Raw genomic sequence first — 43,204 nt, forward strand, 5'->3', positions numbered from 1 at the left:
CCGCCGACCGGTTCGTGCACCTGTCCGTCGTGCCCTTTCCCGTCCGGTACGCCTGCCGCCAGGCCGCAGCGTGCTCGCACACCTCGCACACCTCGCAGCCCTCGACCGGCGCGGGTTCGAGTGACGGGTCCCGCATCGGGAGATCCCCTGCTGCGGGACATGCTCAGCCGATACGACACGACGCACACCCGGGAACGCGCCCTGTACCTGTCGTGGCCGGCCGTCGCTCTGGCCGACGCGAACGAACCCGAAGAGGCGGCCGCGACAGCGGAACGGGTCATCGCGCTGAGCGAGGCCGTGACCGGCGACCGCACGGCCGAACGGGTTCGGTCGTGCTGGGGCGGCTGGAGGGCTACCGGGACGTTCCGGAAGTCCGGGCGGTACTCGTCGGCGCCGCGTGAATGCCGTGCGGGCGGAGCACGGGCCGTCCGCCGCCTGAGCCGGCAACCGGAACCGGAACCATCTGTTCTCGAAACCGTCACCCCGACACCTGTCGCCCGCCACCGCGCTCCACTACCGTCCCGCTCGCAGCAGCCGATGGGCTGTAGGGGAACCATGGCCCGACCGTGGGCAGACGACTGGGAGGTCGAGCGTGGCATCCGAGGTATCTCGCAGACGGGTCATGGGACTTGGCGCGGCAGCGGCGGGTGCGGCCGCCGCCGCGTCCCTGCTGCCGCCGTCCCTTCAGCAGGCGCTGGCCGCCGGGCCGGCCGCCGCCGAGCGTGGGCACGGGCACGGCAGGGGTGACCTCGGAGACATCAGGCATGTCGTCGTGCTGATGCAGGAAAATCGTTCCTTCGACCACTACTTCGGGATGCTGCGCGGCGTACGCGGCTACGGCGACCGCAACGCCGTGCGGCTGCCCGGCGGTGACCGGAGCGTCTTCGAGCAGCCGGGTGCGCTTGGCGTCGGCACCGTCCTGCCCTTCTCCGTCCGCGAGGCCGCGGCGGCCCAGAAGAAGGACCTCCAGTACATCGGGGCGCTCAACCACGAGTGGGCCGGCGGCGCCAAGGCCTGGCACGACGGCTGGATGGACCGCTGGGTCACCGCGAAGACGGCTGCCACCATGGCCCACTACGACCGCCAGGACGTACCCCTGCACTACGAACTCGCCGACACCTTCACCGTCTGCGACGCCTACCACTCCTCGATCCACTCCTCCACCAGCCCCAACCGCAACCACCTGGTCAGCGGCTGGACCGGCTTCGAGCCGGGCTCCGGCAAGCGCGCGGTGGGCAACGACGCGTACGCGGAGGACACCCACACCGGCTACACCTGGCCCACGTACGCCGAGCGCCTGGAGCGGGCCGGGCGCAGTTGGCGCGTCTACCAGGAGTGGGACAACTTCACCGACAACAACCTGGAGTTCTACGCCACCTTCAAGGCGGTCATGAAGAAGGCGCTGGCCAAGGTGGACGGCGTACGGAACATGACCGCCTTCTACGGCAAGGTCGCGGCGGCCGGTGAGGCCGAGCGCAAGCGGTTGCAGGGGCTGCTGGACGCGGGGGTACGGGAGCTGGGCGCGGCCGACCGCAGCCTCTTCGAGCGCGCGCTGCGCCGCGGCGAACCGGACTCCACGGCCACCGCCTTCGCCGCCGACGTCGCCGCGGGGAAGCTGCCCGAGGTGTGCTACATCGTCCCCTCCGCCGCGGACTCCGAGCACCCCGGCTCCTCCTCGCCGGTCGCCAGCGCCACCATCGTCTACAAGGTGCTCGACGCCCTCGGGAAGAACCCGGACGTGTGGCGGCACACCGCGCTGTTCCTGACCTACGACGAGAACGACGGATTTTTCGACCATGTGCCGCCACCGGTGCCGCCGCCCGGCACGGAGGGCGAGTTCTGGGACGGCAGGCCGACCGGGCTCGGAATGCGCGTGCCGATGCTGGTGATCTCACCGTGGTCGGTGGGCGGCCACGCCTGCTCGCAGGTCTTCGACCACACCTCGATCGTCCGCTTCCTGGAGCGCTGGACGGGCGTGCGGGAGCCCAACATCAGCGCCTGGCGGCGCACCGTCTGCGGCGATCTGACCACCGCCTTCGACTTCTCGCGCGGGCGCGCGCGGCCCGCCGTCGAGCGGCCCGGTGCGATCCCGCCGTTCAGCGGGCGCTGGTCGCCACATCCGCCGCGCGAGCAGCGGTTGCCGCGCCAGGAGCCGGGCACCCGGCCCGCCCGTCCGCTGCCGTACCAGCCCGACGCGGACGGCGCCTACGACGCGCGGGCGGGGCGCTTCCGGCTCGCGGTGCGCAACGACGGCCGGGCGAGCGCGCACTTCGCGCTGTACCCGTACGCGGGGGAGTACGGCACGCCGCAGCACCGCGACGTGCTGGGCCGGGCCGACTGGGAGGTGCCCGTCAAGGACGGCGCGTACCGATTCACCCTCACGGGCCCCAACGGGTTCCGGCGCGAACACGCGGGCACGGCCGCCGGCGCGGCCGCCGCGCTCCGGATCGGCACCCGCCTGGACGCGCACCGGCGTGAGCTGCACCTCACACTTGTCAACAAGGGGCCCGCCGCCCTCACCTGCACGCTCAAGCCGCTGGCGTACGGCGACGCCGCGCCCCGCGAGATCACGGTGCGGGCCGGCAGCACCCGTACCGTCGCGCACTCCGCGGCGGCGGCACACGGCTGGTACGACCTGGACCTGTCCGTCGCGCAGGACACGTCCTTCCACCGTCGCTTCATGGGCCACATCGAGAACGGAAAGGAATCGATCACCGGCTGACCGGAGACGGGCGGAACCGGCTGCCGTCCGGTCGCCGCCCGCGTTCCGCTTCCGGGTCCCTTTGTGGGGAAGTCCACAAAGGCGTCAAAGGATCTTTTCCTGCTGTCACTCTGCAAGTGGTACGGGCCCGCCGCCCCTTCGTCGGCAGGCGGCGGTCCCGTGCTTCCCCCTCCATTACGCGTTCGGCACCACGGGTACATCCCGGGAGACATCGGCGCCTGACCCGGGAAGCAGACGAAGAGCTTGATGACCGCACTGACCCGGTGGTGCCTGCGGCGCCGCATCGTCGTGATCGTGCTCTGGCTCGCCGCCTTCGCGGGAGCCGCCGCCGCGGCCGGAGCCGCCGGCTCCGCCTACTCCGACCACTACGACGTCCCCGGTACGGAATCGGGGCAGGCCGGAGCCCTGCTGGAGCGGGCCTTCCCGGACCGGTCCGGGGACCGCGACACGATCGTGTGGCACACGGACTCCGGCACCGTACACGCGGGCGCCGTGCGGAAGGACCTCCAACAGGCTCTCGACACGATCGCCGCGCTGCCCGGCGTCGCGTCCGTACAGAGCCCGTACGGGCCGCAGGGCGCCGGACAGATCAGCCAGGACGGGCACACCGCCTACGCCGGCCTCGCCTTCGACGTCGCCACCGAGGACCTGGACAAGGCCCGGGTCCAACGCGTCGTGGACACCGCCAGGGCCGCCGCGGGTGAGGGGCTCCAGGTGGAGCTGGGCGGCGCCGGCATCGCGGTCACCGAGTCCGCGGGGACCCACCTCGCCGAACTGATCGGACTCGGCGCCGCCGCCGTCGTCCTCTTCCTCGCCTTCGGATCCCTCGCCGCCACCCTCCTGCCGCTCGTCACGGCGGTGGTGAGCGTGGGCACCGCCGCCGCGGGCATCACCCTGCTCGGCCACGTGATGACGGTGGCCGACTTCGCCCCGATGCTGGGGATGCTCATCGGCCTCGGCGTCGGCATCGACTACGCGCTTTTCATCGTGACCCGGCACCGCAGAGGGCTGAGATCCGGCCTCACCGTCCAGGAGGCCGCCGAACGCGCGGTCAGCGTGTCGGGACGCGCGGTGGTCTTCGCCGGGGCCACCGTCTGCATCGCCCTGCTCGGCATGCTCGTCCTGCGGCTGGACTTCCTCAACGGCGTCGCCATCGCCGCCTCGCTCACCGTCGTCCTGACCGTCGCCGCCTCCGTCACCCTGCTCCCGGCCCTGCTCGGCGTCATCGGGCGGCGGGCCCTGAGCCGGCGCGAACGGCGGCTGCTGGCCGTCGAAGGACCCTGCCCGGAGCCGCCCGCCGGCTTCGCGGCGTGGTGGTCCGGATTCGTGGAGCGGCACCCCAAGCTGCTGGGGGCGGCCGCCGCCGTCGTCATGCTGATCCTCGCGCTGCCCACGCTCGCCCTGCACCTGGGCACCTCCGACCAGGGCAACAACCCCGCGACGAGCTCCACCCGGCAGGCGTACGACCTGCTCGGCGAGGGCTTCGGAGCGGGCTCCAACGGGCCGCTGACCCTGGTAGGCGATCTCGACGGGGCCAAGGACCGGCTCGCCTTCGACCGGCTGCCGGACGAGCTGCGGAGCACTCCGGGCGTGGCGCGGGTCCAGGGGCCGGAGTTCGACGGCAGCGGCAGCACCGGTGTGATCACAGTCGTACCGGACGGCTCCCCGCAGTCCCGGCAGACCTCCGACCTGGTGCAACGGCTGCGTGAGGTGGTGCTGCCGCAGGCCGGCGAGGGCACCGGCATGAAGGTCCACGTGGGCGGGGTGACCGCGAGCTACGACGACTTCGCCTCCGTCATCGTCGGCAAGCTGCCGCTCTTCGTCGGCGTCGTCATCGGCCTGGGCTGCGTCCTGCTGCTCCTCGCCTTCCGCAGCATCGGCATACCGCTGAAGGCCGCCGCGATGAACATCGCGGCCGTCGCCTCCTCCTTCGGGATCGTGGTCGCGATCTTCCAGTGGGGGTGGGGGAGTGAGCTGCTCGGGCTCGGCAGCGCGGGGCCTATCGAGCCCTTCCTCCCCGTGATCATGGTGTCGGTTCTCTTCGGGCTGTCCATGGACTACCAGGTCTTCCTGGTCAGCCGGATGTACGAGGAATGGCGGCTGACCCGGGACAACCGCCGCGCGGTCCGCGTCGGACTCGCCGAGACCGGCCGGGTGATCAATTCGGCGGCCGTCATCATGATCGCGGTGTTCGCGGCGTTCGTGCTCAGCGGCGACCGCATCATCGCGATGTTCGGCATCGGCCTGGCCGCCGCCGTCGCGCTGGACGCCTTCGTGCTGCGCACCCTGCTCGTACCCGCCCTGATGCACCTGCTCGGCGGCGCGAACTGGTGGCTGCCGGGGTGGCTGGAGCGGCGGCTGCCGCGCATCGGCATCGAGCCGCCGGCGGAGCGGGAGCCGGTCCCGGCGGCACGGGGCGCGGGCGGCGCGCCGGCGGTTCCGGTTGCGGTTCCGCTTGCTGTTCCGGAGCCGCGGCGGGGTGACGAGGGACTGGTACGGAAGTAGCGCGCGGGCGCTTCCGCGGCGGGGCAGGGCGAGGTGCGGGCCCGGCGTCCCGCGCGGCTCCTGCGCCCGCCGCGGTGGCCGGTTTCCCACCCGTCCCGGTGATTCTCATACGTCTCTCAGACGCGGCACCTACGGTCGCGCCCATGGACACCACCAAGACCGATGAGCGCACCGACGACACGAAGCCCGACGAGGCCAAGGCGGCCACCGGGACGACGGAGGCCGACGGGGCGTCCGAGGCCGCCGAGACGGAAGGGAAGACGCCGTCCGGCGCCGCGCCCGACGCGGACGCCCCGCGTGGCGCGGACACCGACGAGCAGGACGAGGCGGACGAGGAGGAGACCGCGGACGCCGACGCGACGCCCGCCGCCACGGCCGCGACCGGCTCGGTGGCGTCCGGCGCCGGCGCCGTCGTCGCCGCGGGTCTCGGCCTCGCCTCGCTCACCGGCACCTGGGTCGGCACGGTGCTCGCCGAGCGCCAGACGCTGCTCGGCCAGATCAAGCTGCAGACCGGCAAGGCCACCGACCAGATCGGCACCGTCTACGGCGCCCCCTGGCACACCCACGCCCTCGTCAACGCGATCTTCGCGCTGCTCGCCGTCGTCGTCGCGGGCCTGGTCCTCACCCGGCCCCGCCCGACCTGGGTACGGGCCGTGGCCTGGGGCGGACTCGCCCTCGGCATCCTGGGGATCATCGTCTCCGCCGGCATGTACTTCGACCTCTTCGCGAGCCTGCCCACGCTGCCCAAGGCCGGCGCCGGAACCCCCGGCTCCTGAGGCCCCTGAGAGGCAGTCGGCCGCGGATCCCGCGAACCGGCCCCGGATCCGGGCAGTACCTGAGGCCGTACGCGGCCGCCCGAGGGCCTGCCGGTCCGGGGCCCGCCCCGGCCCGAGGTCCCCGCTGGGCGTCTCCGGCGGCGAGGCGGGTGCGCCGTCCCATCGGCTGCACCTGTTCGCCCCGGCGGAGCAAGGGGTGGGGGGCGGCGCAGGCGGGGGAGGCCTCAGCCGGAAGCCGGAAGCCGGAAGCCGGAAGCCGGGCCGAGGGCCCGCTCCCGGCCGTCCGCCGTCAGGTGTGCCGTGGCGCCTGCTCCGGGAGGCGGATGGTGACCTTGCCCGAGGTCAGGTCTATCGGCCCCTTGCCCGGATCGCTGTCACCCGGGTCGGTGACCACCAGGGTCAGCCGGCGCTGTTCCTCATCGGTGTGCTTGCGCCCCGGGGCGAACAGCTCTTCCGCCAGATTGAACATCCTGCCCCCTGTCGTCGCGGACGCCTCACGGCGAGTGTAGGCACCATCGAGGCGGAACGGGCGGCCCCGGCCATATCCGTTCCGTCCCGCCCCGTCCCATCCCGCCCCGTCAGCTCACCGACAGGCGCAGGATCCGGTCGTCGCCCTTCTTCGGCTCACCGCGCCCGTCGGTGTTGCTGGTGACCAGCCACAGCCCGCCGTCGTCGGCCGCCACGACCGAGCGCAGCCGCCCGTACTCGCCCTGGAGGAACGCCTGCGGCGGCGCCGACGCCTGCCGTCCGTCGAGCGGGATCCGCCACAGCCGCTCGCCGCGCAGCCCCGCCATCCAGATCGAACCCTTGGCGTACGCGATGCCGCTCGGCGAGGCGTCCGCCGTCTTCCACTGTGCCACCGGGTCCACGAACCGGGCGTCGCCCCGGCCCTTGCCCTCGACCTCGGGCCAGCCGTAGTTCTTGCCCGGCTCGACCAGGTTCAGCTCGTCCCAGGTGTTCTGCCCGAACTCCGCGGCCCACAGCCGCCCCTCGGCGTCCCAGGCCAGGCCCTGCACGTTGCGGTGCCCGTACGTGTACACCACCGAGCCGGCGTCGGGGTTGCCGTGCGCCGGCTCGCCCTCCGGCGTCATGCGCAGGATCTTGCCGCCCAGCGACGTGCGGTCCTGGGCGAGCCCGGTGTCGCCGGTCTCGCCGGTGCCCGCGTAGAGCATCTTGTCCGGGCCGAACGCGATCCGGCCGCCGTTGTGGATCTGCCCCTTCGGGATGCCTTTCAGCACCGTGTCGGGGGCGCCCAGTTGGCGGCCCGGCTGCTTCGCGGCGTCGTGGGTCATCCGGGCGATACGGTTGTCGGACTCGGTGGTGAAGTACGCGTACACCTGGTGGTCCCGGCCGAACGACGGCGCCACCGCGATCCCCAGCAGCCCGCCCTCGCCGCCCGGCGCGACCCCCGGCACCGTCCCCAGCTCGGTCTTCGCGCCGCCGTCCGCCGCCACCCGGAAGATCTTCCCGGTGTCGCGCGAGGACACCAGCAGGTCACCTCCCGGCAGCGCGGCCACTCCCCAGGGTGAGGTGAGATCGGTGGTCAGGGTGCTGACGACCTTCGCCGACCCCGTGGCGGGCGGCACCGAGGCGGAGGCGGAGGCCGGTGCGCCGCCCGGGGACGAAGCGGCGGACGACGCGGCGGGGGAGCCGTTCGGGTCCGGGGACCGCCCGGAGGAGCACCCCACCACCAGCAGCAGCGAGGCAGCGGCCAACACGGAGGTCACGGAGCGTCGTTGCACGGCGAAGTCCTCTCGTCGACGGAACCCGCCTTACGACACCACACCGCACCCCGCAAGTCAGGCCCCCACTCCGGCGCCGCGCGTCCCGGCCCGTCGCGACCGTCCCGCCGGGCGCACGCGATGCTCAGCGCGTTCTCCGGGAGGCGAGGCCCCTTCCGTCCTCTCCCGCCCTCGCCTCGCGGAGAACGAACTCAGTCCCACGACCCCCGCGCAGGCGGCAGCGCGGTGATCTCCGCCAGGTCCCGGCGGTCCAGGGTCAGCCGGGCCGCCGCCGCGTTCTCGGCCGCCCAGCGTTGCTTCTTCGTCCCCGGTACGGGCACGACGTGCGGCCCCTGCGCCAGTACCCACGCCAGCGCCACCTGCCCCGGCGTGGCCCCGTACCGCGCGGCCACCCGGCGCAGCCCGGCCACCACCGGCTGGTTGGCCGCCATCATCTCGGCCGTGAAGCGCGGATGCCGGGCCCGTATGTCCTCCGGCTCGAAGCCCTGGCCGGGGGTCAGCGTGCCGGTGAGGAAGCCGTTGCCCAGCGGCATGGCGGCGAGGAACCCCACGCCGCGCGTGACGCACCACGGCAACAGCGCGTCCAGCGCCTCCTTCGACCACACCGACAGCTCGGCCTGCACGCTGCTCACCGGGAACACCTGCTGGATGCGTTCCAGTTGCCGCAGCGTCCCGTCGTACAGCCGGGCGCCCCGGCGGCGGCCGGCGCGCGCGCCCACCGCGCACAGCCCCAGCGACCGCACCTTCCCGGCCGCCACCAGCTCCGCCATGGCGCCCCAGGTCTCCTCGATCGGCACCTCGGGGTCGGTCCGGTGCAACTGGTACAGGTCGATGCGGTCGGTCTGCAGGCGGCGCAGTGAGGCGTCGCACGCCCGCTTCACGTAGCCGGGCCGCCCGTTGGCGACGATGTGCTGCTCGCCCACCAGCAGGCCGACCTTGGTCGACACGAAGGCCTCCGCGCGGCGCTCCTTCAGTGCCCGCCCGACCAGCAGTTCGTTGGTGAACGGCCCGTACATGTCGGCGGTGTCGAGCAGGGTGCAGCCGTGGTCGAGCGCGGTGTGCACGGTGCGCAGGGAGTTCTCGCCGTTGCGCTGTGACTCGGTGTACCCCCAGCTCATCGGCATGCAGCCGAGTCCGATTGCACCCACTTCGAGCGCTGTAGCCCCGATTGTCCTGCGCTCCACGTGGTCGTGCCTCCATCCCCTCGCCCCCGATCAAGGGCCTGACCAAACTAACGTCTGAGCACGGAGGGCATCGCATAGCCTCGGGCCATGGCATCTGCAGACCCGCGCACCGCCGCGAACGACGTATGGCTCCCGATCCCTCCCGACGGGGTCGGCGGACTGCCGGACGACTTCGACTACGTCCATTGGGACGCCGGGCCCGAGTTCCCCGCCGACCCCGCACGCTGCGTCTTCTACGTGGTCCCGTACATGAAGAGTCCGCAGGCGTGCATACGCCCCCTGACGGAGATGACGGCGCTGCGCGCCGTGCAGACCTTGACCGCCGGGGTCGAGCACATGCTGCCCGCGCTGTCCCGGCTGCCCCCCGGGACCCAGTTGTGCAACGCGCGCGGCCTGCACGACGCCAGTACGGCCGAGCTGGCGCTCACCCTGACGCTCGCCTCGCTGCGCGGCATACCGGACTTCGTCCGCAGCCAGGAAGCGGAACGCTGGCTCGCCGGATTCCAGCCGGCCCTCGCCGACAAGACGGTGCTCATTGTGGGGTACGGCTCGATCGGCAGTGCGATCGAGGACCGGCTCACACCCTTCGAGTGTGCGCGGGTGACGCGCATTGCGCGCACCGCACGTGAGACCGTGCGCGGGCCCGTGCTTCCGCTCACCGAACTGCCCGCCGTGCTGCCCGAGGCGGACGTCGTGATCATCGCCACGCCGCTCACCGACGCCACCCGCGGCCTGGTCGGGAGTGACTTCCTGGCCCGCATGAAGGACGGGGCGCTGCTGGTGAACGTCGCGCGCGGCGCCGTCGTCAACACCGAGGCGCTTCTCGCGGAACTGGAATCCGGACGGCTGCGGGCGGCCCTGGACGTCACCGATCCGGAACCGCTGCCCGCGGGGCACCCCCTGTGGCACGCTCCCGGCGTGCTCATCACTCCGCACGTCGGAGGCCCCAGCTCTGCCTTCCTGCCCCGCGCGAAGCGCCTCATGAGGGATCAGCTCGCGCGTTTCGCCTCCGGTGATCCCTTGCGCAACGTCGTGGCTACGGCCGGGTGAAACCTTCCCGGACCCCTTGCGAGTAGCTCTACGGGGCCGTACGACTGCACTGGGTATCCGCATCCCACTGACAGTCACGCTGCGTAGAGAAGCTATGTCCCTGTGTGACGAACCTGGTGTATCGTCCGAGCGGGGGCCGTGCCGAGCAGTGATCGGCGCAGCGCGAAAGACCGGAACCGAGGGGGGCGACGGGCGATGTACGGCCGATGGACGATGCGCGAGACAGGCTTTCCGCGATCACCCGGGGGGACACCTCCGGGCCCTTGGGCGCGCCGGACGCCGGGCGCGCACCGACCACGACGATGCCGCGCTGTGGGCGGGAGGAGAGAGCGGTGAGCGCCACGGGCGCGGTCCTTGCCCGGCCGCCGGTGCAGGCCGGCGGCGCCCCGGGTGTGGTGCCGCAGGTCGTGCTCGCGGTCGTCTGCGGCGGCTACGCGGTGGGCGCCGCACTGGGCTGGGGCTCTCCCGAACTGGCGCTCTTCATGGGCGACTTCGGTCTCAGTGTGGCCGCCTTCGCCGCGGCCGTCTCCTGCTTCCTGTACGCCCGCAGGCACCACGGCCGGTTTCGACCCGCCTGGCTGCTGTTCGCCGCCTCCTCCACGATGGCGGGGATCGGCAACGGCGTCTGGGGCTGGTACGAGGTCGTCCTGCGCGAACCGGTGCCGAGCCCGTCGCTCGCCGACTTCTGCTTCCTGCTCTTCGCGCCACCGGCCATCGTCGGCCTGCTCGTGCTCGCCAAGAGGCCCGTGACCAAGGCCGGCTGGGTGTGCCTGGGGCTGGACGCCTGGCTGATCGGCGGCTCGCTGCTGACGCTCTCCTGGAGCCTGGCGCTCGCGCACACCGCGCACTTCCAGGGCCAGAGCGTGCCGCAGGGCGCGCTCGCGCTGGCGTATCCGCTGCTGGACATCGTGCTGGTGAGCATGGTGCTGGCACTGCACTTCAAGCGCTCCTCGGCGCACCGCTCGGCCGTCAACACCGCCATCGCGGCGCTGGCCCTGACGGTGCTGTGCGACGCGCTGTTCAGCTCGCCGCTGCTGCGCGAGCACTACCGCTCCGGGCAGATCCTGGACGCCGGCTGGTTCGCCGGTTCGATGCTGCTCACGTACGCGCCCTGGGTCGCCCGGCGGCTGTCCGGCGGTGACACCGGGGCCGCCGCTCCCGAGCGGGCCGCCCCGCCCACCCCGCCGGCCACGGGCACCTCCGCGGCCACTGCCGCGGCCACCCGGCCCATCGCCGGTTCGCTCGCCGCGCTCACGCCGTACCTGGCCGCGGCCGTCTGCACCCTGGGCATCCTGTACAACGTCCTGGACGGCCGCCGCATCGACCGGGTGGTGCTCTTCACCGGCTGCACGGTCGTCCTCGCCCTGGTCGTGCGGCAGGGCATCATGCTGCTCGACAACATCACCCTCACCCAGGAACTGGCCCAGAAGGAGAACCACTTCCGGTCACTGGTGCAGGGCTCCAGCGACGTCATCATGATCGCCGCGCCGACCGGGATACTGCGCTACGTCAGCCCCGCCGCCGCGGGGGTCTACGGCCGGGACGCGGAGGAACTGGTCGGCTCCGAGCTGGCCTCCCTCATCCACCCCGAGGACCTGGGGCGCGTGGTGCACGAGGTGCGCAGATTCCTCGCCGCCCGGCCCGAGGACGAGCCGACCACCCGCATCGAGTGCCGCTTCCGCGCGGGCGAGCACCGCGCGGGCGGCGAGAAGTGGCTCAACGTCGAGTCCACGGTCAACCGCCACCACGGCGGTCTCATCTTCAACTCCCGCGACGTCACCGAACGCGTCCGCCTCCAGGCCCAGCTCCAGCACAACGCCTCGCACGACGCGCTCACCGACCTGCCCAACCGGGCCCTGTTCACCGAACGGGTCAGCCAGGCGCTGACCGGCCGCCGCGCCACCGACCCGGGCACCGCCGTGCTCTACATCGACCTGGACGGCTTCAAGCAGGTGAACGACACCATCGGCCACCAGGCGGGTGACGAACTGCTGATCCAGGCCGCCCGCAGACTGGCCGAATCCGTACGGGCCGGGGACACCGCCGCGCGACTGGGCGGCGACGAGTTCGCCGCGCTGATCATGGGCGACGGCTCCCGCGACCACGCGGCCCGCGAGCACCGCATCCTGGAGGTCGCCGACCGGCTGCGCATCCGGCTCTCCGACCCGTACAAGATCGACGGCCGGGATGTACGGGTCGCCGCCAGCATCGGCGTCGCCTTCGCCGAGCCGGGCATCACCCCCGGCCCCCTGATGCGCAACGCCGACCTGGCGATGTACCGCGCCAAGCAGGCCGGCAAGGGCTGCGTCAAGCTGTACGCACCGCAGATGCAGGCCGACGTGGTGCGCCGCGCCGAGCTGGCCACCAAGCTGCGCACCGCCCTGCACGACGGTGAGTTCGCCCTGCTGCACCAGCCCGTGGTGGAGCTGGCCGGTGGCCGGATCACGGCGGTCGCCGCCCTGGCCCGCTGGCGCTCGGCCCAGGGCATACTCTTCACTCCCGCGGAGTTCCTGCGGGTCGGCGACCGCGGCCGGCTCAAGGAGGACGGCGACCGCACCGCCGAGCTGGGCCGCTGGCAGTTGGAGGAGGCGGTGCAGCAGGCCGCCGGCCGGCACCGGGCGGGCCATCCGGTCCCGGTGGCCGTCCGGATCTCCGCGCACCGGCTGCTCGACCGGGCGCTGCCGCCCAAGAGCATCGAGGCCCTGCTGTCCCGGCACGGCCTGCCGTCCGGTTCGCTGGTCCTGGAGCTGTCGGACACCGATCCGCGGATACCTCTGGAGGAGCTGGAGCGACGCCTGGTCGCCCTGCGCCGTCTGGGGGTACGCATCGCCCTGGACGGCTTCGGCAGCGGCGCGGCCGCCATCGGCGCGCTGCGGCGGCTGCCCGTCGACGTCCTGCGGCTCGACCGCGACCTGGTCGACGGCGTGGTGGACTCCGCCCGGCTGCACAAGATCACATCGGGGCTGCTGCGGATCGCCTCCGACCTCGGCATGCAGTCCGTCGCCGACGGCGTCGACCTGCCCGAGCAGATCGTCGCGCTGCGCTCGATGGGCTGCACCCACGGCCAGGGCATGGCCTTCTCCGGGCCACTGGACGAGCACCGGCTGCGCCACGCGCTGACGCAGGGCGGCTATCCGGTGCCGGGCCCGGGGAGCGAGGGCCGGGCGGTGGCGCTCGCGGGTACGGGCCTGCCCGTACGCCACGTCAAGAAGGGCCGCGAACCGATGTCACCCGGACGGGTGCTGGGCGAACTGCCCAGGCGCTTCGCACCGGGTGACGGCCTGGACGGTGCGGAGGCCGCGATGGCGCGCCCTCCGCTGCGCCCAAATAGTGAGACCTCTGTCCCACCCACTTGACACTCCCCAGGCGGCAGGGGGAGGGTCAGTTCCATGCGCACCCGAATTCTCGTACTTGGACAGCGCGTCGGCTGAAGCTGGGTCACCACAGGAAACCCAGCGCTCCGCACCGGCGCGCTCCCCTCGCTTGCCTCACGGCACGGGGGGTTTTTTGTTGCACAACCACCCCCAAACCCCACCAAAAACCCTCAGCTTCGAGAAGAGACGCAGATGACCGAGCAGGCCACCGGGGCCCACCATCCGCAGCCGCGGGCCCGTCACTCCGGCGGAGCGCCCGCGACCGCCGTGGAGCACGTCACGGGCGCGCAGTCCCTCATCCGTTCGCTCGAAGAGGTCGGGGCCGACACCGTGTTCGGCATTCCGGGGGGCGCCATCCTCCCCGCGTACGACCCGATGATGGACTCCTCGAAGGTCCGCCACGTCCTGGTCCGCCACGAGCAGGGTGCGGGCCACGCCGCCACCGGCTACGCGCAGGCCACCGGCCGGGTCGGCGTCTGCATGGCCACCTCGGGACCCGGTGCCACCAACCTCGTCACCCCGATCGCCGACGCCCACATGGACTCCGTCCCGATGGTCGCGATCACCGGCCAGGTCGCCTCCAAGGCGATCGGCACCGACGCCTTCCAGGAGGCGGACATCTGCGGCATCACGATGCCGATCACCAAGCACAACTTCCTGGTCACCGACGCGGCCGAGATCCCCCGCACCATCGCCGAGGCGTTCCACATCGCCTCCACCGGCCGCCCCGGACCGGTCCTGGTGGACATCGCCAAGGACGCCCTCCAGGCCCAGACCGTCTTCTCCTGGCCGCCGCACACCGACCTGCCCGGCTACCGCCCGGTGACCAAGCCGCACGCCAAGCAGATCCGCGAGGCCGCGCGGCTGATCACCGAGGCCCGGCGCCCGGTCCTGTACGTCGGCGGCGGCGTCATGAAGTCCGGCGCCACCGCCGAACTGAAGGTGCTGGCCGAACTGACCGGCGCGCCCGTCACCACCACCCTGATGGCCCTGGGCTCCTTCCCCGACACCCACCCGCAGCACGTGGGCATGCCGGGGATGCACGGCGCGGTGGCCGCCGTCACGGCCCTGCAGAAGTCCGACCTGATCGTTGCGCTCGGCGCCCGCTTCGACGACCGCGTCACCGGCAAGCTGGACTCCTTCGCCCCGTTCGCCAAGGTCGTGCACGCCGACATCGACCCGGCCGAGATCGGCAAGAACCGCACGGCCGACGTGCCGATCGTCGGTGATGCCCGCGAGGTCATCGCCGACCTGGTCGTGGCCCTCCAGGCCGAGCACGCGGCGGGCCGCGCCGGCGACTACACCGCCTGGTGGAAGGACCTCAACCGCTGGCGCGAGACCTACCCGCTGGGCTACGACCACCCCGACGACGGCAGCCTGGCCCCGCAGCAGGTCATCCAGCGCCTGGGCGAGCTGGCCCCGGAGGGCACGATCTACGCGGCGGGCGTCGGCCAGCACCAGATGTGGGCCGCGCACTTCATCGACTACGACACGCCGTCCACCTGGCTCAACTCCGGCGGTGCCGGGACGATGGGCTACGCCGTCCCGGCCGCCATGGGCGCCAAGGCCGGGCAGCCCGACCGTACGGTCTGGGCGATCGACGGCGACGGCTGCTTCCAGATGACCAACCAGGAACTGGTCACCTGCGCGCTGAACAACATCCCGATCAAGGTCGCGGTCATCAACAACGGCGCCCTCGGCATGGTCCGCCAGTGGCAGGCCCTGTTCTACAACCAGCGCTATTCGAACACCGTCCTGCACAGCGGCCCCGAGGACTGCCTCGCCACGGCGGAGGTGGCCGGCGGCGGCACCCGCGTCCCGGACTTCGTGAAGCTGGCGGAGGCGATGGGCTGCGTGGCGATGCGCTGCGAGGACCCGGCCGAGCTGGACGCGGTGATCGCCAAGGCGAACGCGGTCAACGACCGGCCGGTCGTGGTGGACTTCATCGTCCACGAGGACGCCCAGGTCTGGCCGATGGTCGCGGCCGGCACCTCCAACGACGAGGTCATGGCGGCCCGCGGTGTCCGTCCCGACTTCGGCGACACCGCAGACGACTGAGACGCCGGGACGCGCGAGACTCGCGGATAGAAGAGAGAAGACCGACCATGTCCAAGCACACGCTCTCCGTCCTGGTGGAGAACACCCCCGGCATCCTGGCCCGGATCGCCGCCCTGTTCTCCCGCCGCGGATTCAACATCGACTCGCTCGCCGTGGGCGTCACCGAGCACCCCGACATCTCCCGTATCACCATCGTCGTGAGCGTCGAGTCGCTCCCGCTGGAGCAGGTCACCAAGCAGCTCAACAAGCTCGTCAACGTCCTGAAGATCGTCGAGCTGGAGCCCGGCTCCGCGGTCCAGCGGGAACTGGTGCTGGCCAAGGTGCGCGCCGACAACGAGACCCGCTCGCAGATCGTGGAGATCGTCCAGCTCTTCCGCGCCAAGACGGTCGACGTCTCCCCGGACGCGGTGACCATCGAGGCGACCGGCAGCAGCGACAAGCTCGAAGCGATGCTCAAGATGCTGGAGCCGTTCGGCATCAAGGAGTTGGTGCAGTCCGGCACCATCGCCATAGGGCGCGGTGCCCGCTCCATCACGGACCGTTCGCTGCGGGCGCTGGACCGCTCCGCCTGAGCCGTCCGCCTCCGCCCGGACCGTATCGCGAGACCCCCGAACCTTTCCTCCCGAGCCCGACGTAATGTGTCGGCAACCAGCTAGATCCAAGGAGATACCCGAAGTGGCCGAGCTGTTCTACGACGACAACGCCGACCTGTCCATCATCCAGGGCCGCAAGGTCGCGGTTCTCGGCTACGGCAGCCAGGGCCACGCCCACGCCCTCTCCCTGCGGGACTCGGGCGTCGACGTCCGCGTGGGTCTGCACGAGGGCTCGAAGTCGAAGTCCAAGGCCGAGGAGCAGGGGCTGCGTGTGGTCGGCCCCGCCGAGGCGGCCGAAGAGGCCGACGTCATCATGATCCTGGTGCCGGACCCGATCCAGGCGAAGGTCTACGAGGAGTCCGTCAAGGACCACCTCAAGGATGGCGACGCGCTGTTCTTCGGCCACGGTCTGAACATCCGCTACGGCTTCATCAAGCCGCCGGAGAACGTCGACGTGTGCATGGTCGCCCCCAAGGGTCCGGGCCACCTGGTGCGCCGCCAGTACGAGGAGGGCCGCGGCGTGCCGTGCATCGCGGCCGTCGAGCAGGACGCCTCCGGCAACGCCTTCGCGCTGGCCCTGTCGTACGCCAAGGCCATCGGCGGCACCCGCGCCGGCGTCATCAGGACCACCTTCACCGAGGAGACCGAGACCGACCTCTTCGGTGAGCAGGCGGTGCTCTGCGGTGGTGCCTCGGCGTTGGTCAAGGCGGGCTTCGAGACGCTGGTCGAGGCCGGCTACCAGCCGGAGATCGCCTACTTCGAGTGCCTGCACGAGCTGAAGCTGATCGTGGACCTCATGTACGAGGGTGGCCTGGAGAAGATGCGCTGGTCGGTCTCCGAGACCGCCGAGTGGGGCGACTACGTCACCGGCCCGCGGATCGTCAACGACGCCACCAAGGCCGAGATGAAGAAGGTGCTCGCCGAGATCCAGGACGGCACCTTCGCCAACAACTGGATGGCGGAGTACAACGCCGGCCTGCCGAAGTACAACGAGTACAAGAAGGCCGACGAGGACCACCTGCTGGAGACCACGGGCAAGAAGCTCCGCAAGCTGATGAGCTGGGTCGACGACGAGCAGTGAGACGTACGGCACGGGGCCGTGGCAGCCGCCGCGGCCCCGTTCGCCATGACCGGCCCGGGCCCCCGCGGTGGTGTTGTCCATCCCGTCCCACCACGACCGGGTGATCCTTCCGAAACGGCGGATGAACGGTCGGGGGCCGCCACTACACTGCACAGCACAAGCGCGTCAGGCTCACAGCGTCGTGCGTCTTCCACGCGGCTGCCCCCTTCACCGCCTTCGGCCGTCGGGACGGCCGTCCTCCCCCGTAGCCACTAGGGGCACGGGAGGGGCCCCCAGGACTAGTGAGGACTGAAGACCACGTGAGCTCGAAACCTGTCGTTCTGATCGCCGAGGAACTCTCGCCCGCCACCGTCGACGCCCTCGGTCCGGACTTCGAGATCCGGCACTGCAACGGCGCCGACCGCGCGGAGCTGCTGCCCGCCATCGCCGACGTCGACGCGATCCTCGTACGCAGCGCGACCAAGGTCGACGCCGAGGCCATCGCCGCCGCCCGCAAGCTGAAGGTCGTCGCCCGGGCCGGCGTCGGCCTGGACAACGTCGACGTGTCCGCCGCCACCAAGGCCGGTGTGATGGTCGTCAACGCGCCGACCTCCAACATCGTCACCGCCGCCGAGCTGGCCTGCGGCCTGCTGCTCGCCACGGCCCGCAACATCCCGCAGGCGAACACCGCCCTGAAGAACGGCGAGTGGAAGCGCAGCAAGTACACCGGCGTCGAGCTCTCCGAGAAGGTCCTCGGCGTGGTCGGCCTCGGCCGGATCGGCGTGCTGGTCGCGCAGCGCATGTCGGCCTTCGGCATGAAGATCGTCGCGTACGACCCGTACGTACAGCCGGCCCGCGCCGCGCAGATGGGCGTCAAGCTGGTCTCCCTGGAGGAGCTGCTGGAGGTCGCGGATTTCATCACCGTCCACCTCCCCAAGACCCCCGAGACCCTCGGCCTGATCGGCGACGAGGCGCTGCACAAGGTCAAGCCGACGGTCCGCGTCGTCAACGCCGCGCGCGGCGGCATCGTGGACGAGGCCGCGCTGGCCAGCGCCCTCAAGGAGGGCCGGGTGGCCGGCGCGGGCCTGGACGTGTACGCCACCGAGCCCTGTACGGACTCCCCGCTGTTCGAGTTCGACCAGGTCGTCGCCACCCCGCACCTCGGCGCCTCGACGGGCGAGGCGCAGGAGAAGGCGGGCATCGCGGTCGCCAGGTCGGTGCGCCTGGCGCTGGCCGGCGAGCTGGTGCCGGACGCGGTCAACGTCCAGGGCGGCGTGATCGCCGAGGACGTCAAGCCGGGGCTGCCGCTGGCCGAGCGGCTGGGCCGGATCTTCACCGCGCTGGCGGGCGAGGTCGCGGTCCGCCTCGACGTCGAGGTGTACGGCGAGATCACCCAGCACGACGTCAAGGTGCTGGAACTGTCCGCGCTCAAGGGCGTGTTCGAGGACGTGGTCGCCGAGACCGTCTCGTACGTCAACGCCCCCCTGTTCGCGCAGGAGCGCGGTGTCGAGGTGCGCCTGACCACCAGCAGCGAGTCGGCCGAGCACCGCAACGTGGTCACGGTGCGCGGCACACTGGCCGACGGTGAGGAGATCTCCATCTCCGGCACGCTGGCGGGCAACAAGAACCAGCAGAAGATCGTCGCGGTCGGTGAGCACTCCATCGACCTCGCGCTCGCCGACCACATGGCCTTCCTGCGCTACGGCGACCGCCCCGGCGTCGTCGGCACGCTCGGCCGGATCCTCGGCGAGGCCGGCATCAACATCGCGGGCATGCAGGTCTCGCGGGCCGACGCGGGCGGCGAGGCGCTGGTCGCGCTGACCGTGGACGACACGATTCCGGCGCCGGTGCTCGCCGAGATCGCCGACGAGATCGGCGCCACCTCGGCGCGCGCGGTCAACCTCACGGACTGACCGCCGGCCACGTCCCACCACCGGGCCCGGGCCCCGCTGCGGCGGGGGACCGGGCCCGCTGCCGTGCGGTGACGGGGCGCGGTGGGTGACGGCTCAACCAATCACCCGTTCGGCGTAGCGGGGGGTGACGCCGGGCGCCCCGCAAACTCGCCGTGGAGCCGGTGTTCCGGGGGTTTCCCGACTCGCTGCGCGCCGCGGGGCGACGCGCAATGGGAACTGCGCGTGCCCCCTGCCGGCGCGTGCGGAAGGAGAGCGACGCCATGAACGCACCCCTGGGTGAGAACCCTCAGGATCTGACCGGCATGAACGTGGTCGACGCGGAGGGCACCAAGGTGGGCTCGGTCCAGCAGATCTACCGGGACGACGCCACCGACGCGCCCGAGTGGATCACCGTGCGCACCGGCCTGTTCGGCATGAAGGAGACCTTCGTACCGCTCGCCGGGGCCCGGCGTGTGGGCGACGAACTGCAGGTTCCGTACACCAAGGACCAGATCAAGGACGCCCCGCGGATCGACGCGGACGGGCATCTCGAACCGGCCGAGGAGGAACGGCTGTACCGGCACTACGGGATGTCCCGGCCGGGGACCGCGCCGACCGGCACGGTTCCGGGCCGCACCACGACCACCGGCGCCGGGATGGGCACCGCCGGGGCGGCGGGCGCGGCCGGTATGGGCCGGCCCGAGGAGCGCAGCCGGCAGCGGACCCGGTCCGCGCCGCTGGCCGGCGCGGGCGCCGGGGCCGGGGCGATGGCCATGTCCCGCGGCCGCGACACGGACGCCTCGCGCGCCAAGGAGCAGAACCCGGAGATGCTCGTCTCCGAGGAGCACGTGGACATCGGCACCGAGTCGCGTGAGAGCGGCCATGCCCGGCTGCGCAAGCACGTGACGACCGATGAGGTGCACCGCACCGTACCGGTCAGCCACGACGAGGCGCGCATCCGACGCGAGAAGATCAGCGAGGAGGACCGCCGCAAGGGGCGGACCCGGCAGCCGGAACTCGCCGACGGCGAAATCGACGTGACGCTCTACGAGGAGCAGGTCGTCGTCCGCAAGGAGAACGTGCCGGTCGAGCGGATCCGCCTGGAGACCGAGCGGGTCACCGAGCAGCAGGAGGTCAACACCGAGGTCCACCGGGAAGAGGTGGAGTTCGACGACGGGAAGGGCACCGGCCGGCGTGACCGGCGGGGCCGGGGAGCGCCGGGGTCCGAGCGGGGCCGTGGCGGACCGGGCACCGAGCGGGGCCGGTAGGCCGCCGGCATCCTGGGCGCCGCCGCTTCCGGCAGTCCGCCGTTCCACGGGCCCGGCCCGCCGCAGCACAGCGTGGCGGGCCGGGCCCCGTGCTGCCGCGACGGCGGTCGTACGCGCGTGGGCCGCCGTCACGGGACGCCCGTCCGGTAGGCCCGCCCCTTGCATCCGTCCCGTACCCCCATTCCGTACGCCCGTCCGGACGAGGTGCCCGCCGGGCTTAGGCTGACCGCATGGGACACCGTGAAGACCTGCTGGAAGGGGCCAAGCGCTGCCTCCTGGAAAAGGGGTACGCGCGCACCACCGCCCGCGACATCGTGGCCGCCTCCGGCACCAACCTGGCGTCCATCGGCTACCACTACGGCTCCAAGGACGTCCTGATGCGCCAGGCGATGGTGGAGTCCGTCGAGGAGTGGGGCGCCGAGCTGACCGGCGCGCAGGAAGCCGGCGGGGCGCCGGCCGGTGACTCCGTGGAGCGCTTCGCGGCCGGGTGGGACCGGATCCTGCGCAGCTTCCTGGAGCGCCGCGACTTCGTGGCCTCCCAGGCCGAGGTGCTCGGCCTGCTGCCCCGCGACCCCGAACTGCGCGCGGCGCTGGCCACGGTGCTGCCGGAGGGCGCCGAAGGGCTGGTCGCGGTCTTCGAGGGCGTACCGGACACCGAGGTGGACGCCGAGTCGGCGCGCGTCGTCGGCTCCTTCTACCAGGCACTGCTCACCGGCCTGATGATGCAGTCCCTGATCACCCCGGAGGCGCTGCCCTCGGGCGGCGACCTGGTGGAGGCGATGCGGCGGGTGCTGTCGGGCTCGGTGCTCGGGCCGCGCGAGGGACGTACGGAGGGCGGGCAGGCCGCGTCCTGACGTCCGCGCAGGCCGCGCCGCCTCCTGACCGTCCGCGGGCCGCCCGCAGGGCCCGTCCGGGCACGCCCTCGTCGGGCAACCGGCTGAGACCGTTCGGTATTTGACCGACCGGCACTTGTCCGGCCGCGCCGCCGCGCTCTACGCTCCCCGTACGGGACCAGGCGGCAACGGCCGCCGGGCCCGGATCTCCCAGACCCAGAGGTCGCCGAGCAGTCCGTCCCAAAACCGGCCGGAGATCCGCGCCACGCAGCGAACACGCGACTCCGGTCCCGCCCTTCCCGGCCCGTCCAGCCAGGGGTCTTCCCGCGCGCCCCCGGCCCACCAGGAAGGGCGGTCGGTGCCAGGTGAGGGGGAAGAGGAGCCCCGTCGCCCGGCAGCCGGTCGCCGCCGGTTCCGGTTCTTCTCCCGGCGGCGACCGCACCCCCGTGGGTACCGCGCAACGGGTACCGGCCGCAGAGTCATATCGTCCGTCCGGAGCCGCCGTCTGTCCAGTGCTCAACCAAACCCGGTCCCCGGGCGCCCGGGACGCGCCGTACGGGCTGCGTACGCGCGCTTCACAGCCGGGCCGTCTTCAGCGCCATGTGGAGCAGCAGGCGGTCGCCGCCCTCGTCCAGGTCGAGCCCGGTCAGCTTCTCGACGCGGCCGAGCCGGTAGTACAGCGTCTGGCGGTGGATACCGAGCGCCTGGGCGGCGCGGCCCGCCTGGCCCGCGCAGTCGAGGAACACCTCGGCGGTACGGGCGAGTTCGCGGTGTGCCGACGTCAGCAGCGGACGTACCGTCGTGTCCGGTTCGGCCGACGGAAGGCCCGTCAGCAGGCGGTACGAGCCGATGGCGGTCCACTCGGCCACCGGGCCCAGCCGGGGCTCGGCGCGCGCGGCCCGCGCCGCGGCCAGCGCCTCGTGCCAGGCGGTGGGCAGCCCGGCCAAGTCCCGTACGGGCGTGCCGAGTCCGGCGGCGCCCGGCAGCGCGCCGGCCTCCGCGCCGTTCGGTGCCGGGCCGGCGCTCGCGCGCGGCGAGCGCAGCAGGTGCTCGGCCACCGTATGGGCCGCGGCGAGGGCCGACGGCGAGCGCAGCCGGACGAGAGCCGCCAGCGACGGGGCGTCGGCGGTCGCACGGGGCGACGGCACGGGGGCGGGGCGCCGGCCCCCGTCGGCGGGCGGTGCGGCGGCCGGGCCTGGGGCGTCGGTCCTGTCGGCGGCGCCGTGCGCGGCCGACAGCGCGCAGGCGGCGAGCAGCCCCGGCAGGTTGGGCAGCGGCGTGTGATCGGCGTCCGGGGCGTGCCACGGCGTCACCGCGACCACCGTCAGGGGCGCGTCCGCCGGGGACCGCAGCCCGTCGCGCAGCGCGGCCGCCGCGGCGCCGCGCTCCGCCGGGCGCGAGACCAGCAGCGCGCGCAGCAGATCACCCAGTTCGGCACCGGCCCGGTCCTCCGCCGCCAGCAGCGCGCCGATACCGGCGGCCGACTCCATCGCCTGCTCGATACGGGGATCCGGCGGCGCGCCGGCACCGCCCAGCTCCAGGTCGCTCAGGTGGCCGTCGTCCAGCAGCCAGACGTATCCGTGCACGATGCCGCGGTGGCGCACGGGCAGGCAGATTCGGCCCTTGAAGACCCCGGCCGCCGGGTCGGGCGGGATGCGCAGCGCCGTCTTCGCGCGGGCGATGCCGAATGCCTCGAACCAGGCCCGGACCGCCGCCGTCGAGCGGCGCCGGAGGATCGACCGGGTCCGTACGGGGTCCATGACCAGGTCGTCGTCGCCCTCGTGCACGCCGAAGGCGATCAGGCCGAAGTCCCGGTCCTCCAGGGTCGCCGGGGCGCCGAGGGCGGCCGAGATCTCGTCCACGAGCTGCTGGTAATCGCCCCGCATACGCCGCGTGGCTCCTTTCCGGTCGCGCTCCCGGGCCGTACGGCCGCCGCTGTCCCTGCGGTCACCGGGGAGCGTGGGCCCGCCGGTGCCGTTGTGGTCCTCCACCATTGTCATACATCTGTCTGAGATCCCGGCCACGAAGGCCAGACAGGTGTCGATGGCCGCGAATCAGCGAGATCCTTAAGTTTCAGGTGGCTCATCCCGCCGTCGCGCCCGCCTGTCAGGCGCCCGCCCGGCTTTGTCATCTTGAATCGTGGAGGTGCCCCGTGCTGGGTCCCGTGCTTCTCGCAGCAGCCCGCAGCGACAGCATCCGCCGTATCGTTTCGGCCGCTCCGGTCACCCGGCCGGTCGTCGACCGCTTCGTGGCCGGTGAGCGGCTGGACGCGTCGATGGCCGCCGTGCGGTCCCTGGCGGACCGCGGCATGGAGGTCACCCTCGACCACCTCGGTGAGGACATCACCGACCCGGCCGAGGCGCTGCGCAACCGCGACGCCTACCTCCAGCTCACCGCCGCCCTCAAGGACCTGGGCCTGGGCGAGCGCGCCGAGATGTCGGTCAAGCTCTCCGCCTTCGGGCAGGCACTGCCCGGCGGCCACGAACTGGCGCTGAAGAACGTCACCCCGGTCGTCGAGGCCGCCGCCGAGGCCGGCACGACGGTCACCCTGGACATGGAGGACCACACCACGGTCGACTCCACCCTGGCGATCCTCGGCGAGCTGCGCGCCCGCTTCCCGCAGACCGGCGCGGTGCTCCAGTCCTACCTCTTCCGCACCGAGGACGACTGCCACGCGCTCGCCGGGGAAGGCTCCCGCGTGCGCCTGGTCAAGGGCGCCTACAAGGAGCCCGCGACGGTCGCGTTCCAGGACAAGCGGGAGGTCGACAAGGCGTACGTACGCTGCCTGAAGATCCTCATGGCGGGCAAGGGCCACCCGATGATCGGGTCGCACGACCCGCGTATGGTGGCGATAGGCCAGGAGCTGGGCCGCCGCTTCGGCCGCAAGCCGGCCGAATACGAGTTCCAGATGCTGTACGGCATCCGCGAGACCGAGCAGGAGCGCCTGGTCGCGGAGGGCCACCGGATGCGGGTCTACATCCCGTACGGCACCGACTGGTACGGCTACTTCATGCGGCGCCTCGCCGAGCGCCCCGCCAACCTCGCGTTCTTCCTGCGCTCGCTGGCCACCAAGGGCTGAGACGCAGGCGCTGAGCCGGGAGCCCGGCCCCGGCCGGACCGCAGCGCCGGCCGCCGTCCGCGGCCGGCGCCCCACAACTTGAGTACCGCACACCCCCGACCGAAGGAGACGGCCGACATGGACGCCGTGACCCACGTCCCCGCCCCGTACAACGAGCCGGTGCACGGCTACGCCCCCGGCTCCCCGGAGCGCGCCCGCCTGGAGGCCAAGCTCAAGGAGCTGGCCGGCAACCCCATCGACCTGCCGATGACCATCAACGGTGAGAAGCGGATGGGTGGCGGCGAGCGCTTCGACGTCGTCCAGCCGCACAACCACCGGGCCGTCCTCGGTACGTACGCCAACGCCACCCGCCAGGACGCCCAGGACGCCATCGACGCCGCCCTGGCCGCCGCCCCGGCGTGGCGCGCCATGTCCTTCGACGACCGCGCCGCGATCCTGCTCAAGGCCGCGGACCTGCTGTCCGGGCCGTGGCGCGAGACCATCGCCGCCTCCACGATGCTCGGCCAGTCCAAGACGGCCCAGCAGGCCGAGATCGACGCGCCCTGCGAGCTGGTGGACTTCTGGCGCTTCAACGTCCACTTCGCGCGCGAGCTGCTCCAGGAGCAGCCGCCCATGCAGCCGAACGGCGTCTGGAACCGCCTGGACCACCGCCCGCTGGAGGGCTTCGTCTACGCGATCACGCCCTTCAACTTCACCGCCATCGCCGGCAACCTGCCGACCGCGCCCGCGCTGATGGGCAACGTCGTCGTCTGGAAGCCGTCCCCGACGCAGACCCACTCCGCGATCCTGCTGATGCAGCTCCTGGAGGAGGCCGGTCTGCCCAAGGGCGTCATCAACCTGGTGACCGGTGACGGCAAGGAGGTCTCCGAGGTCGCGCTGCCGCACCCGGAGCTGGCCGGCGTCCACTTCACCGGCTCCACCGCCACCTTCCAGTACCTGTGGAAGTCGGTCGGCGAGAACATCACCAACTACCGCTCCTACCCGCGCCTGGTCGGCGAGACCGGCGGCAAGGACTTCATCGTCGCCCACCCGACCGCGGACCCGGCGATCCTGAAGACCGCCGTCACCCGCGGCGCGTTCGAGTACCAGGGCCAGAAGTGTTCCGCGGCCTCCCGCGCCTACATCGCGCGCTCCCTGTGGGAGGGCGGCTTCAAGGACGACCTGGTCGCCGAGGTCGAGGGCCTGGCCATGGGCGACGTCACCGACCTGTCGAACTTCGTCGGTGCCGTCATCGACGCCCGCTCCTTCGCCAAGAACAAGGCCGCGATCGACCGCGCGAAGCAGGACCCGACCTGTGAGATCGTCGCGGGCGGCAGCTACGACGACTCGGTGGGCTACTTCGTGCGCCCGACCGTGATCGTCTGCTCGGACCCGGAGAACGAGGTCTTCAAGACCGAGTACTTCGGCCCGATCATCGCCGTCCACGTCTACGAGGACGCCGAGTTCGACGCGATGCTGGAGCAGATGGAGTCCGCCTCGGCGTACGCCCTGACCGGCGCCGTCCTCGCGCAGGACCGCCAGGTCCTGGTCGCCGCCTCGGAGAAGCTGCGCTTCGCCGCCGGCAACTTCTACCTCAACGACCGCCCCACCGGTTCGATCGTCGGCCAGCAGCCCTTCGGCGGCGGCCGTGCCTCGGGCACCAACGACAAGGCGGGTTCCAAGTTCAACCTGCTGCGCTGGATGTCCCCGCGCGCCATCAAGGAGACGATGGTCGCCCCCACGGACTACCGCTACCCGCACATGGGCTGATCCGGTAGCCGTACGACGCCGCCGGGCCCGGCACCCTCTCGAAGGGGTGCCGGGCCCGGCGGCGTCAGCGAGTCCGGATGCGAGCGGATTCCGCGCCACGGGAAATCCGCCCGTATCCGGAAAGCGTCGGTACCGGTGCCCGGGAATGCGTTACCGGGAAAATCCCATTCCTGGAATCCGGCCCGTCACGGCATCAAAGGATTTCGATGGAGTTGACCTTCGGCGGACGGTTCGGGAAGGAGATATCGGTCCATCGGTTGACCCGCACCGAATCGCCGTTGGCGTCGTTGTAGATCATGTCGTTGTTGCCCGTGGAGATCTTGTCGACCCACCAGCCACCGAAGTCGATCTTCCCGCGGTTGGCGTAGCAGTCCACGCTCTGGCGGCCGCCGCTGTGCGACCAGATCTTCAGGAAGTTCTCGCCGCCGCGGCAGGTGACGTGGTCGATGGCGAAAGCGTTGCCGGACGGCATGGCCATGGTGAACGCGGCGGCCGCGGCGAATGCCACGGCTACGGAACGCCCGACCCTCTTCGTCTTGGTCATGGCACATTCTCCTTAATTCGAATGTCGAACCGGGAGCCGACGAGCGTTTCGACGGCCCGGTGATGCGGCCGTCGCGGCGTCTCGTCGTGACAAAAAAGACGATCCTGTAAAGCGGCTGTACATGGCAATCTTCCCCATGGCTCCAGGCTGGAACTCGACCCCGAATGTCCGGAACGAGCCCCCTGCCGGGGTATGCATGGTTTCGGGGCCGTGTTCGAAGCTTGCGCTCTTCGTCGCGCACGCCCGCGCTCCACGCATGCGCCCTGTTCTGTCCCGGCTACCGCTCGCCGCACACGGGCTGATCCGGTAGCCGTACGACGCCGATGGCCCGGCGCCCCTCGGTGGGGCGCCGGGCCGTCGGCGTCGTCTCAGCCGTTGCCGCCCGGCGGGCCGGTGATCGCCTCGCCGATGACGAAGCCCTTGGCGGGACCTTCGGGGATGGCGATGTCGGTTCCGTAAGGGACGCGGTGCTCGGCGGCGTAGTCCGCCTTGTCGGGGGCCGGTGCGGTGAAAACCGTGACGGTGCCGCGGAGGTCGTGGTCGTCGACGAGGACGTGGACGGGGATGCCGGCGCGGGCGTAGGCGCGGCGCTTGCGGACGCGGTCGCGGGTGGTGCTGTTGTGGCCGGGGGAGACCACCTCGACGGCCACCTGCACAGCGGACGCCTTGATCCCGACGCCATGCTCGGTGACGTCCTGAGCCTCGGCGTCCTCAAGGGCGATGATCACATCGGGGATCCAGACCTTGCGACCGTGGATCACGTTGGCGTCCTGGTGCCCGGCGTACGGTCCATCGGCCAGGTGTCCGTCCGCGGCACGGCGCAGCTTGTTGGCGATCCGACTGTGCGCGTAGCAGCCTGTCGGCGACACCTCGATGAACCCCTCGATGATCTCGGCGTGGTAGCCCTCGGGGAGTTCCATGGCTTCCCACGCCTGCCACAGGACCTCATCCAGCTCCGGCCCGGGGACTTCCTGGTCGGTCGGTCCCGTGTCGGCCCAGGGGGCCTCGTGCGCGACAGCGGTCATGGCGTGGCACCTCCTCCTCAACTGTGGGCGCGCCCGGCCCTGTGGCACAAGCGACGCCGTCACGCTGTGCAGCCGCGTCTCCCGGCATGGCCGTTCGTCCGACGATCACTCGAACGTGCACCTCAGGCCAGTGCCCGTCTCAGATAGTAGGAAGGCCAAGTAATGGTGCAGACAGCACGGCGATGCTGGCTTAGCTTGGTAGGAGTCGAACGTTCCGCTCGATCGAGCGGCGGCGGGTGCGGTCCGGTGCGTGCGCGCAGGTGATCCCTGCTGACGCCGCGGCCCCCGCGTGGGTCGGCCGTTTCCGGAAGGACGCTTCCGTTCATCTCTCGGGGCTTTGGCATTGGAGGCGCATCATGACCAAGACCGCTGTCCGCAGGATCCGTCACTCCGCCCGTGCGACCGGCGAGGCCGACCGCAAGAACGCCGCCGCGGCGCTCCAGCGGGCGCTCGACCGCCGGGACAACGGCGGCTCGACCGGGCACTGAGCCCGGAGCCGCCCGTGAGGCCGGGGCGCGGCGCGCGACGCGCGCCCGCGCCCGCCTCAGCCGCGTCGGGTGATCTCGAAGCGGTCCACGCTCTCGCCGGACTCGGCGAGCGCGGTGACCTTCATCCGCGGCCGGTGTCCCGGCAGCACCTCGACCGCGATGAAGGAGTAGCCGGTGTAGCGGACCCGCGACCACTGCACGGCTTCCTTCACCTTCGCCCCGCCCTCGGCCCAGTGGTACGTGTCCACATGGTCGAGGTCCCGCACGTGGCCCTCGTAACTGTCCGGTACGGGGAAGTCGTACAGCGCCTTGCCCGCGCCGCCGGCCGTCACGTACACAATGCCCTCGCGCGAGGGGTCCACCGTCTCGCCGATGGGCACCTTCTTGGACACCCGGCCGCCCTGGATGGCGTCGGTCCGCTCGTAGACGTGGTTGTGGCCGTTGACCACCAGGTCCACCCGGTGCTTGTCGAAGAGCGGCAGCCAGGCGTCGCGCACCCCGCCCTCGGAGGCGTGCGCGTTCGTGGTGGAGAAGGCGCAGTGGTGGAAGAAGACGACGATGAAGTCGACATCCGGGGCGGCGCGCAGTTCGCCGAGTTTCCGGTCCAGCCACCTGGTCTGCCGGCCGCCGGTCACGCCGTGGTTGGCGGGGATCTCGTACGACACGTCGTTGGCGTCGAGCGCGACGACGGCGACATTGCCGTATCTGAAGGAGTAGACACCCGGCGCGTTCCCGGCGTCCGGGCCGTTGTCCGGCAGGCTCCAGCGGGCGTGCTGGCCGCCGTACCCGTTGGGGGAGTACCAGGCTTCCATGTCGTGGTTGCCGGTGGTCACCATCCACGGCACGGTCTTGGCCACCGACTCGGTCTGCGCGAGGAACTGGTCCCACTGGCGCGCGTCGTAGGTGTCCTGGTCGGTGCCGGTGCCGTCCGGGTCGGCGTAGCAGATGTCGCCGGCGTGCAGGTGGAAGGACGGGTTCTGGCCCAGGATGAGCTGGTCGTTGGCGAGCGCGTGGTAGCTGACGCCCTGGTCGCCGAAGGCGGTGAAGACGAACCGCTCGGCGCGGGCCGGGGCGGTGCGGAAGGTGCCGAGGGTGCCGAAGTGCCGGGAGTCGGCGGGGTCGAAGCCGTCGTGCCCGACGCCGTAGTAGTACGTGGTGCCCGGCCGCAGGCCGTCGAGCGCCGCGTGCAGGTAGTACTGGTCCACCGCGGGCAGCTTCTCGCTCAGCGCCGGGGTGTGCAGCTCCCGCACCTCGGCGTGGATCTTGCGGCTCAGGTCCCAGGGGCGCAGCCCCACGCGCAGGAACGGTCGCCTGACCGCGAACGGCACCTGCCACGACACGCGCATCTGGTGGGCGGGGTCCGCGCCGAAGGCCAGGTGCCGGCCGAACGGCGCGACCAGCGAGCCGTGGACGGCGCCGGTGGCCGGGCGGGCGAGCAGGGTGGGGGAGGCGGCCTGGGCCGGGCCGGTCAGCAGGCCGCCGCCCGCGACGGCGCCGGCGGTGGCGGCGGAGGTGCGCAGCAGTCCGCGGCGGGTCAGTTTCGTCCGGAGGTACTCGTGCTGCTCGGGCATGCTCAGTCGGCTCGCGAGCGGTTCGGGAATGCCCACGCGTGGTGTGTCCATGGAGCGCAACGTCGCATTCCTGTCCGACGGGCCGGAGCCCTGCGGGTGAACGGGAGGTGTCCGGCGCCTCATCTGTCCGTATCCCGGACGCCACGTGTCAAGCAATGGGACGGAGAGTAGGGTCCAGACATGTCTCGCAGCATTCGCCTCGCAGTGATCCCCGGTGACGGTATCGGCCAGGAGGTCGTGGCCCAAGGACTGAAGGTCCTCGGCGCGGCCCTCCCGCAGGACGTCAAGCTGGAAACCAAGGAGTACGACCTCGGCGCCCGGCGATGGCACGCCACCGGCGAGACCCTGCCGGACGCGGACCTGGAGTCCCTCAAGGGCCACGACGCGATCCTGCTCGGCGCGATCGGCGACCCGTCCGTACCCTCCGGAGTCCTGGAGCGCGGCCTGCTGCTGAAGCTGCGTTTCGCCTTCGACCACTACGTCAACCTGCGTCCGTCGAAGCTCTTCCCGAACACCGCGACGCCGCTCGCCGGCCGCCCCGACATCGACTTCGTCGTCGTCCGCGAGGGCACCGAGGGCCCGTACACGGGCAACGGCGGCAGCCTGCGCACCGGCACCCCGCACGAGGTCGCCACCGAGGTGAGCCTGAACACCGCGTACGGCGTGGAGCGGGTGGTCCGGGACGCGTACGAGCGGGCCGCCGCGCGCCCGCGCAAGAAGCTGACGCTGGTCCACAAGAACAACGTCCTGGTGCACGCCGGCCACCTGTGGAAGAAGATCTTCGACCGGGTCGGCGCGGAGTACCCCGCGGTCACCACCGACTATCTGCACGTCGACGCCGCGACCATCTTCTTCGTCACACAGCCCGAGCGGTTCGACGTGATCGTCACCGACAACCTCTTCGGTGACATCCTCACCGACCTAGCCGCGGCCGTCACCGGCGGCATCGGCCTGGCCGCCTCCGGGAACATCAACCCCACCGGCGCCTTCCCGTCCATGTTCGAGCCGGTGCACGGCTCGGCGCCGGACATCGCGGGCACCGGCAAGGCCGACCCCACGGCCACCGTCCTGTCCGTCGCCCTCCTCCTGCGGCACCTCGGCCACGACGCCGAGGCGGCCCGGGTCGAGGAGGCCGTCGCCGCCGACCTCGCGGACCGGGGCGAAACCCCCCGTACCACCGGCGAGATCGGCGACGCGCTCGCCGCACGCGTAGCGGGCTGAGGCCCGCCGCTCGCCGAGCGGAACCCGCTGACCCACAGCGCCGGTCCGTACCCCGCCCGGCGCTGTACGGCATTCCTGCGACTGTGCTACCGCCGGGTTGGGTGCGACCATCGACCCCTGGCAGGCGCTCACGGATCCGCCTTCGCAACCACGGCGTCCCGCCCTCGGCACCACGGCATTTCCGTCCCCGCTACCCCGGGAGCGATAATCGAACGTGGAGCCGCTGTACGAGGGGAGTACCGGACGTCCTGTACCGACAAGGACTTCGTGAGCGCGGCCCCACAACCTCACCGGTGAAGGACACGCACTCATGACGACGCCCACGATCGAGCTCAAGCCCTCCTCCCACCCGCTCTCCGCCGCGGAGCGGGAGCGGGCCCTGGCCAGCCCCGGCTTCGGCCGTTACTTCACCGACCACATGGTGACGATCCGGTGGACGGAGGGCCGCGGCTGGCACGACGCCCAGTTGGTGCCGTATGCCCCGCTGTCCATGGACCCGGCCAACATGACGCTGCACTACGCGCAGACGATCTTCGAGGGGCTCAAGGCCTACCGCCAGCCCGACGGCTCCGTCGCCACCTTCCGCCCGGACGCCAACGCCCGGCGCTTCCAGGCGTCCGCCCGCCGGCTCGGTATGCCCGAGCTGCCCGTCGAGACGTTCGTCGAAGCCTGCGACGCGCTGGTCAAGCAGGACAAGAACTGGGTGCCGACCAATGGTGAGGAATCGCTCTACCTGCGCCCCTTCATGATCGCGAGCGAGGTCGGCCTGGGCGTCCGGCCCGCCAACGAGTACCTCTTCATCGTGATCGCCTCGCCCGCCGGCGCCTACTTCACCGGCGGCGTCAAGCCGGTCTCGGTCTGGCTCTCCCAGGAGTACGTGCGCGCCGTGCGCGGGGGCACCGGCGCCGCCAAGACCGGCGGCAACTACGCCGCCTCCCTGGTCGCCCAGGCCCAGGCCGCCCAGCACGGCTGCGACCAGGTCGTCTGGCTGGACGCCATCGAGCGCCGCTGGATCGAGGAGATGGGCGGCATGAACCTGTACTTCGTGTACGGGAACAAGATCGTCACCCCGGAGCTGTCCGGCTCCCTGCTGCCCGGCATCACCCGCGACTCCCTCCTGAAGATCGCCACCGACCTGGGCTACGAGGCCGCCGAAGGCCGTATCTCCGTCGAGGACTGGAAGGCCGCCACCGAGGACGGCTCGCTGACCGAGGTCTTCGCCTGCGGCACCGCCGCCGTCATCACCCCCGTCGGCTCCGTGAAGTCCGAGACCGCCTCATGGACCGTCGGCGACGGCAAGCCCGGCGAGGTCACCATGAAGCTCCGCAAGGCCCTTCTGGACCTCCAGACCGGCGCCACGCCCGACACCCACGGCTGGATGCACCCCCTGGGCTGACCTCCGCCCCGTCTCCGGCACGGCCGCCCGGCGTTTCGCCGGGCGGCCGTTCGCGCGTCGGGCGCTGTTCCTCCAGCACGGGTGCGCTGTTCCGGGGGCTTCGGCCGGAGCTCCACGGCCTGTGTCGTGGTGGGTGGTTGTCCCAGCGCGCTGAAGGTGATGGACGACGCGCTGGAGCTGTTCAGGGTGCCGATGCCGAGCAGGCTCCCCGCTCGAGTGCGTCCGGCCGCCGGGCTCGTGGTCGGGACCCGGCGGCCGCCTGAGCCGTGGCACTGCCGCAGCTCAGGACAGGGTCTCGACCCACTCCGTGATGACGTCCGCGTACCGCTGCGCCATCGGTGCGTGCATGGTGTGCGGGGCGTCGAGCGGGGTGTACGTGACGGGCCGGCCGGTGGTCTCCAGCAGTCGGCGGGCCTGGGCAGCCTGGATGTCGGTCATGGCGCCCATGAGCTGACCGGTGTCGGGGTCGGTCATGTGGAAGTGGTGGGTGAGCAGGGTCGGCACCTTGACCTGCGTGAGCATCGTGGTGTGGTCGCAGCCGGCGTTCGCGGCGCCGGTGACCCACGCCTGGGCCCATTCGGGGTCGTACTCCTTGAGGTGCTGCACCGGGGTGGGGGACGCGCCGGCTTCGGGGTCCCCCTCGCCCATCATGAAGCCGATCCCCGGGTGCAGGAACGCCGGCAGCTCGTGAGGGGCGGCCTCGACCATGCCCGTCCAGTCGCCGATGGACCACTGAGGGCCGAGCCACTTGGCCCACAGGGCGAAGATCGGCCCGAGAGTCTGCGTCATGCCGGGCCCGTACGGCGGGGCGGTCTGGGAGGAGAACAGCGGTGGGTCCTCCAGGATCGCGCCACGCACCAGGCCGGGCTTGGCATACGCGGCCACGTAGGCGGTGATGATGCCGCCGGAGGAGTTCCCGGCCACGATCGTGGGGCGCTGGACGACCAGGTCGATGAACCGCTCGACGTCGGCTCCCCAGGTGTTCAGGTTGTAGCGGCCCGGCGTCCAGGTCGAGCGGCCCTGGCCGCGCAGGTCGATCGCGAACACCCGGAACTCTGAGCTGAGCAGACCGATCGCGTCCTCATACCCCCACCACGACTCACCCTGTGCGGGAACCAGCAGCAGCGCCGGGGCGGCGGGGTCTCCTTCGGCGACGTAGTTCATGCGGATCTCGCCCAGGTCCACCAGTTGCTCGGTGAAACGGTGCGGGACGAAGCTGTCGGCGCGGTCTGCGGCCTCGGCCATGCCCATGGTCATGCTCCTTGTACGTGCGGTGGGTGGCACCAGGTGAAGTGGCAGCGACCTGCTGTCATCCTGGCGGCGGGGAGCCCGAACGGCCACCCGGCGCCGACCGTAGAACGCGAAGCGGACAGCCAGGGTCCGCAATCCCCCGACGGTCCGCCGCGCCGGGCCCGCCTGTCCGAAGAACCGCGGCCCGGACGCCGCTGCGGACCCCGGCCCGTCCCGGTCAGGGGCCCGCGCGGCATCGCGGGCAGGGATGGTGGCGACTCGGTGCTGCTCCATCGGCGTGGGGTTCCCTCCATCGGGAGGAAGGGTGGGGCTCGTGCGGGCGGCGTCGGGCGCGCCGGTCCGTAAGGCCGTTCTCGAGTATTTGAGTGGCGCTCAATATGGATTCATGAACGGTTCCCGGTCAATGCTTGGCTCCCATGGCGGACCGCGTTAGAGTGCCGCACTAAAGCGTCGGTGGGCGGCGCCGCGCACAGGCCGCGGGGCGGTCCGGACGGGGACCGCCCCGCTCCACCCCGCCCCGCTCCACCCCGGACCCGCCCCGTCCGGCCCTTGTCCCGCCCCGAGTCCGGAGGACCCCATGACCACCCCCGCCGCCGACGGCTTCCGCATGCCCGCCGAGTGGGCCCCGCACGCGCGGACCTGGATGGCCTGGCCCGGCCCCAACGCCACCTTCGGCGAGGAGGGCGGCGAGGCGCTGGGTCGGGCCCGCGGCGCCTGGGCCGCCGTCGCGCGGGCCGTGAGTCGGTTCGAGCCGGTCACGGTCGTGGCGGGCACCGGACAGGGCGGCGGGGCGCGGCGGCTGCTCGGCCCGGAGACCGAGGTCGTCGAGCGGCCGCTGGACGACGCGTGGATGCGGGACATCGGGCCGACCTTCCTGACGGACGGCCGGGGGCGGCTGGCCGCCACCGACTGGGTGTTCAACGGCTGGGGCGGCCAGGAGTGGGCCCGCTGGGAGCGGGACGCCGAGGCCGGCGCGTACGTGGCCGGGCTGGCCGGGGCCCGTACGTACCGGTCGGCGCTGGTGAACGAGGGCGGCGGCCTGCACGTGGACGGCGAGGGAACGGTCCTGCTGACGGAGACCGTGCAGCTCGACCCCGGACGCAACCCGGGCCGTACGCGCGAGGGGGCCGAGGCCGAGATCCACGCGTACCTCGGCACCACGAAGGCGATCTGGCTGCCGCGCGGACTGACCGCCGACTACGGGCAGTTCGGCACCCGTGGCCACGTGGACATCGTCGCGGCGTTCGCCCGGCCCGGCGTCGTCGTCGCGCACACCCAGCCCGACCCGGCCCACCCCGACCACGCGGTGTGTGCGGAGATCGTCGAGCTGCTGCGCTCCTCGACGGACGCGCGCGGCCGGCGGCTGGAGGTCGTCGAGGTGCCCGCGCCGACCGTCGTCGAGGCGGACGGCGAGCCGGTGGACTACTCGTACATCAACCACTATCTGTGCAACGGCGGCGTCATCCTGTGCGCGTTCGACGACCCGCGCGACGAGCACGCCGCCGGGATCTTCCGGCGGCTGTTCCCGGAGCGGACGGTGACGCCGGTCGACGCCCGTACGATCTTCGCAGCGGGCGGTGGCATCCACTGCATCACCCAGCAGCAGCCCGAGGTGGGCTCCGTGTGACGTTCTGGAGGTTCCCGTGCCCGGACCGGTCCGCCGACCACGGCGGCGGCTCACCCAGCCGCGCGAGCAGGTCCTCGCCGCGGCCATGGCCACCATCGCCGAGGCGGGCCTGGACCGGCTGACCATGGCCGGGCTGGGCCGCGAGGTCGGGATGAGCAGCGGGCACATCCTCTACTACTTCGGTACGAAGGACGAGCTGCTGCTCCAGACGCTCCAGTGGAGCGAGGAGCAGCTCGGCGCCCGGCGCCGGGCCACCCTCGCCCGCCGCGTCCCGGCCCGCGAACGCCTCGACGCGCTGGTGGACCTGTACCTCCCCGAGGGGCACCGCGACCCGCGCTGGACCCTGTGGCTGGAGGTGTGGAACCGCTCGCAGAACGCGGACGACGAGACCCGCGAGCGCCAGCTCGACCTGGAACTGGCCTGGCACCGCGACCTGGTGGCGCTGCTGGTCGAAGGGGCCTCGAAGGGCGAGCTGCGGACGGTCGACGCGGAGCGCGTCGCCACGCGCACGCGCGCGCTGCTGGACGGCTTCGGTACCCACCTCGTCGTCGGCCTGCCGGGTCTGGACCGGGAACAGGCGCTGCGGCACGTGGGGGAGTACCTGGACGAGACGGTGCTGCCCGGCGGGGGCGCCGAAGGGCGGTGAGGGCCGAAGACCCGGCCCCGGACGCCTGACCTCCGGTCCGGGGAGCGGCAGACGTGCCCGACCGGGGCCGTCGTGGCCGCCGCCCCGGCCGGGGCGGCGGTGGTGGGCGGCACCGGCACGCCCGTGACGGCCGCGAGCGGCCACGGTCCGCGCACCGAGCGGGTGAACACCGCGCCCGACGGCTCGGAAGCGGTCGGCGGCGGCTCACACCACGCCTCCGTCAGGGCGGACGGCCGTTACGTCGTCTCTTCGCCGCGTGGGCGGACGGCCTGGTTCCGGGTGACACCAACGGGCGCGGTGATGTGTTCGTACGCCGTTCGTGCGCATACCCCGCAGGTAACAAAGCGTGATCGTTGCTCGTCGGACTCTTGCCGCGGCGGGCGGTGTCGGCGACCGTGATCCGTCATGGGACGAGAGCAGTGGAAGAAGATCTGGGTCGGCTCGGCCGGCAACATGGTCGAGTGGTTCGACTGGTTCGTGTACGCCAGCTTCGCGGTGTACTTCGCCGACTCGTTCTTCCCGAAGGGGAACGACACCGCCAACCTCATGAACACCATGGGGATCTTCGCGGTCGGCTTCTTCATGCGGCCAGTGGGTGGCTGGCTGCTGGGCCGGGTCGGTGACCGCAAGGGCCGCAAGGCGGCGCTGACCCTCACCGTCACCCTGATGTCCGCCTCGGCCGTCCTCATCGCCGTCGCGCCGACGTACGCGGTGGCCGGGTACGGCGGCGTCGCGGTCCTGCTCGTCGCCCGCATGCTGCAAGGGCTCTCGGTCGGCGGTGAGTACGCGGCCAGCGCCACCTACCTGACCGAGGCGTCCGCGCCCGGCCGGCGCGGCTTCGCCTCCAGCTTCCAGTACGTGTCCATGACCGCGGGCCAGCTCCTCGGACTCGGCCTCCAGATCGTCCTCCAGCGCACCCTGTCCGAGGACGCCCTGCACAACTGGGCCTGGCGCATCCCGTTCATCATCGGGGCGCTCGGCGCGGGCATCGTCTTCTACCTGCGGCGCAACATGCTGGAGACGGAGGTGTACGCGCAGGACGACGACGCGCACAACGACCCGGCGCGCGGCACGATCAAGGCACTGTGGGCGCACCGGCGCGAGGCGTTCCTCGTCATCGCCCTCACCATGGGCGGCACCGTCGCGTACTACACGTACACGACCTACCTCACCAAGTACCTCTCCGGCAGCGCCGGGATGGACAAGCCGACCGCCTCGATGGTCAGCTTCTGCGCGCTGTTCGTCTTCATGTGCGTCCAGCCGCTGGCGGGCAAGCTCTCCGACCGCATCGGACGCCGCCCGCTGCTGATCACCTTCGCGGTCGGCTCGACCTTCCTGACCGTGCCGATCATGACGCTGCTCCAGCACGCCGGCAGCTTCTGGCCCGCGCTCGGCCTCTCGCTGCTCGCCCTGCTCGTCGTCACCGGCTACACCTCGATCAACGCCTGTGTGAAGGCCGAACTCTTCCCCACCGGCATCCGCGCCCTCGGTGTCGCCCTCCCGTACGCCATCGCCAACGCCCTCTTCGGCGGCACCGCCGAATACGTCGCCCTGTGGTTCAAGAAGGGCGGCCTCGAATCCGGCTACTACTGGTACGTGGCCGGCTGCGCCGCGGTCTCCCTGATCGTCTACATCACGATGCGCGAAACGAAGACGATCGACCTGAACCGGGTGAGGCGACAGGAGGACGCGCCGACGAACATCCCCGGCCAAGCCACAACGATCCCGTCCGGGGGCACTTCGCGGCGGTAGCCGGGGGAGTCCGGGGGCGCGGGACGGGCCACCTCTGGTGGCCCGCACTGTGAGACACCCGGTTCCCCTCCGGGAACGTATGGCACACTGACGCCGTGCCCTCCCTCGCCACGATTATTGGCAGCAGGCGCGCCGGTCCGCAGTGACCGCCCCGTACGCACCGAGTACGGCGCGGTCACCGTCGCCCCAGACCCGCGCGCAGACCTCTCGCATCCGCGAGGGGTTTTTTCGTTTCCGGCGCCACCTCTTGCCGGCGGCGGAGCGCGAGGGACCATGAGGGGGCGGTGGAACCGGTCATTCCGGTAAACCGAGACCTCGACAGGAGCCAGACGAGCATGACGGACGCACCTGAACCCGACGCACCTCACCCCGCGTTGTCCGACGCCTTCCACGTCTTCGACACGACGCTGCGCGACGGAGCCCAGCGCGAAGGCATCAACCTCACCGTCGCGGACAAGCTGACCATCGCCCGGCACCTGGACGACTTCGGCGTCGGCTTCATCGAGGGCGGCTGGCCCGGCGCCAACCCCCGGGACACCGAGTTCTTCGAGCGGGCCCGCGCGGAGATCGATTTCCGGCACGCCCGGCTCGTCGCCTTCGGCGCCACCCGCAAGGCGGGCGTACGGGTCGAGGACGACCCGCAGGTGGCGGCGCTGCTGGCATCGCGGGCCCCGGTGGTCACGCTGGTCGCCAAGTCGCACGTACGGCACGTGGAGCTGGCACTGCGCACCACGCCGGAGGAGAACCTCGCGATGGTGCGGGACACCGTCGCCCACCTGCGCGCGCAGGGCCGCCGGGTCTTCCTGGACTGCGAGCACTTCTTCGACGGGTACGCCCTCGACCCGGTCTACGCCAAACAGGTCGTACGGACCGCGAGCGAGGCCGGCGCCGACGTGGTGGTCCTCTGCGACACCAACGGCGGCATGCTGCCCGCGCAGGTCGCGGCCGTCGTACGGACCGTGCTGGCGGACACCGGCGCGCGCCTGGGCATCCACGCCCAGGACGACACCGGCTGCGCGGTGGCCAACACCCTCGCCGCGGTCGACGCGGGCGCCACGCACGTGCAGTGCACCGCCAACGGCTACGGCGAGCGGGTCGGCAACTCCAACCTCTTTCCGGTCGTGGCGGCCCTGGAGCTGAAGTACGGGCGCCAGGTGCTGCCCGAGGGCAAGCTGGCCGAGACCACCCGCATCTCGCACGCCATCGCCGAGGTCGTCAACCTCACGCCCTCCACCCACCAGCCGTACGTCGGTGTCTCCGCCTTCGCGCACAAGGCCGGGCTGCACGCCTCCGCGATCAAGGTCGACCCCGACCTGTACCAGCACATCGACCCCGCGCTGGTCGGCAACAGCATGCGGATGCTGGTCTCCGACATGGCCGGCCGCGCCTCCATCGAACTCAAGGGCAAGGAGCTGGGCTTCGACCTGAGCGGCGACCGGGAGCTGGTCGGCCGGGTCGTGGAGCGGGTCAAGGAGCGCGAGCTGGCGGGGTACACGTACGAGGCCGCCGACGCCTCCTTCGAGCTGTTGCTGCGGGAGGAGGCGGAGGGCCGGCCGCGCCGGTACTTCCGGGTGGAGTCGTGGCGGGCCATCGTCGAGGACCGGCCGGACGGCACGCACGCCAACGAGGCGACGGTGAAGCTGTGGGCCAAGGGCGAGCGGCTGGTGGCCACCGCCGAGGGCAACGGCCCGGTGCACGCGCTGGACCGGGCGCTGCGGGTGGCCCTGGAGCGGATCTACCCGCAGCTCGCCGGGCTGGAGCTGGTGGACTACAAGGTCCGCATCCTGGAGGGCCGGCTGGGCACCGGTTCGATCACCCGCGTCCTGGTGTCCACCAGCGACGGGCAGGGGGAGTGGGCCACGGTCGGCGTCGCCGAGAACGTGATCGCCGCGTCGTGGCAGGCACTGGACGACGCGTACGCGTACGGGCTGATGCGCGCCGGGGTCGAGCCGCAGGAGTAGCCGCCGGGCGCGGGAGACGACCGCGGCCCCGTGCCGGTCCTTGGGGGAGGAGCCGGTGCGGGGCCGCGGGGTTTTCGGGGGCGGTCCGCCGCCGGGCGCGGTGGGCTCAGGCGGCGGCCTTGACCGCGGAGACGTCGAAGGTGAGCTTGGCCTTGTCGCTGACCATCACGCCACCGGCCTCCAGCGCCGCGTTCCAGGTCAGGCCCCAGTCGGAGCGCAGAATCTCGGCGCTACCCTCGAAGCCGACGCGCTCGGCGCCGTACACGTCCGTCGCCGCGCCCTGGAACTCCAGATCGATGGTGAGCGGCCGGGTGACGTCCTTGATCGTCAGGTCGCCGGTGACGCGGTAGGTGTCGCCGCCGACCCGCTCGGCGGCGGTGGAGCGGAATGTCATCAGCGGGAAGGCGTCGGTGTCGAAGAAGTCGGTGCCGCGCAGGTGGGCGTCGCGGTCGGCGATGCCGGTGTCGACGGAGGCGGTCGTGACGTCGACGGCGGCGGTGGAGCGGGCCGGGTCGGCGCCGTCGAGGTGGAGGGTGCCCTCGTGGGTGCCGAAGGAGCCGCGGACGTTGGTGACCATGGCGTGCCGGACGGTGAAGCCGATGCGGCTGTGGGCCGGGTCGATGGTGTAGTCGCCGGTCAGCGCGGCGAGGGCCGGGTCGGCGTCGAGGACGGCGGTGGCCCGGTCGGGGGTGGCGCGGCCGGTGCCGGCGGCCGCGGTGCGCTTGCGGTGGAACAGAGCCATGGCTCCTCCTCGAAGACGAGAACGTTTTGTTAAAGGTTCAACGAAAATGAGCGTAGCGCGATCTAGTTCAAGTTTCAACTGTTGGTCCACGGGGGAGTGATGCGGAGGTCCCGCGCTGGGCATGTCATGGGCATTGTCGAGGCGGGGCGGCTCGTGCTAGACCGTCGGACACCGTTCAACCAGACCGTGTCCGTACGCAGTTGACGTCCTACGCCCCATGTTTCACGCCCGACGTCTCACGTATCACGGAGAGGACGGACCGTGCCGCCTTCCCCCGTCTGGTCCCGCCGGGGCTTCCTCGGCTTCTCCGGCGCGGGCGCGCTCGGCCTGGCGCTGACGCCCGCGCTCGCCGGGCCGGCCCCCGCCGCGCACGCCGCCGACGGCGATCCGTACGAGACCCTGCGCCGCCGCTGGCTCGGCATCCAGCTCGGCACCGGCTTCGATCCCGCCGCCGATCCGTACGCCGCCCGCCTGAAGGAGACCGGCGAGCTGGCCCGCGGCTTCCGTACGGCCATGCGCCCGGCCGCCGGCTCACTCTGGCCCGACAGTCCCTTCGACCCGCCGGCCGGCATCACCCGCAGCTACAGCCGGCTCACCACCATGGCCCGGGCGTACGCCCAGCCCGGCACCGGCCTGACCGGGGACACCGGCCTCGCCGCCGACACCGTCCGGGGCCTGGACCACGTGCACGACACGGTCTACCACTCCGGCACCGTGCGCCACGGCAACTGGTGGGAGTGGCAGATCGGCAGCCCCCGGCTCCTCCTGGACGCCGTCGCGATCCTGTACGAGCGGCTCGGCGCGGAGCGGCGCGCCCGGTACCTGGCCGCCGTCGACCACTTCGTCCCGGACACCATGCTCGGCGACTACACCGGCACCAGCACCGGCGCCAACCGCGTCGACCTGTGCCGCGTCGTCGCACTGCGCGGCATCCTCGGCCGGGCCGCGGCCAAGATCGCACTGGCCCGCGACGCGCTGTCGCCGGTCTTCCCGTACGTCACCAAGGGCGACGGCCTCTACGCCGACGGCTCCTTCATCCAGCACACCTGGGTCGCCTACTCCGGCACCTACGGCTTCGTCCTCCTCGACGGACTCGGCCGCCTCTTCACCCTGCTCGGCGGAACCGACTGGGCCGTCACCGATCCGCGACGGCAGATCATCTTCGACAGCGTGGAGCACGCCTACGCGCCCCTGCTCTACAACGGCCTGATGATGGACAGCGTCAACGGGCGCGCCATCAGCCGCGGCTACCTGCGCGCCGACGAACGCCGGGTGCTGCGCGGCGACCACTTCCACGGCCACGCCCTGGTCGCCGCCGTCGCCCTGCTGGCCGAGGCCGCCGCGCCCCGGGAGCGGGAACGCTGGCAGGCGATGGTCCGGGGCTGGATCCGGCGCGACACCGGCTACCCCGTGCTCGCCGACCGGCAGTACGAGATCGCCGACCTCGCCCGCCTCAAGGCGCTCGCGGACGACGGCGGCCCGGTCGCGCCCGAACCCGTCGCCCACCGGCTCTTCCCGGCGATGGACCGGGCCGTGCACCGCCGCCCCGGCTGGGCCGCCGGCCTGGCCATGGCCTCGGACCGCATCACGTACTACGAGAACGGCAACGGCGAGAATCCGCGCGGCTGGCACACCGGCGCCGGAATGCTCTACTGGTGGGGCCACGACTTCGCGAACGACCAGTACACGGACGCCTTCTGGCCCACCGTCGACCCGTACCGCCTGCCCGGTACGACCGTGTCCACCAAGCGGCTGGCCGACAACGAGGGCGGCGGCTGGGGCGCGCCCAAACCGGCCGCGACGTGGGTGGGCGGGACCACCGACGGGGAGTTCGCCGTGGTCGGGCAGGACGTGCGCGGCCTGTCCGCCACACTGCGCGCCAAGAAGTCGTGGATCTTCACCGCGGACTGCGTCGTCTGCCTGGGCGCCGGCATCACCTCGCACGACGGGGTGCCCGCCGAGACGATCGTGGACAACCGCAACCTGGGCGCGTCGGGGGCGCCCGCGCTGACCGTGGACGGCGCCCGGCAGCCCGTCGCGCCCGGCCGTCCGCTCGTCTTCCCGCGCGCCCGCTGGATCCACCTGGCCGGGCACGGCGGGTACGTCTTTCCCCGCGTCCCGGGCGGCGGGGAAACCGTCCCGCACGCGCTGCGCGACACCCGGACGGGCGCGTGGAGCGACATCAACACCGGCGGCTCCCCCGAACCGTTCACCCGCCGCTATCTGACCCTGTGGATCGACCACGGCACCGACCCGGTGGACGCCGCGTACGCGTACCTGCTGATGCCCGGCGCGGGCCCGCGCGCCCTCGCCGCCCGGGCCGCCGACCGCCACTGGCTGACCGTCCTCGCCAACACCGGCGCACGGCAGGCGGTCGCGGTCCCGTCGCTCGGCCTGACCGCCGCCACCTTCTGGCGGGCCGGGTCGGCGGGCGGCCTGACCGTCTCGGCGCCCGCGAGCGTGCTGCTGCGGGAACGGCCGGCGCGGACCGCGCACGGGTGGCACGGCGGCCGGACGGCGACACTGTGCGTGGCCGAGCCGTCGCGTACCGGCGCGCCGTTCGAGGTGGTCTGGGACCGCCCGGTCCGTGCCGTGCTCACCGCCGACCCCTCCGTCACGGTCCTGGCGACCACTCCGGCGCTCCGGCTGCGTGTCACTCCGGGCACCGCCTGTACCACCCACATCTGCACCGTCGCCCCGCGCTGACCGGCCATGGCACCCGGCCACGGCGCCGCCGACGTGCCGCGTGAGGGCGCGCGGCGCCCGGGCCAACAGCGGACTGCCACAACACCACGCGGGCGCGTTTTGTCGGGGGCATACATACCGCTGAGACCGTCCGGCGTGCCCACCAGGCCGGACGCGGCCCCGTACAGGACGCTTCTGTCCTGCCTGCCCACCAAATCGCTTCCGACGTTGTACGAAACCGACATCGGTTCCGGAGGGTCCGGCCACGTACCGTCGATGCATGACCACTGTCGAAGAGGTGCCCGCCGAGGCGAACGACGCTCGTGGGCGGGTCGCCGAGCTGCATGCCATCCGTGAGCAGGCCCGGCGTGGGCCCGGTGAGCGGGCGACTGCGGCGCAGCATGCGAAGG

At 72.1% G+C, this 43,204-nt stretch carries 31 protein-coding genes (1 of these 31 only partly in view); 21 read left to right on the forward strand and 10 right to left on the reverse strand.

The annotated features are described in order from the left end of the window. Nucleotides 1-136, reverse strand: the 5' portion of a protein-coding gene (locus tag ACH4EB_RS26525; protein WP_398350258.1) for a hypothetical protein. The gene continues 104 nt to the left of window position 1, outside the view; the window shows 136 of its 240 coding nt (coding positions 1-136); the start codon lies at nucleotides 134-136; the stop codon falls past the left edge of the window. A gap of 456 nt (nucleotides 137-592) precedes the next feature. Here ACH4EB_RS26525 and ACH4EB_RS26530 point away from each other — a divergent pair, with 456 nt between their 5' ends. From ACH4EB_RS26530 to ACH4EB_RS26540, 3 genes are all read left to right on the forward strand, one after another. Further along, on the forward strand, nucleotides 593-2,722 hold the full coding sequence (locus ACH4EB_RS26530) for a phosphocholine-specific phospholipase C (protein ID WP_398350259.1): 2,130 nt from the start codon (nucleotides 593-595) through the stop codon (nucleotides 2,720-2,722). A gap of 246 nt (nucleotides 2,723-2,968) precedes the next feature. Continuing rightward, complete coding sequence (locus ACH4EB_RS26535; protein WP_398350261.1) at nucleotides 2,969-5,227, forward strand: MMPL family transporter; 2,259 nt, start codon at nucleotides 2,969-2,971, stop codon at nucleotides 5,225-5,227. A gap of 143 nt (nucleotides 5,228-5,370) precedes the next feature. Further along, entirely contained in the window at nucleotides 5,371-6,003 is a 633-nt protein-coding gene (locus ACH4EB_RS26540) for a hypothetical protein (RefSeq protein WP_398350262.1), read from the forward strand. Between the two features lie 289 nt (nucleotides 6,004-6,292). Here the strand turns inward: ACH4EB_RS26540 and ACH4EB_RS26545 are convergent, their stop codons facing one another. The 3 genes from ACH4EB_RS26545 to ACH4EB_RS26555 all read right to left on the reverse strand — a co-directional run bounded on the left by ACH4EB_RS26545 (nucleotide 6,293) and on the right by ACH4EB_RS26555 (nucleotide 8,929). Beyond that, entirely contained in the window at nucleotides 6,293-6,472 is a 180-nt protein-coding gene (locus ACH4EB_RS26545; RefSeq protein ID WP_398350264.1) for a DUF6191 domain-containing protein, read from the reverse strand. A 109-nt stretch (nucleotides 6,473-6,581) separates the two neighbouring features. Next, entirely contained in the window at nucleotides 6,582-7,745 is a 1,164-nt protein-coding gene (locus ACH4EB_RS26550; protein ID WP_398350266.1) for a PQQ-dependent sugar dehydrogenase, read from the reverse strand. A gap of 191 nt (nucleotides 7,746-7,936) precedes the next feature. Continuing rightward, nucleotides 7,937-8,929, reverse strand: a complete 993-nt coding sequence (locus tag ACH4EB_RS26555) for an aldo/keto reductase (protein WP_398350268.1) — start codon at nucleotides 8,927-8,929, stop codon at nucleotides 7,937-7,939. 87 nt (nucleotides 8,930-9,016) lie between these two features. Here ACH4EB_RS26555 and ACH4EB_RS26560 point away from each other — a divergent pair, with 87 nt between their 5' ends. The 8 genes from ACH4EB_RS26560 (at nucleotide 9,017) to ACH4EB_RS26595 (ending at nucleotide 21,078) form a co-directional block, all read left to right on the forward strand. Beyond that, a complete protein-coding gene (locus ACH4EB_RS26560; protein ID WP_398350270.1) occupies nucleotides 9,017-9,979 on the forward strand; it encodes a 2-hydroxyacid dehydrogenase in 963 nt (320 codons plus the stop codon). A 332-nt stretch (nucleotides 9,980-10,311) separates the two neighbouring features. Then, nucleotides 10,312-13,335, forward strand: coding sequence for a putative bifunctional diguanylate cyclase/phosphodiesterase (locus ACH4EB_RS26565; protein ID WP_398350271.1), 3,024 nt, complete (start codon nucleotides 10,312-10,314; stop codon nucleotides 13,333-13,335). A 210-nt stretch (nucleotides 13,336-13,545) separates the two neighbouring features. After that, on the forward strand, nucleotides 13,546-15,411 hold the full coding sequence (locus ACH4EB_RS26570; RefSeq protein WP_398350272.1) for an acetolactate synthase large subunit: 1,866 nt from the start codon (nucleotides 13,546-13,548) through the stop codon (nucleotides 15,409-15,411). Between the two features lie 47 nt (nucleotides 15,412-15,458). Then, nucleotides 15,459-15,983 (forward strand): acetolactate synthase small subunit, encoded by a 525-nt coding sequence (gene ilvN / locus ACH4EB_RS26575; protein ID WP_003986033.1) that lies wholly within the window; start codon nucleotides 15,459-15,461, stop codon nucleotides 15,981-15,983. Nucleotides 15,984-16,086: 103 nt separating this feature from the next. Next, nucleotides 16,087-17,085, forward strand: coding sequence for a ketol-acid reductoisomerase (ilvC, locus tag ACH4EB_RS26580; protein WP_398350274.1), 999 nt, complete (start codon nucleotides 16,087-16,089; stop codon nucleotides 17,083-17,085). Nucleotides 17,086-17,384: 299 nt separating this feature from the next. Further along, nucleotides 17,385-18,977, forward strand: coding sequence for a phosphoglycerate dehydrogenase (gene serA, locus ACH4EB_RS26585; protein WP_398350276.1), 1,593 nt, complete (start codon nucleotides 17,385-17,387; stop codon nucleotides 18,975-18,977). Nucleotides 18,978-19,237: 260 nt separating this feature from the next. Continuing rightward, entirely contained in the window at nucleotides 19,238-20,224 is a 987-nt protein-coding gene (locus ACH4EB_RS26590; protein WP_398350277.1) for a PRC and DUF2382 domain-containing protein, read from the forward strand. Between the two features lie 230 nt (nucleotides 20,225-20,454). Beyond that, nucleotides 20,455-21,078 (forward strand): TetR/AcrR family transcriptional regulator, encoded by a 624-nt coding sequence (locus tag ACH4EB_RS26595; protein ID WP_398350278.1) that lies wholly within the window; start codon nucleotides 20,455-20,457, stop codon nucleotides 21,076-21,078. Nucleotides 21,079-21,632: 554 nt separating this feature from the next. Here the strand turns inward: ACH4EB_RS26595 and ACH4EB_RS26600 are convergent. Beyond that, the gene (locus ACH4EB_RS26600) at nucleotides 21,633-22,943 is read right to left on the reverse strand and encodes a PucR family transcriptional regulator (RefSeq protein WP_398350279.1); all 1,311 of its coding nucleotides are present in this window, start codon (nucleotides 22,941-22,943) and stop codon (nucleotides 21,633-21,635) included. A gap of 266 nt (nucleotides 22,944-23,209) precedes the next feature. Between ACH4EB_RS26600 and ACH4EB_RS26605 the strand changes: the two genes are divergently transcribed. After that, nucleotides 23,210-24,136: a proline dehydrogenase family protein gene (locus ACH4EB_RS26605; RefSeq protein ID WP_398350281.1), complete on the forward strand. Its 927-nt coding sequence runs from the start codon at nucleotides 23,210-23,212 to the stop codon at nucleotides 24,134-24,136. A gap of 117 nt (nucleotides 24,137-24,253) precedes the next feature. Then, nucleotides 24,254-25,885, forward strand: coding sequence for an L-glutamate gamma-semialdehyde dehydrogenase (gene pruA / locus ACH4EB_RS26610; protein ID WP_398350283.1), 1,632 nt, complete (start codon nucleotides 24,254-24,256; stop codon nucleotides 25,883-25,885). Between the two features lie 193 nt (nucleotides 25,886-26,078). Here the strand turns inward: pruA and ACH4EB_RS26615 are convergent, their stop codons facing one another. Together ACH4EB_RS26615 and ACH4EB_RS26620 are read right to left on the reverse strand one after the other, a co-directional pair. After that, nucleotides 26,079-26,429: a beta/gamma crystallin domain-containing protein gene (locus ACH4EB_RS26615; protein WP_398350284.1), complete on the reverse strand. Its 351-nt coding sequence runs from the start codon at nucleotides 26,427-26,429 to the stop codon at nucleotides 26,079-26,081. A 368-nt stretch (nucleotides 26,430-26,797) separates the two neighbouring features. Next, nucleotides 26,798-27,454: a Uma2 family endonuclease gene (locus ACH4EB_RS26620; protein WP_398350286.1), complete on the reverse strand. Its 657-nt coding sequence runs from the start codon at nucleotides 27,452-27,454 to the stop codon at nucleotides 26,798-26,800. Between the two features lie 356 nt (nucleotides 27,455-27,810). Here ACH4EB_RS26620 and ACH4EB_RS26625 point away from each other — a divergent pair, with 356 nt between their 5' ends. Continuing rightward, complete coding sequence (locus tag ACH4EB_RS26625; RefSeq protein ID WP_274535863.1) at nucleotides 27,811-27,942, forward strand: hypothetical protein; 132 nt, start codon at nucleotides 27,811-27,813, stop codon at nucleotides 27,940-27,942. 56 nt (nucleotides 27,943-27,998) lie between these two features. Here the strand turns inward: ACH4EB_RS26625 and ACH4EB_RS26630 are convergent, their stop codons facing one another. Further along, nucleotides 27,999-29,564, reverse strand: coding sequence for a purple acid phosphatase family protein (locus tag ACH4EB_RS26630; RefSeq protein ID WP_398350288.1), 1,566 nt, complete (start codon nucleotides 29,562-29,564; stop codon nucleotides 27,999-28,001). Between the two features lie 129 nt (nucleotides 29,565-29,693). On the opposite strand from ACH4EB_RS26630, the gene ACH4EB_RS26635 reads away from it, so the two are divergent. Continuing rightward, on the forward strand, nucleotides 29,694-30,734 hold the full coding sequence (locus ACH4EB_RS26635; RefSeq protein WP_398350290.1) for a 3-isopropylmalate dehydrogenase: 1,041 nt from the start codon (nucleotides 29,694-29,696) through the stop codon (nucleotides 30,732-30,734). Between the two features lie 310 nt (nucleotides 30,735-31,044). After that, a complete protein-coding gene (locus ACH4EB_RS26640; RefSeq protein ID WP_398350291.1) occupies nucleotides 31,045-32,130 on the forward strand; it encodes a branched-chain amino acid aminotransferase in 1,086 nt (361 codons plus the stop codon). Between the two features lie 282 nt (nucleotides 32,131-32,412). On the opposite strand, the gene ACH4EB_RS26645 is transcribed toward ACH4EB_RS26640, so the two are convergent. After that, nucleotides 32,413-33,387: an alpha/beta fold hydrolase gene (locus tag ACH4EB_RS26645; protein WP_398350292.1), complete on the reverse strand. Its 975-nt coding sequence runs from the start codon at nucleotides 33,385-33,387 to the stop codon at nucleotides 32,413-32,415. A 571-nt stretch (nucleotides 33,388-33,958) separates the two neighbouring features. Here ACH4EB_RS26645 and ACH4EB_RS26650 point away from each other — a divergent pair. The 4 genes from ACH4EB_RS26650 to cimA all read left to right on the forward strand — a co-directional run bounded on the left by ACH4EB_RS26650 (nucleotide 33,959) and on the right by cimA (nucleotide 39,367). After that, a complete protein-coding gene (locus ACH4EB_RS26650; protein ID WP_398350294.1) occupies nucleotides 33,959-35,008 on the forward strand; it encodes an agmatine/peptidylarginine deiminase in 1,050 nt (349 codons plus the stop codon). Between the two features lie 16 nt (nucleotides 35,009-35,024). Further along, nucleotides 35,025-35,654 (forward strand): TetR/AcrR family transcriptional regulator, encoded by a 630-nt coding sequence (locus tag ACH4EB_RS26655; protein WP_398350296.1) that lies wholly within the window; start codon nucleotides 35,025-35,027, stop codon nucleotides 35,652-35,654. 405 nt (nucleotides 35,655-36,059) lie between these two features. Then, on the forward strand, nucleotides 36,060-37,406 hold the full coding sequence (locus ACH4EB_RS26660; protein ID WP_398350298.1) for an MFS transporter: 1,347 nt from the start codon (nucleotides 36,060-36,062) through the stop codon (nucleotides 37,404-37,406). Nucleotides 37,407-37,741: 335 nt separating this feature from the next. Beyond that, complete coding sequence (cimA, locus tag ACH4EB_RS26665) at nucleotides 37,742-39,367, forward strand: citramalate synthase (protein ID WP_398350300.1); 1,626 nt, start codon at nucleotides 37,742-37,744, stop codon at nucleotides 39,365-39,367. Between the two features lie 106 nt (nucleotides 39,368-39,473). Here cimA and ACH4EB_RS26670 read toward each other — a convergent pair whose 3' ends face one another. Beyond that, nucleotides 39,474-40,109: a YceI family protein gene (locus tag ACH4EB_RS26670; RefSeq protein WP_398350301.1), complete on the reverse strand. Its 636-nt coding sequence runs from the start codon at nucleotides 40,107-40,109 to the stop codon at nucleotides 39,474-39,476. 261 nt (nucleotides 40,110-40,370) lie between these two features. On the opposite strand from ACH4EB_RS26670, the gene ACH4EB_RS26675 reads away from it, so the two are divergent. Beyond that, entirely contained in the window at nucleotides 40,371-42,815 is a 2,445-nt protein-coding gene (locus ACH4EB_RS26675) for a polysaccharide lyase 8 family protein (RefSeq protein WP_398350302.1), read from the forward strand. The last annotated feature ends 389 nt before the right edge of the window (nucleotides 42,816-43,204 follow it).

Source organism: Streptomyces sp. NPDC018045 (genome assembly GCF_044327445.1).
In the GTDB taxonomy this organism is placed as follows: domain Bacteria; phylum Actinomycetota; class Actinomycetes; order Streptomycetales; family Streptomycetaceae; genus Streptomyces.

Bases quoted from the DNA above. Each gene is read 5' to 3' on its own strand.
- ACH4EB_RS26535 (WP_398350261.1), top strand. From the start codon at position 2,969: ATGACCGCACTGACCCGGTGGTGCCTGCGGCGCCGCATCGTCGTGATC.
- ACH4EB_RS26540 (WP_398350262.1), top strand. From the start codon at position 5,371: ATGGACACCACCAAGACCGATGAGCGCACCGACGACACGAAGCCCGAC.
- ACH4EB_RS26545 (WP_398350264.1), bottom strand. From the start codon at position 6,472: ATGTTCAATCTGGCGGAAGAGCTGTTCGCCCCGGGGCGCAAGCACACC.
- ACH4EB_RS26560 (WP_398350270.1), top strand. From the start codon at position 9,017: ATGGCATCTGCAGACCCGCGCACCGCCGCGAACGACGTATGGCTCCCG.
- ACH4EB_RS26570 (WP_398350272.1), top strand. From the start codon at position 13,546: ATGACCGAGCAGGCCACCGGGGCCCACCATCCGCAGCCGCGGGCCCGT.
- ilvN (WP_003986033.1), top strand. From the start codon at position 15,459: ATGTCCAAGCACACGCTCTCCGTCCTGGTGGAGAACACCCCCGGCATC.
- ACH4EB_RS26590 (WP_398350277.1), top strand. From the start codon at position 19,238: ATGAACGCACCCCTGGGTGAGAACCCTCAGGATCTGACCGGCATGAAC.
- ACH4EB_RS26595 (WP_398350278.1), top strand. From the start codon at position 20,455: ATGGGACACCGTGAAGACCTGCTGGAAGGGGCCAAGCGCTGCCTCCTG.
- ACH4EB_RS26600 (WP_398350279.1), bottom strand. From the start codon at position 22,943: ATGCGGGGCGATTACCAGCAGCTCGTGGACGAGATCTCGGCCGCCCTC.
- pruA (WP_398350283.1), top strand. From the start codon at position 24,254: ATGGACGCCGTGACCCACGTCCCCGCCCCGTACAACGAGCCGGTGCAC.
- ACH4EB_RS26615 (WP_398350284.1), bottom strand. From the start codon at position 26,429: ATGACCAAGACGAAGAGGGTCGGGCGTTCCGTAGCCGTGGCATTCGCC.
- ACH4EB_RS26620 (WP_398350286.1), bottom strand. From the start codon at position 27,454: ATGACCGCTGTCGCGCACGAGGCCCCCTGGGCCGACACGGGACCGACC.
- ACH4EB_RS26625 (WP_274535863.1), top strand. From the start codon at position 27,811: ATGACCAAGACCGCTGTCCGCAGGATCCGTCACTCCGCCCGTGCGACC.
- ACH4EB_RS26630 (WP_398350288.1), bottom strand. From the start codon at position 29,564: ATGGACACACCACGCGTGGGCATTCCCGAACCGCTCGCGAGCCGACTG.
- ACH4EB_RS26635 (WP_398350290.1), top strand. From the start codon at position 29,694: ATGTCTCGCAGCATTCGCCTCGCAGTGATCCCCGGTGACGGTATCGGC.
- ACH4EB_RS26640 (WP_398350291.1), top strand. From the start codon at position 31,045: ATGACGACGCCCACGATCGAGCTCAAGCCCTCCTCCCACCCGCTCTCC.
- ACH4EB_RS26645 (WP_398350292.1), bottom strand. From the start codon at position 33,387: ATGACCATGGGCATGGCCGAGGCCGCAGACCGCGCCGACAGCTTCGTC.
- ACH4EB_RS26650 (WP_398350294.1), top strand. From the start codon at position 33,959: ATGACCACCCCCGCCGCCGACGGCTTCCGCATGCCCGCCGAGTGGGCC.
- ACH4EB_RS26660 (WP_398350298.1), top strand. From the start codon at position 36,060: ATGGGACGAGAGCAGTGGAAGAAGATCTGGGTCGGCTCGGCCGGCAAC.
- cimA (WP_398350300.1), top strand. From the start codon at position 37,742: ATGACGGACGCACCTGAACCCGACGCACCTCACCCCGCGTTGTCCGAC.
- ACH4EB_RS26670 (WP_398350301.1), bottom strand. From the start codon at position 40,109: ATGGCTCTGTTCCACCGCAAGCGCACCGCGGCCGCCGGCACCGGCCGC.